This window comes from Bradyrhizobium aeschynomenes, assembly GCF_013178945.1.
GTDB classification, from domain to species: Bacteria; Pseudomonadota; Alphaproteobacteria; order Rhizobiales; family Xanthobacteraceae; genus Bradyrhizobium; species Bradyrhizobium aeschynomenes.
Genome location: NZ_JABFDM010000002.1, coordinates 918,635 through 970,414 on the forward strand (window position 1 = coordinate 918,635; position 51,780 = coordinate 970,414).

General features: G+C 66.0%; 42 protein-coding genes (1 of these 42 running past the window's edge). 10 read left to right on the forward strand and 32 right to left on the reverse strand.

Features of this window, described 5'->3' with window-relative positions:
- The 6 genes from HL666_RS08755 to HL666_RS08780 all read right to left on the reverse strand — a co-directional run.
- A protein-coding gene (locus HL666_RS08755) for an NAD(P)-dependent oxidoreductase (protein ID WP_172180885.1) crosses the window boundary here: on the reverse strand, positions 1 to 304 show its 5' end (the start). The gene continues 620 nt to the left of window position 1, outside the view; 304 of the gene's 924 nt are visible here — the first part of the coding sequence; the start codon lies at positions 302 to 304; its stop codon lies off the left edge, out of view.
- A gap of 6 nt (positions 305 to 310) precedes the next feature.
- The gene (ligK, locus tag HL666_RS08760) at positions 311 to 1,006 is read right to left on the reverse strand and encodes a 4-carboxy-4-hydroxy-2-oxoadipate aldolase/oxaloacetate decarboxylase (RefSeq protein ID WP_011925385.1); all 696 of its coding nucleotides are present in this window, start codon (positions 1,004 to 1,006) and stop codon (positions 311 to 313) included.
- A gap of 17 nt (positions 1,007 to 1,023) precedes the next feature.
- Positions 1,024 to 2,049 (reverse strand): amidohydrolase family protein, encoded by a 1,026-nt coding sequence (locus tag HL666_RS08765; protein WP_172180887.1) that lies wholly within the window; start codon positions 2,047 to 2,049, stop codon positions 1,024 to 1,026.
- Between the two features lie 43 nt (positions 2,050 to 2,092).
- Positions 2,093 to 3,469 (reverse strand): MFS transporter, encoded by a 1,377-nt coding sequence (locus tag HL666_RS08770; protein WP_172180889.1) that lies wholly within the window; start codon positions 3,467 to 3,469, stop codon positions 2,093 to 2,095.
- A 513-nt stretch (positions 3,470 to 3,982) separates the two neighbouring features.
- Positions 3,983 to 4,882: a LysR family transcriptional regulator gene (locus HL666_RS08775; RefSeq protein WP_172111808.1), complete on the reverse strand. Its 900-nt coding sequence runs from the start codon at positions 4,880 to 4,882 to the stop codon at positions 3,983 to 3,985.
- 414 nt (positions 4,883 to 5,296) lie between these two features.
- Positions 5,297 to 5,710, reverse strand: a complete 414-nt coding sequence (locus tag HL666_RS08780; RefSeq protein ID WP_172134131.1) for a TspO/MBR family protein — start codon at positions 5,708 to 5,710, stop codon at positions 5,297 to 5,299.
- Positions 5,711 to 5,986: 276 nt separating this feature from the next.
- On the opposite strand from HL666_RS08780, the gene HL666_RS08785 reads away from it, so the two are divergent.
- Both HL666_RS08785 and HL666_RS08790 read left to right on the forward strand, forming a co-directional pair.
- Positions 5,987 to 6,946, forward strand: a complete 960-nt coding sequence (locus tag HL666_RS08785) for an AAA family ATPase (protein WP_172134066.1) — start codon at positions 5,987 to 5,989, stop codon at positions 6,944 to 6,946.
- A gap of 5 nt (positions 6,947 to 6,951) precedes the next feature.
- Positions 6,952 to 8,322 (forward strand): vWA domain-containing protein, encoded by a 1,371-nt coding sequence (locus HL666_RS08790; RefSeq protein ID WP_172180891.1) that lies wholly within the window; start codon positions 6,952 to 6,954, stop codon positions 8,320 to 8,322.
- A gap of 357 nt (positions 8,323 to 8,679) precedes the next feature.
- Here the strand turns inward: HL666_RS08790 and HL666_RS08795 are convergent, their stop codons facing one another.
- The 5 genes from HL666_RS08795 to HL666_RS08815 form a co-directional block, all read right to left on the reverse strand.
- Positions 8,680 to 8,955, reverse strand: coding sequence for a hypothetical protein (locus tag HL666_RS08795; RefSeq protein ID WP_172111805.1), 276 nt, complete (start codon positions 8,953 to 8,955; stop codon positions 8,680 to 8,682).
- A gap of 710 nt (positions 8,956 to 9,665) precedes the next feature.
- On the reverse strand, positions 9,666 to 9,926 hold the full coding sequence (locus tag HL666_RS08800; RefSeq protein ID WP_172180893.1) for a hypothetical protein: 261 nt from the start codon (positions 9,924 to 9,926) through the stop codon (positions 9,666 to 9,668).
- Between the two features lie 84 nt (positions 9,927 to 10,010).
- A complete protein-coding gene (locus tag HL666_RS08805) occupies positions 10,011 to 10,454 on the reverse strand; it encodes a RidA family protein (RefSeq protein WP_172111803.1) in 444 nt (147 codons plus the stop codon).
- A gap of 21 nt (positions 10,455 to 10,475) precedes the next feature.
- Positions 10,476 to 12,161, reverse strand: coding sequence for a benzoate-CoA ligase family protein (locus tag HL666_RS08810; protein WP_172180895.1), 1,686 nt, complete (start codon positions 12,159 to 12,161; stop codon positions 10,476 to 10,478).
- A gap of 164 nt (positions 12,162 to 12,325) precedes the next feature.
- A complete protein-coding gene (locus HL666_RS08815) occupies positions 12,326 to 12,820 on the reverse strand; it encodes a MarR family winged helix-turn-helix transcriptional regulator (RefSeq protein WP_008964773.1) in 495 nt (164 codons plus the stop codon).
- 302 nt (positions 12,821 to 13,122) lie between these two features.
- On the opposite strand from HL666_RS08815, the gene HL666_RS08820 reads away from it, so the two are divergent.
- The gene (locus HL666_RS08820) at positions 13,123 to 14,295 is read left to right on the forward strand and encodes an ABC transporter substrate-binding protein (protein ID WP_172134062.1); all 1,173 of its coding nucleotides are present in this window, start codon (positions 13,123 to 13,125) and stop codon (positions 14,293 to 14,295) included.
- A gap of 20 nt (positions 14,296 to 14,315) precedes the next feature.
- The gene (locus HL666_RS08825; protein ID WP_172180897.1) at positions 14,316 to 14,774 is read left to right on the forward strand and encodes a cupin domain-containing protein; all 459 of its coding nucleotides are present in this window, start codon (positions 14,316 to 14,318) and stop codon (positions 14,772 to 14,774) included.
- A gap of 114 nt (positions 14,775 to 14,888) precedes the next feature.
- Here HL666_RS08825 and HL666_RS08830 read toward each other — a convergent pair whose 3' ends face one another.
- The 4 genes from HL666_RS08830 to HL666_RS08845 form a co-directional block, all read right to left on the reverse strand.
- Positions 14,889 to 16,136, reverse strand: coding sequence for a flavin-dependent oxidoreductase (locus HL666_RS08830; protein ID WP_172180899.1), 1,248 nt, complete (start codon positions 16,134 to 16,136; stop codon positions 14,889 to 14,891).
- Between the two features lie 54 nt (positions 16,137 to 16,190).
- On the reverse strand, positions 16,191 to 18,539 hold the full coding sequence (locus HL666_RS08835; RefSeq protein ID WP_172180901.1) for a bifunctional salicylyl-CoA 5-hydroxylase/oxidoreductase: 2,349 nt from the start codon (positions 18,537 to 18,539) through the stop codon (positions 16,191 to 16,193).
- Between the two features lie 87 nt (positions 18,540 to 18,626).
- Positions 18,627 to 19,463: an enoyl-CoA hydratase family protein gene (locus HL666_RS08840; protein ID WP_172180903.1), complete on the reverse strand. Its 837-nt coding sequence runs from the start codon at positions 19,461 to 19,463 to the stop codon at positions 18,627 to 18,629.
- A gap of 42 nt (positions 19,464 to 19,505) precedes the next feature.
- Positions 19,506 to 20,267 (reverse strand): SDR family NAD(P)-dependent oxidoreductase, encoded by a 762-nt coding sequence (locus HL666_RS08845; RefSeq protein WP_172180905.1) that lies wholly within the window; start codon positions 20,265 to 20,267, stop codon positions 19,506 to 19,508.
- Between the two features lie 169 nt (positions 20,268 to 20,436).
- On the opposite strand from HL666_RS08845, the gene HL666_RS08850 reads away from it, so the two are divergent.
- The 5 genes from HL666_RS08850 to HL666_RS08870 are packed head-to-tail and all read left to right on the forward strand — an operon-like array spanning position 20,437 to position 26,158.
- The gene (locus tag HL666_RS08850) at positions 20,437 to 21,267 is read left to right on the forward strand and encodes an alpha/beta fold hydrolase (RefSeq protein WP_172111794.1); all 831 of its coding nucleotides are present in this window, start codon (positions 20,437 to 20,439) and stop codon (positions 21,265 to 21,267) included.
- Positions 21,264 to 22,550 (forward strand): acyl-CoA dehydrogenase family protein, encoded by a 1,287-nt coding sequence (locus HL666_RS08855; RefSeq protein ID WP_172180907.1) that lies wholly within the window; start codon positions 21,264 to 21,266, stop codon positions 22,548 to 22,550. The genes HL666_RS08850 and HL666_RS08855 overlap by 4 nt, the downstream gene beginning before the upstream one ends.
- A 3-nt stretch (positions 22,551 to 22,553) precedes the next feature.
- On the forward strand, positions 22,554 to 24,068 hold the full coding sequence (locus tag HL666_RS08860; protein ID WP_172180909.1) for a class I adenylate-forming enzyme family protein: 1,515 nt from the start codon (positions 22,554 to 22,556) through the stop codon (positions 24,066 to 24,068).
- 12 nt (positions 24,069 to 24,080) lie between these two features.
- Complete coding sequence (locus tag HL666_RS08865; RefSeq protein ID WP_172180911.1) at positions 24,081 to 25,175, forward strand: NAD/NADP-dependent octopine/nopaline dehydrogenase family protein; 1,095 nt, start codon at positions 24,081 to 24,083, stop codon at positions 25,173 to 25,175.
- The gene (locus HL666_RS08870) at positions 25,172 to 26,158 is read left to right on the forward strand and encodes a 3-hydroxybutyryl-CoA dehydrogenase (protein ID WP_172180913.1); all 987 of its coding nucleotides are present in this window, start codon (positions 25,172 to 25,174) and stop codon (positions 26,156 to 26,158) included. The genes HL666_RS08865 and HL666_RS08870 overlap by 4 nt, the downstream gene beginning before the upstream one ends.
- A 1,047-nt stretch (positions 26,159 to 27,205) precedes the next feature.
- On the opposite strand, the gene HL666_RS08875 is transcribed toward HL666_RS08870, so the two are convergent.
- The 6 genes from HL666_RS08875 to HL666_RS08900 all read right to left on the reverse strand — a co-directional run bounded on the left by HL666_RS08875 (position 27,206) and on the right by HL666_RS08900 (position 33,480).
- A complete protein-coding gene (locus HL666_RS08875) occupies positions 27,206 to 28,252 on the reverse strand; it encodes a 2,5-dihydroxypyridine 5,6-dioxygenase NicX family protein (RefSeq protein ID WP_172111789.1) in 1,047 nt (348 codons plus the stop codon).
- Between the two features lie 33 nt (positions 28,253 to 28,285).
- On the reverse strand, positions 28,286 to 29,047 hold the full coding sequence (locus HL666_RS08880; RefSeq protein ID WP_172111788.1) for an ABC transporter permease: 762 nt from the start codon (positions 29,045 to 29,047) through the stop codon (positions 28,286 to 28,288).
- Entirely contained in the window at positions 29,044 to 29,820 is a 777-nt protein-coding gene (locus HL666_RS08885; protein WP_172180915.1) for an ABC transporter permease, read from the reverse strand. The genes HL666_RS08880 and HL666_RS08885 overlap by 4 nt, the downstream gene beginning before the upstream one ends.
- Entirely contained in the window at positions 29,817 to 30,662 is an 846-nt protein-coding gene (locus HL666_RS08890; RefSeq protein ID WP_172111786.1) for an ABC transporter ATP-binding protein, read from the reverse strand. The genes HL666_RS08885 and HL666_RS08890 overlap by 4 nt, the downstream gene beginning before the upstream one ends.
- A gap of 106 nt (positions 30,663 to 30,768) precedes the next feature.
- Positions 30,769 to 32,475, reverse strand: coding sequence for a dihydroxy-acid dehydratase (ilvD, locus tag HL666_RS08895; protein ID WP_172180917.1), 1,707 nt, complete (start codon positions 32,473 to 32,475; stop codon positions 30,769 to 30,771).
- A gap of 24 nt (positions 32,476 to 32,499) precedes the next feature.
- Positions 32,500 to 33,480 (reverse strand): ABC transporter substrate-binding protein, encoded by a 981-nt coding sequence (locus HL666_RS08900; protein WP_172111784.1) that lies wholly within the window; start codon positions 33,478 to 33,480, stop codon positions 32,500 to 32,502.
- Positions 33,481 to 33,769: 289 nt separating this feature from the next.
- Here HL666_RS08900 and HL666_RS08905 point away from each other — a divergent pair, with 289 nt between their 5' ends.
- Positions 33,770 to 34,120 carry a RidA family protein gene (locus tag HL666_RS08905; RefSeq protein WP_008965519.1) on the forward strand — a complete coding sequence of 117 codons (351 nt, stop codon included), beginning with the start codon at positions 33,770 to 33,772 and terminating at the stop codon, positions 34,118 to 34,120.
- 20 nt (positions 34,121 to 34,140) lie between these two features.
- Here the strand turns inward: HL666_RS08905 and HL666_RS08910 are convergent, their stop codons facing one another.
- The 11 genes from HL666_RS08910 to HL666_RS08960 all read right to left on the reverse strand — a co-directional run.
- Entirely contained in the window at positions 34,141 to 34,377 is a 237-nt protein-coding gene (locus HL666_RS08910; RefSeq protein ID WP_172111783.1) for a hypothetical protein, read from the reverse strand.
- Between the two features lie 71 nt (positions 34,378 to 34,448).
- Positions 34,449 to 35,816, reverse strand: a complete 1,368-nt coding sequence (locus tag HL666_RS08915; RefSeq protein ID WP_172134049.1) for a sigma-54-dependent transcriptional regulator — start codon at positions 35,814 to 35,816, stop codon at positions 34,449 to 34,451.
- Positions 35,806 to 37,635, reverse strand: a complete 1,830-nt coding sequence (locus HL666_RS08920; protein ID WP_172180919.1) for a sensor histidine kinase — start codon at positions 37,633 to 37,635, stop codon at positions 35,806 to 35,808. Before HL666_RS08920 ends, HL666_RS08915 begins: the two co-directional genes overlap by 11 nt.
- 190 nt (positions 37,636 to 37,825) lie before the next feature.
- Positions 37,826 to 39,148 carry an NAD(P)/FAD-dependent oxidoreductase gene (locus tag HL666_RS08925; RefSeq protein ID WP_172180990.1) on the reverse strand — a complete coding sequence of 441 codons (1,323 nt, stop codon included), beginning with the start codon at positions 39,146 to 39,148 and terminating at the stop codon, positions 37,826 to 37,828.
- 267 nt (positions 39,149 to 39,415) lie between these two features.
- Complete coding sequence (locus HL666_RS08930; protein ID WP_172111780.1) at positions 39,416 to 40,735, reverse strand: dicarboxylate/amino acid:cation symporter; 1,320 nt, start codon at positions 40,733 to 40,735, stop codon at positions 39,416 to 39,418.
- A 487-nt stretch (positions 40,736 to 41,222) separates the two neighbouring features.
- Positions 41,223 to 41,567 (reverse strand): hypothetical protein, encoded by a 345-nt coding sequence (locus HL666_RS08935; RefSeq protein WP_210261781.1) that lies wholly within the window; start codon positions 41,565 to 41,567, stop codon positions 41,223 to 41,225.
- Between the two features lie 169 nt (positions 41,568 to 41,736).
- Complete coding sequence (locus HL666_RS08940) at positions 41,737 to 43,068, reverse strand: lysine N(6)-hydroxylase/L-ornithine N(5)-oxygenase family protein (RefSeq protein ID WP_172180921.1); 1,332 nt, start codon at positions 43,066 to 43,068, stop codon at positions 41,737 to 41,739.
- 14 nt (positions 43,069 to 43,082) lie between these two features.
- Positions 43,083 to 44,150, reverse strand: coding sequence for a GNAT family N-acetyltransferase (locus HL666_RS08945; RefSeq protein ID WP_172180923.1), 1,068 nt, complete (start codon positions 44,148 to 44,150; stop codon positions 43,083 to 43,085).
- A 131-nt stretch (positions 44,151 to 44,281) separates the two neighbouring features.
- The gene (locus HL666_RS08950) at positions 44,282 to 46,015 is read right to left on the reverse strand and encodes a cyclic peptide export ABC transporter (RefSeq protein WP_172180925.1); all 1,734 of its coding nucleotides are present in this window, start codon (positions 46,013 to 46,015) and stop codon (positions 44,282 to 44,284) included.
- Positions 46,012 to 46,995 (reverse strand): alpha/beta hydrolase, encoded by a 984-nt coding sequence (locus tag HL666_RS08955; protein ID WP_172111775.1) that lies wholly within the window; start codon positions 46,993 to 46,995, stop codon positions 46,012 to 46,014. Before HL666_RS08955 ends, HL666_RS08950 begins: the two co-directional genes overlap by 4 nt.
- 7 nt (positions 46,996 to 47,002) lie before the next feature.
- The coding region (locus HL666_RS08960; protein ID WP_172180927.1) for a non-ribosomal peptide synthetase at positions 47,003 to 51,780 on the reverse strand (4,778 nt) is incomplete at its 5' end.

Genomic DNA, 51,780 nt, shown 5'->3' on the forward strand with positions numbered 1-51,780 from the left:
AGTCGAGGAACCAGGCGCCCGGCTTGATCGCCGCTGCGCAGGCTTCCGCCACCGCCACGTCCTGGCTCGCGGTGACCGCGGAGACGATAAAGTCAGCTTGGGCCGCCAGCTCGGCATGCGAGGCGGCGAGCGTCACGCCGATGCTGTCGGCGTGGCTGCGCATCGCGTCTCCGCGAGAGTCGGCCAGCTTGACGTCATAGGCCGAGACACGCACGCCGTCCTTGCGCAGATCCTCGGCGAGGATCTTGCCGACCTCGCCGTAGCCGATCAGGCCAACGTGCCACTGGTTCGACGCTGCCGTCATTGCGCCTCAGTCGATATACTTGAGCCCGGCCTTCGCCAGCGGCTCGCGCATCTTGTACATGTCGAGGCCGAGCACGCCCGACGCCAGCTTCTCGCGCTTGTCGGCCTCGTTGGCCTCGCGCGCCGCAGCGGCATCCGCCGCCTGATGCGCAACGGCCGCAGGCACCACGACGATGCCGTCGACATCGGCCACGATGACGTCGCCTGGATTGACGGCCGCGCCGGCACACACGATCGGGATGTTGACCGAGCCGAGCGTCGCCTTGACCGTGCCGCGCGCGCTGATCGCCCGCGAGAACACCGGGAACTGCATCTCGGTGAGATCGGCGACGTCACGGACGCCACCGTCGATCACGAGTCCCTGCGCACCGCGGGCGCGGAAGCTGGTCGCCAGGAGATCGCCAAAGAAGCCGTCGGTGTTCTCGACCGTACAGGCGGCGACGACGACGTCGCCGGGCTGAATCTGCTCGGCCGCAACATGCAGCATCCAGTTGTCGCCGGGCTGCAGCAGCACGGTCACCGCCGTGCCGCACATCTTCGCGGTCGGATAGATCGGCCGCATATAGCACTGCATCAGGCCGACGCGGCCCATCGCCTCGTGGATGGTGGCGACGCCGAACTTCGACAGCTTCTCCACCGCCGCCTTGTCGGCGCGGGTGATCTTCGTCTTGACGATGCCGAGATTGTTCATGGGGGTGCTCATATCGCCTGCCCTTTAGATTACTTGCCCTTGGCCTTCAACGCGGCGTCGAGCCGCGGGAACACGCGCCGCGCATTGCCTTCATAGATCTGGTGGCGCTGCTCGGGCGTCAGCTTGGCGGCCTCGATGTAGCGCTTGGTGTCGTCATAGTAGAAGCCGGTCTCCGGATCGATGCCGCGGACGGCACCGATCATTTCCGACGCGAACAGGATGTTGTCGATCGGGATCACGCCGGTCAAAAGGTCGATACCCGGCTGGTGATACACGCAGGTATCGAAAAAGATGTTGTTGAGCAGGTGATCCTTCAACAGCGGCTTCTTCAACTCCTGGGCAAGGCCGCGGAACCGGCCCCAGTGATACGGCACCGCGCCGCCGCCATGCGGGATCAGGAACTTCAAGGTCGGGAAGTCCTTGAACAGGTCGGACGTCAGGCACTGCATAAACGCCGTGGTGTCGGCGTTGAGGTAATGCGCGCCCGTGGTGTGGAAGCAGGCGTTGCAGCTGGTCGAGACGTGGATCATCGCGGGGATTTCGAGCTCGACCATCTTCTCGTAGATCGGATACCAGTGCCGGTCCGACAGCGGCGGCGAGGTCCAGTGACCACCGGAGGGATCCGGGTTCAGATTGATGCCGACGAAGCCGTATTCCTTGATGCACTTCTCGAGCTCGGGAATGCAGGTCGCAGGATCCACGCCCGGCGACTGCGGCAGCATCGCGACGCCGATGAAATGGTCGGGGAACAGCTGGCTGACGCGGTAGCACAGCTCGTTGCAGATCCCGGCCCAGGTCGAGGACACCTGGAAGTCGCCGATGTGGTGGGCCATGAAGCTCGCGCGCGGCGAGAACACGGTGAGGTCGCTGCCGCGCTCCTTCATCTTCTTGAGCTGGTTGCTCTGGATGCTCTCGCGCAGCTCGTCGTCGCTGATCTTGAGCTCCGAGGCCTTCGGCATCACCGAGGGATCCTTGATGCCCGCGATCTGCCGGTTGCGCCACTCTTCCAGCGCCTTCGGAGCCGTCGTGTAATGGCCGTGCACGTCGATGATCACGTCAGTCTCTCCCTCGAGCTTCTTCTCTATCTGCCTTCGCCGCTCAATGCGCGACCACGGGGCTGCCGACATCCTTGCCGCTGGCGCGGCCGCCCGGTCCCACGGCCTGCTTTACCACAAGGGCGAGCGCCGCAATCAAGCCGGGAACTGCGATCACGGTGAAAATCTCGCTGAAGGTCAGGTGCCGCGCGGTCAGCTCGGCCACCAGGAAGGAGCCGGCAATACCGCCGAAGCGGCCGATGCCCATCATCCAGGCAACCCCGGTGGCGCGGCCCTGGGTCGGATAGAACGCGGCGGCCAGCGCCGGCAGCGACGACTGCGCCGTGTTCATGACGACGCCGGCTGCGAACACGATCACCACCAGGAAGCCCAGATTGCCGGCCGCCTGCCCGATCAGGAAGATCGTCACCGCGGTCAGCGCATAGCCGATCGCGACGATGCGGTTGGCGTTGAAGCGGTCCATCAGGACGCCGAAGAACACCGCGCCGACGCCGCCGAGCGGGAACAGCGCCGAGATCAAGGTCGCGGTCTGCGGATTCAGCCCGACATCCTTGAACAGGATCGGCATCCAGTTGATGAGCGAATAGAAGATCACCAGCCCCATGAAATAGGTGACCCACAGCATCAGCGAGCCGACGCGCAGCACCGGCGACAGCACCATGCCGATGCCGGTCGCGTTGACGCGGCGGGTCGTCTCGGCATGCTCCGGCTCCAGCATCACGAACTGGCCGACATCGGCGGCCTTGGCCGAGATCTTGCGCATCACCTTGCGCACACGCTCGACCGAAGCGCCGCGCGACAGCAGGTAATGCACGGACTCCGGCAGGATCGCGATCAGCAACACCGTCAGCACCAGCGGCGTGACGCCGCCGAGCTCCAGCACGCTGCGCCAGCCCCATTGCGGAATCATCCAGGCTGCGAGAAAGCCGCCGCAGGCCGCGCCCAGCGGAAAGCCGCAGAACATCAGATTGGTCATGGTCGCGCGCAGCCGGCCGGGGCAGTACTCGCTGAGCAGCGTGACGGCGTTGGGCATGGCGGCGCCGAGGCCGATGCCGGTGACACAACGCAGCACGGTGAGCTCGGTCAGATTGGTCGCAAACGCCGAGGCGAGACAGGCAACGCCGAAGATCAGGACCGAGCCGACCAGCACCAGCTTGCGGCCGAGACGGTCGGCCACGGGACCGGCGAACAGTGCGCCAGCGGCCAGACCGAACAGCGCGGCGCTCAGCACCGGCCCGAGCGCCGATTTCTCGATGCCCCATTCCTTGAGCAGCGACGGCGCGATGAAGCCGATCGCGGCGGTGTCGAAGCCGTCGAGCAGCACGATCACGAAGCCGAGCGCGAAGATCAGCCACTGGAAACCGGAGAACTTGTGGTCGTCGAGAAAGGCCTGGACGTCGACACGGGCGGTCGCTGGCATCGCTTCTGCTTCCCTTGGGTGCTGTTCTGGCGCGTTGGCCGAGGTCCGCAGGGGCACGTTCCCCCAGCGATCGAGTCCTGCAGCTTCGGCAGCTTGACAGGGTATGTGACCGAGCGCGACCGCCCGCGCCAGCGCCGGGCGGTATCTATCAGCTATTCCGAAATGGCATAAGATATCAGATGAGCCATGCTGATTTTAGAATGGGTCTGAATAGCTTCCGGCTTGGCTGTGGATGACGTCGATGCCCCCGGATTCCCCCTCCGCCTGCGGGGCACTGCTCTCGCGTTCGACAATCGCAGTTTTGCGCTCGCCTGTCTCTACGCCGTCATGGCCGGGCTTGTCCCGGCCATCCACGTCGTACGGCATGCTGGGAGCGACGTGGATGCCCGGGACGAGCCCGGGCATGACGGAGTATAAAGTTGGCAGGATCGTTCGCCGGTACGGCTGCGTGTCTGAAATGCCATAGCCCTGCCCTGCAGGGAAGAGTAGCACCGTTGCGTAGCGCAGCGCCGTCTACCGCGGTAGCTTCTTGATCAGTGCTGTCGCCAGCTTCATCGTCTGCTGCGCCAGCGGCGTCGGCCGCTTGTGCGCCGAGGTGACGAAGCACAGCACGCTGGTCGGCGCGGGCTCGGTCAGCGGACGGATGGCAAGCTCCCCCGCCCGCCCCGAAGCGGCGACGCCACTCGGCGTCAGCACGGCATGGCCATAGCCCGCACAGACGAGATCGATGATCGAGGGCACGCTCGACACCTCCCAGGCGATGTCGAGCTTGATGCCGGCGAGCGCGGCCTGCGTCTCCAAGAGCCGCCGCATCGCATGCACTCGCTCCGGCATGATCAGGCTGTAGCGCGACAGCTCGGCCATCGGCAGCGGCGCGGTGATGCGGCGCTTGCCCTTCGGCGCGTGGCTGACCAGCGCCAGCGGCTCCTGCAGCACCGGCGTGATCTCGATGCCGGCCTGGGCCTCCGGATTATAGACCATTCCGACGTCGATGCGGCCAGTGGTGATCCACTCGACGACATGCGTCGACAGGCCCTCGACCACGGCGAGCCGCGCCGCCGGATATTCCTTCCGGAAGCGGTCGATCAGCGGCAAGGTCAATTGCCGCGCAATGCTCGGCGGCAGGCCGATGGTGACGCGGCCGACCGGCGCGTCGCGGCTGGCGCCGAGATCCGCGCGCGCATGCGCCACCAGCTGCAACACGCCAACGCTGTGGTCGAGCAGCCGCTTGCCGGCTTCAGTCAACGCAACGCCGCGGCCGTTGCGCGCGAACAGCTGCTGCTTCAATTCGGACTCCAGCGCCCGCACCTGCCGCGACAGCGCCGGCTGCGCCACGTCGAGTACCGACGCCGCCTTGCTGAATGAGCCGAGCTCGGCGACCTGGACGAAATATTCGAGCTGCTTGAGGTTCATGGGCAGACCCGCGCCTCCGAGCCGCGCGACGCAACGTCCGATCGACACACTGGACGCAACCTCTGAGGCCCAGCGGCAGCGCTATGGCGTTCGACGGTCGGGGTTTTGCGCCTGCCTGCCTCCGCGCCGTCATGGCCGGGCTTGTCCCGGCCATCCACGTCGTTCGGCAAGCTGGGAACCACGTGGATGCCCGGGACAAGCCCGGGCATGACGGAGTAACTAACGGGCACGATCGTTCGTCGCGACAGCCCCGCATTGCTTGCTAAAAAAGAAGTAATCCGGGTGAGGGAGTAGAGGTCTCGACGCAGACACTTCCCGTGCGGTCGCCCCTCACCCCACCCCTCTCCCCGTAAGGACGGGGAGAGGGAGCGCACGGGCGTCTGCGTCTGACAGCGAGCTTCCATCAGCCTCATCTCAATTCAGCACGTTCACCGAAAAATTCAGCACCGACGCGAACGCGACCCAGCACGCGTAGGGCACGAACAGCAGCGCCGCGATGCGGTCCGCGCGCCACTGCATCACGATGAACGTCACGATCAGTACGAACATGCTGACGATGATCGCGAACGCGACCCACATCAGATGCGCGGTGAAGAACACCGGCGACCAGGCGAAGTTCAGCACCAGCTGGCCCCACCACACCTGCATCACGGCGCCGCTCTCGACCCGCTCATAGGTGCGCCAGCCGGCCACCGCGACCAGGATGTAGATCACCGTCCAGGCGATCGGAAACAGCCAGCCGGGCGGCGTGAACCAGGGCTTGTTGAGCGAGCCGTACCAGGCCCCGGGCATGTTGGAGGCGCCGATGATCCAGCCGCCTCCGACCACGAGGACCAGGAGGACCAGGAGATGCAGGATGGATCGGTTCATATTCCGCTCGGCGTGATTTTCGGGAGAAGGTTCTCGGCTGGTCCGCTGGCGACCGGCAGCCATGCGGCCGAGACACCCACGCGCGCACTGGACAGGGCCGCCCTCTGCGCGTAGCCAGGACATAACACAATGCGAGGAAAAGTCAGGGTTTTCCCCTGGCGCCAACGTCCAGGGACCGGGAACGCCGATCAATTCAGCGCCGGGGTCCTGATACCAGGAAACGGAGCTTTCTCAGTGGCTGATTCCCCGGCCCCCTCCTCAGCCATCGCCTCGATCACGGCCGTCGAAGCCGGCCTCGCCGCGCAGGGCTATATCGCCAGCCGCCAGATCGCGACCGCGGTCTATCTGTCGCAGGCCATCGACAAGCCGATCCTGGTCGAGGGTCCCGCCGGCGTCGGCAAGACCGAGCTTGCCAAGGCGATCGCCGCCTGGCGCGGCCTGAAGATGATCCGGCTGCAGTGCTATGAGGGGCTCGACGAGGCAAAGGCGCTGTACGAGTGGAAATACGCCAAGCAGCTGCTCTACACCCAGATCCTCAAGGACAAGCTCGGCGAGGTGCTCGGCGGCGCCCAGACATTGCACGCGGCGCTCGGCCAGCTGCATGATTTCGGCGACGTGTTCTTCTCCAAGGAATTCGTCGAGCCGCGGCCGCTGCTGCAGGCCCTGCTCGAGCCCGATGGCTGCGTGCTCTTGATCGACGAGATCGACAAGTCGGACGCCGAGTTCGAATCGCTGCTGCTCGAAATCCTCTCCGACTTCCAGGTCACGATCCCCGAGCTCGGCAGCATCGCCGCCGCCAAGCCGCCGACGGTGATCCTGACCTCCAACTCCGAGCGCAATCTGGGCGACGCGCTGAAGCGGCGCTGCCTGCATCTGCATATCGGCTTCCCCGAGCAGAAACTGGAGGAGCGGATCGTCGAGAGCCGCGTGCCCGGCATCTCGCAGACGCTACGCCGCCAGCTCGTGGCCTTCATCCACGACATCCGCACCCTCGACCTGAAGAAGCAGCCGTCCGTCAGCGAGACCATCGATTGGGCCCGCGTGCTGGTGCTGCTGCAGTCCGCCGAGCTCGGCCACGAGGTCGTCAAGGACACCCTCAACGTGCTCTTGAAATACGAGTCGGACATCGAGGTGGCACTGCCGCAGGTGACGACCTTCGTCGCCAAGGCGCAGCGCCAGAACATCTTCGGGTAGGCGTCATGCAGGAGAACCTGCATCGGTTCTTCCGGGCGGCGCGCGGCGCCGGCGTCCACGTCTCGCCGGCCGAGAGCATCGACGCGATGCGCGCGGTGGCGAGCGTCGGGGTCGCCGATCGCACCGTGCTGCGTGACAGCCTGCTGCTGACGCTCGCCAAGAGCGAGGACGAGAAGAAGGCGCTCGGCGCCTGCTTCGATCTGTTCTTCGCCCATGTCGATCCGGCGCAGGCCGAAGCCAGTGACGAGGCGCAGGACGCGGCGTCGAACGAGGCCCAGGCTGCTCCGCCATCGGGACAGCCAAGCGATGCCGACACGAGCGCCGAACTCGGCCCCCTCGCCCAGATGCTGCTGGCGCAGAACACCGCCGACGTCTCGGCCGCCATCGCCAACGCCTCCAGCGCCGTCGGCCTGTCGGAGATCCGCTACTTCACCCAGCGCGGCCTGTACTCCAGCCGCATGCTGGAGACGATGGGCATCCAGCGGCTGCGAGATGATCTGGACAGGCTGACGGAGACCAACCCGGGGCTGGCCGAACGACTGCAGGCCGGCCTCGACGGCTTGCGCGACACCGTGCGCGATGCGGTCGCCCAGGCGCTGGCGCTGTACGGCCGGGAGGAAACCGAGAACCTGCGCCATGAGATCCTGCGCAACGCGCAGCTGTCGCGGATCGAGCCACGCCAGGTCGAGGCGATGCGAGCGCTGATCCGGCAGATCGCCCGCCGCCTGCGCGAGCGCTACAGCAAGCCCCGCAAGCGCCAGCGCCGCGGCCATCTCGACGTCCGCCGCACGCTCCGCCGCAACGCCGCCTGGGGCAGCGTCCCCTTCCTCACCGCCTGGAAGCGGAAGCATCGCGACCGCCCGAAAATCGTGGCGCTGTGCGACGTCTCCGGCTCGGTCGCCCGCGTCTCGGATTTCTTCCTGCTGCTGATCCACAGCCTGCACGACGTCGTCAGCGACGTCCGCTCGTTCGCCTTCTCCGGTCATCTGATCGAGGTCAGCGAGATCCTGGAGCAGAAGCCCGCCGAGGAGGCGATGGCCGAGATCATGCACAAGGTCGGCTTCGGCTCGTCCGATTACGGCTCGTCGCTGGTGGATTTCGAGAAGCAGTTCATGGCCTCGGTGACGCCGCAGACCACCGTGATCGTGCTCGGCGACGCCCGCAGCAACAAGCTAGACCCGCGCGCGGATATCCTGAAAGCCATCTCCGAACGCGCCAAGCGCGTGGTCTGGCTCAATCCGGAAGGACGCGTCACCTGGGGCTGGGGCGACTCCGAAATGCCGCGCTACCAGACCTTCTGCAACGTGGTGCGGCCCTGCGCGACCGCCCAGCAGCTCGAGCGCGCGGTCAGCGACATCGTGTCGGCGTATCAGTAGCACCCCGCTCCCGCTCTTCACTACGAGCGCGGCGAATAAATGAACATTCTTCTTGCTACAAACTAAGCACTATTTACTTCTTGCGACCGGCGCGATGCAAATGACTGCGCCCTCTCCCCTTATGGGAGAGGGCATGTAGGACAGCGCTGCAAGTTCGCTCTGGTGAGGGGTATCTCTCCACGAGCGTGAGTCGCGGAGAGATACCCCTCACCCAAGCGAGCGTTTGGATGGGCCGGCGATGCCCTCTCCCACAAGGGGAGAGGGCATAGTCATTTACACCGCGTTCATGGTCGATCGTGCAAGCACTGCGGCGACCAGCCCAATGATTGCGCCACCACGGCACGACCGATCGTGAGGCTACCGTCCCCCCGCCGCGCGCTTCAACAATGCCGCGCGCTGCTGGTCCGAAAAACTCACGCCCGATTTTTTCTCCACCACCTTCACCGCCCACGACCGCATCGGATCGTCGTCCACCCGCGCCGGCTCGCGCAGGATGGCGACGCCGATCTCGAGCATTTTGGCATCCGCCTGATGCTCGATGCCGCCGCCTGCGGTGCTCGCCAACGCCAACGCGCCGGCTGCGGCGCCGATAGCGGCCGCCAAGGCCGTCGTCACGAAGAGTTTCCAGTCCAAGTCCGCCCCCTGCTCTTACTGCCATTGCGCGGCCACGTTCGAACAGCTTGTTGTCTGCGGCATGGCGATCCTACGTCCGCCGTTCGGCGGCACGCTCATCCGTCGACCACATTCGTTCGATGCACGAATGCCGTGACCCATCCGTGTGTGATGTCATATGTGACTGCCCGTCGCGTTAGGATGTCGCAGACATCAGGCCTTGTGCCGTCGGGCAAATCAGCACGATGCTTACGCCCAACCTGCCTCGGCGAAGAGGGGCGTACGCGTCGTCACGATACGTGGGGCAGGCCGCGGTGGACGCTGTTGCATCATGCGCTTGTTGCGCAGACGAGTGATGTAGCGCGTACGGTGAAGTCGTGATGTCCTGATACCCCGACGCTGGTATCAAGGTCGAGAGAGACGAATGCTCCGACCGATGGTGGCCAAAACGCCCGGCGCACCAGGGAGACCACGTATAAGCCGTCAAACATCGCGCAGGGAAGGCCGGCATGTTCGGCCCACCTGTGGTTCCTACCCCGTGCATTTTCTGTCGCACGGGGGCCGCGGGTGTGGTGGACACCCGGCCTTCCCTGCGCCCTCGATTCTACCGAGGGTGATCGACCAGCAAAGCTCGGACGCGTCAGCGCCGCGAGAACGCGTAAGTTCACGCCCGATCGACGTGAAGAACGCCTGAGGAGAAGCGGATGCACGCGCCCGCGCGCAATCGCGATCTAGCCCCGCGTAGCCCGATCCGGTCGGCCATTCACCGGCGACGCATCCGCATCCATGAACCGGCGCTGATGGGCTGCGATGGCGAGATTGGCCATCCTGAGCCGGTTGGTCTGGCCGCAATCGACCATCCGCGAGATCTCGGTCGCCAGGAACTGATAGGTCTCGAACTCGTCGCGGACGGCGCCGGTGCGCCAGAGAAAGTCGAGCGCGATGTCGTAGGCCTCGGCGGCCGCAGGCTGTCGGAAGTCACTGAAGATCAAGCGTCCCATCGAGGAGAAGGCGCGGAGGCGAGTCCGGTTCCTATAACGGGACATGATTTCGCGACCACCGTGGCAGCATGGCCCTCAGCGCGGCACCACCGCGGTGGCCTCGATCTCCACCCGTGCCGTCTTCTCCACCAGCCTGACGACCTGCACCAGCGCCATGGCCGGATAGTGGCTGCCGAAGATCTCGCGATAGATCTTCCCAAGCTCCCTCAGATTGCCGAGATACTCATCCATATCGACGACATACCAAGTCAGCCGCACCAGGTGCTCTGGACGCGCATTCCCTTCGGCCAGGATCGTGGCAATGTTCTGGAGCGCCTGCCGGACCTGCGCGACGAAGCCGTCGGCGAGCTTCTCCTGCTCGTCCCAGCCGATGACACCGCCGGTGACGACGATTCGCCCTTCCGCACTGATGCCGTTGGCATAGCCCTTCGGCATCGGCCAGCCGCTCGGCTGCAGCATGCGCAGGTTCGCATCATCCTGCTTCACCACGGCGAGCGTGGGCGCTTTGGTCGTGCTCACGAACGTCTCTCCTTGTCTCTGCTACGCGGCCGTGCCCGAAGCGGCGGCCGCGGCCTGCGCGATCTGCCGCAGGGCGAACCGCTTCAGCTTGCCGGTCTCGGTCTTGGGCAGCTGCGTAACGAACTCGATCGCGCGCGGGTATTTGTACGGCGCGATCTCGCGTTTGACATGCTCCTGCAGCTCAGACACGAGCGCCGGCGTGCCCTCCGCTCCGGGCGCCAGCACGACATAGGCCTTCACGACCATGCCGCGAGCTTCGTCGGGGGCGCCCACCACGCCGCACTCGGCGACGGCCGGATGGGTCAGCAGCGACGCCTCGACATCGGTGCCGGCAATGTTGTAGCCCGACGACACGATCATGTCGTCGGAGCGGGACTGGTACCAGAAGTAGCCGTCCTCATCCATCACATAGGTATCGCCGGTGACGTTCCAGCCGTTCTGGACATATTTGCGCTGGCGCTCGTCGGCGAGATAGCGGCAGCCGGTCGGACCGCGCACCGCGAGCCGCCCCATCGTGCCCGGCGGCACGTCGCGGCCCTCGTCGTCGACGATCTTGGCCTCGTAGCCCGGCACCGGCTTGCCGGTGGCACCGGGACGGATCTCGTCCTCGACGGCGCTGATGAAGATATGCAGCATTTCGGTGGAGCCGATGCCGTCCATGAGCTTCAGCCCGGTCGCCTTCAGCCAGGCATCGAAGGTCGGTTTCGGCAGGGTCTCGCCGGCGGAGACGCATTTGCGCAGCGAGGAGATGTCGCGGCCTTCGAGCTTGCCCAGCATCGCGCGATAGGCGGTCGGGGCGGTGAAGCAGATCGTGGCCTTGTACCGCTCGATCGCGGCCAGCAGATCGTCCGGGGTCGTCTTCTCGAGCACGACATAGGACGCGCCGATATGCATCGGGAACAGCACGCCGCCGAATCCGAAGGTGAAGGCGAGCGGCGCGGTGCCGATGAAGCGGTCGCTCTGGCTGGCGCGCAGCACGTTCCGGGCGTAGCCGTCGCACACCGCGAGCATGTCGCGGTGGAAGTGCATCGTGCCCTTGGGATCGCCGGTCGTGCCCGACGTGAAGGCGATCAGGCAGAGATCGTCGGAAGCCGTGTCGACCGCGGTGAACTCAGGACTGGCATCGGCGATCAGCGCCTCCAGCGAGTCGGGCTGTCCATTGCCCCAATACACGATCTGCTTCAGCGCCGACGCAACCGCGCGGGTCTTTTCCATCTCGTCGGCCAGCTTGCCGTCGCACAGCGCCAGCGCGATCTGCGCCTTCTGGATCGGATACGACAATTCCTTGGCGCGCAGCAGCGGCATGGTCGCGACCACGATGCCGCCGGCCTTGATCGCGGCAAGATAGGTCGCGACCATCATCGGGTTGTTGGCCGAGCGCAGCAGCACGCGGCCGCCGGGCACGAGGCCGAGCTTGCCGACCAGCACGTTGGCGATCTTGTTCACCAACACCTGCAGCTCACGATACGTGTAGCTGACCTCGGTGCTGATGATGCAGGGCGTATCGCCCCGCCCCTCCTCGATCCAGCGGTCGAGAAAGTGCGTGACGCAGTTCAGCCGCGGCGGATACCGGAGTTCGGGCCTGCTGAACACGAAGTCGGGCCACAGCTCACGCGGCGGCAGATTGTCCTGGGCAAAGGTGTCGACGTGGGCGCTATGCGCCTGCGCGCCGGCGCTTTCGGGCTGAACCTTGGCGGCAGTGGCCATCACACGCTCCTGTCTAAGGGGAAGAACGCCCGGCACGTTTCAGTCCTAAACATTTTAGACTTAAAACATCTCGACGCAAGAGCGGACAAGAGCCGAACATTGTGCAGTGCCCGCAAATTGTTTGAGCGGTTGCCGCACACGGCGGCGGCACTGTCCCTCCGGCCTCAATCCTGCCGGCGCTGCACGGCCTTCTGCGCCGATCCCTTGGTCTTGGCGAGCAGGCGCATCAGCTCACGGACGTCCTTCTCCGTGAGGTCGCCGAAGATGTCGGCGATCCAGGTCTCGTGCTCGGCGGCCATCTTGCGGAATTCGGCACGCCCGAGCTTGGTCAACCGGATGACCTGGACGCGACGGTCGGTATCCGAGGTGCGGCGATCCAGATGGCCGGATTCGACCAGGCGTTCGACCAATCCGGTGACATTGCCGTTCGAGACCATCATGCGCTTGGAGACGTCAGACAAGGTCATTCCGTCCGGCGCCTTGTCCAGCTGCGCCATGAGGTCGAACCTCGGCAGCGTCACATCAAAGCGCTCGCGCAGCCGGCTGCGGATCTCGCCCTCGATCAGCGTCGTGCAGGTCAGAAGCCGCAACCACAGCCGCAACTCATCGGCATGGTCCTCGGGCAACTCGACGGCCTTGGTCTCGGAATCAAGAGTCATGATGGAATCACATGCGCACGTTCAGCCCCCGGCGGGCGGGCCAGTGAGTTTGACCTTCCGGACGTTCCGGGAGCAAGGAAAAACGTACCGCAGCTGCGGCGAAGCGCGCATCCCCAATTCCTTTAACCTTCAAGCAATTGGCGCGGCGCTTGCATGCATGCCGAAACTGCCCTTTCCGCGAGCAGCTCGCTTGCGGCTAAGGGCATCATCAGACTAGGCTTGCGACCAAGCTGCGGTCTGACCCATCGTTAGGTCAGGTGCAAAAACAGAAGCCTGAATTTCCGCATCCCGGGGGAGTTGTCATGAAAGTGAGTTCGAAGCTGGCCGGTCTCGGCGTCGTGGCCTGCATGCTGGTGCAGCCGGCGCAGGCCGCCGACAAGATCAAGATCGGCGTCATCGTCACCCTGTCCGGACCGGCCGCCGCGCTTGGCGGGCAGGTCCGCGACGGCTTCAACCTCGCGATCAAGGACCTCGGCGGCAAGATGGGCGGCAAGGACGTCGAGGTGGTCGTCGCCGACGACGAACTCAAGCCGGACGCCGCGATCACCAAGGCCAAGGGCCTGCTCGAGCGCGACAAGGTCGACTTCGTCGTCGGCCCGATCTTCTCCAACATGCTGCAGGCGATCCATCGCCCGATCACCGAGAACAAGACCTTCCTGATCAGCCCGAACGCTGGTCCGTCGAGCTACGCCGGCAAGGAGTGCAGCCCCTATTTCTACGTGACCTCGTACCAGAACGACCAGGTGCATGCCGTGCTCGGCAAGGTCGCCCAGGACCGCGGCTACAAGAAGATGTACCTGCTGGTTCCGAACTATCAGGCTGGGCGTGATTCCGTCGCCGGCTTCAAGCTCGACTACAAAGGCGAGATCGTCGAGGAATCCTACGTCCCCCTCAACACGCTCGACTTCCAGCCGGAGCTGTCCAAGATCTCCTCGCAGAAGCCCGACGCCGTGTTCACCTTCATGCCGGGTGGCATGGGCGTGAACCTCGTCAAGCAGTTCAAGCAGGCCGGCCTCGCCGACACGGTTCCGGTGCTCTCCGCCTTCACGGTCGATGAGTCCACGCTGCCGGCGCAGCAGGATGCGGCCGTCGGCATGTTCGGCGGCGCAAATTGGGCCCCCAACTTCGACAACGCACAGAGCAAGAAGTTCGTCGCCGGCTACGAGGCAGCCTATAACAGCGTACCCGGGACCTATGCCATGCAGGCCTATGACGCCGCGCTGCTGATCGACAGCGCCGTGAAGGCCGTGGGCGGCGATCTCACGAACAAGGACAAGGTGGCCGCGGCGCTGAAGAAGGCCGACTTCGCCTCGCTGCGCGGCAACTTCAAGTTCAACACCAACGGCTATCCGATCCAGGACTTCTACCTGACCAAGGTCGCCAAGCGGCCCGACGGCAAGTTCCAGACCGAGATCGTGCAGAAGGTGTTCGAGAACTACGCCGACCGCTATGCCAAGGATTGCGCGGCCAAGTAACGACAGGGAGCGAAACCAATATGAGCCATCCGGAAATCGCCGGCATCACCCGGGCCAATGAGGGCATCCAGGGCATCTCCTGGAACATCCTCGGCCAGGTCTACGCGCCGAAGAACCGCACCGAGCACAGCTTCTCCTGGCACGCGACGTTCCCGGTCGGAACCTTCGTGCCGCCGCACATCCATCCCGACCAGGACGAGTATCTCTACATCCTCGAAGGCAGGCTCGACTTCTTCCTCGACGGCGCCGAGGAATACGCCACCGCCGGCGACACGGTGCGACTGCCGATGGGCAAGCCGCACGGCATCTTCAACAAGTCGCAGCAGACCGCCAAGACCTTGTTCTGGGTGTCGCCGACGCGGCGGCTCTACGAGCTGTTCTGGGCGATCCACAACATGCGCGAGCAGAACCCCGACGACGTCGTGAAGCTCGCCGCCGAGCACAACATCCACTTCCTCCCGCCCCCTCCGGGGGCGTGAGTCGACTGCGCGTTTGATCGCAGACTATCGCGCAGCAAACAGTGCGCCCCCTCTCCCCGTCCTTCACGGGGAGAGGGCTGGGGTGAGGAGCAGCCCCACGAAAGATCCCAGCTATTACGACGCCTGCCGCGTCACCATCCGCGCCGCAAAGCCGGCCCGGCTCGCATACCCCCGCACGATGCCCTCGCGGGCCTCGTAGTTGAGAATGGTGTTGATGTCGGTGAACCCCTGCGGCGCGAGCTGCTCGACGGCATCGATCACGCCCTCCGGCCCGCCACGGCGGTTCGACGCCACGATCTCCGCGGTCATCGGCAGCCGCTTCTGCTCATAGGCCATCAGCGCCTGGCGCGGATGCTCGGAGCGGGCCAAGGCATCGGCGAGCGCGCGGGCGTCGAGGATCGCCTGCGAGGCGCCGTTGGAGCCGACCGGATACATCGGATGCGCGGCATCGCCCAGCAAGGTCACGCGGCCGCTCGACCAGTACGGCAGCGGATCGCGGTCGCAGCAGGGATATTCCCAGAACTCCGGCGTCGCGCGCACCATCGCGGCGAAGTCGACCTGGGGAATCGAGAAGCCGTTGACATGCGGCATCAGCTCGTCGGCCTTGCCGAGCCGCGACCAGTCCTCACGCCGCGGCGGCGCGGTGTTGGCGTCGCCGATGCGCACCAGCACGGCCCAGTTGGTGAGTCGCGACGCGGGGCTCGAGCCCTCGGCAATCGGATAGATCACGGCCTTGGCGTTGAGGCCGCCGGCGATGATCATCGACCGCCCGGTCAGGAACACCGGCCAGTCGGTGGCGCCGCGCCACAGCATCAGGCCGTTCCAGCACGGCGCGCCCTCGTTCGGGAACAGCGTCTGCCGGACCTTGGAATGGATGCCGTCGGCACCGATCAGCACGTCGCCTCGGACGGTGTGAACATGGGACCCGGAGCGGTCGAAGAAATAGGCGGTCACCCCGCCCTCGTCCTGGGTGAAGGAGCCGAGCCGGCAGCCGGTGTGGACCTTCTCCGGCCCGAGCCGCTGCATCACGGCCTCATGGATCACGCTCTGCAGCCGGCCGCGGTGGATCGAGAATTGCGGCACGTCGTGACCCGCGTCGACGCCGCGGGTCTCGTGCCAGACCTCCTGCCCACGCCGGGTCAGATAGAACAGCTCATAGGTGCGGATGGCGACCTCATCGAGCCGGTCGAGCAGCCCGAGCTGGGCGAGCTCGCGGATCGCGTGCGGCAGGGTGTTGATCCCAACGCCGAGCTCGCGGATCGACTCCGCCTGCTCGAACACCTCGCAGTCGATGCCCCGCGCCCGCAGCATCAGCGCCGTGGTCAATCCGCCGATACCGCCGCCAACGATGATCGCTTTCATCGCCCCCTACTCCACTCACATTGGACGTACCGAGCGGCAGCGTCGCACGGCGGCTTACTCCGCCGCAAGCGGCTTCGCAGCCTCGGCCTTCAGCTCCGCCCGTGTTTTCGGTTTAGCCTTAATCTTCAGCTCCTCGAAATCCTGCCGCTCCCGCACGCTGTTGCGGAAGATCTGCTCCTTGCCCGGCAGATATTGCGGCGGACAGAACATGTCTGCGCCGTACCAGGCCGCCGCCTTCATGGTGAAGGCGGGGTCGACCAGATGCGGGCGGCCCAGCGCGACGAGATCGGCGCGGCCGGCAGCGAGGATGGTGTTGACCTGATCGGCCGTGGTGATGTTGCCGACGCACATCGTCGCGACATCAGCTTCGTTGCGGACCTGGTCGGAGAACGGCGTCTGGAACATGCGGCCATAGACCGGCTTGGCCTCACGCACGGTCTGACCGGTCGAGACATCGACGAGATCGACGCCCGCCTCGGCGAACGCACGGGCGATCAGCACCGCGTCGTCGCCGGTGATGCCGCCCTCGGCCCAGTCGGTCGCGGAGATGCGCACCGACATCGGCTTGTGCGCCGGCCACGCCGCGCGCATTGCGGTGAACACTTCGAGCGGGAAACGCAACCGGTTCTCCAGCGAGCCGCCGTACTCGTCCGTGCGCTTGTTGGTGAGCGGCGAGATGAAGCTCGCAAGCAGATAGCCGTGGGCGCAATGCAGCTCCAGCATGTCGAAGCCGCAAGCGTGGCCGCGTTCGGCCGCCGTGACGAAGTCCGCCTTGATCGCGTCCATCGCCGCGCGGTCGAGCTCGCGCGGCACCCGGCTGTCCTGGAAGTACGGCAGCGGCGACGCCGACACGATGTCCCAGGCGCCCTGCTCCAGCGGACGGTCCATGCCGTCCCACATCAGCTTGGTCGCGCCCTTGCGGCCGGCATGGCCGAGCTGCAGCGCGAACTTCGCCTGCGAGTTGGCGTGGACGAAATCGACGATGCGCTTCCAGGCCGCTTCCTGCGCGTCGTTCCACAAACCGGCACAGCCGGGCGTGATGCGTGCATCGCGGCTGACGCAGGTCATCTCTGTGAACAGCAGGCCAACGCCACCGATTGCGCGCGAGCCGTAATGAACGAGATGAAAATCGCCGGGCACGCCTTCTTCCGCCGAGTACATGCACATCGGCGACAGCACGGCACGATTCGTGACCGTCATCTCGCGCAACTTGAACGGCTGGAACATCGGTGCGACCGGCTTCTCGACGTCGACGTCGAATCCGTTGGCGAGGACCTGCCGCGCGAAGGCCTTGTCGACCTCGGCCACGAAGTCCGGCGCGCGCAAGGTGAGATTGTCGTAAGTGATCGCCTTCGAGCGGGTCATCACGCCGAACGCGAACTGCACGGGATCGAAATCCCAGAAGCGCTCGACGTGCTCGAACCAGACCAGCGACACGTCGGCGGCGTGCTGGGTCTTCTCGACCTCCTCGCGCCGGCCATGCTCGTAGAGATCGAGCGCCGCCGGAATGCTGGGCGCACGCTGCATGGCCTCGGCCAGCGCAATCGCGTCCTCCATCGCGAGCTTGGTGCCCGAGCCGATCGAAAAATGCGCTGTCGACTTGGCGTCGCCGAGCAGCACCATGTTGTCCTTGACCCAGCGCTTGTTACGGATCATCGGGAAATTGCGCCACATCGAGCGGTTGATCAGCAGCGGATGATCGCCGAGGAACCAGCCGAAGATCTCCTTCATGCGATCGGCGGACTGCCGCTCGTCGAGCCCGGTCAGGCCGGCCTTCTCGAAGGTCGCCGGATCGGTCTCGAAGATCCAGGTCGAGTGCCCCGCTTCATACTGATAAGCGTGGGCGATGAACGGGCCCCACTCCGTCTCCTGGAAGATGAAGGTGAAGGCATCGAGCGGCTTGGTCGAGCCCATCCACGCGAACTTGTTGGCGCGCAGGTCGACCTCGGGCTGGAAGTGATCGACGTATTTCTGGCGGAAGCGGCTGTTGATGCCGTCGGACAGGATCAGCAGATCGGCATCGGCGAACTGCGCCTCGTCCTCGAGGTCGACCTCGAAGTGCAGGGTGACGCCGAGCTCGCGGGCCCGCTCCTGAAGAATGCGCAGCAACGTCCGGCGCGAGCAGCCGCAGAAACCGTTGCCGCCGACCCGATGCACCGTGCCGCGGAAGTGCACGGCGATGTCATCCCAGTAGGCGAACTCCTGGGTGATGCGCTGGTAGCTCGGGAGGTCGTGCTTCTCAAAGTTGTCGAGCGTGGCGTCGGAGAACACCACGCCGAAGCCGAACGTGTCGTCGGCGCGGTTGCGTTCGTAGACCGCGATGTCGGCCTTGGGCCGCTGCTTCTTGAGCAATATCGCCGCATAGAGACCGGCAGGTCCGCCGCCGATGATCGCGATCTTCATGAGCGCCTCCACTGGAGAGCCGAGCCAATGGAAATTATTTTAGACCTAAAATATTTCCTGGCAAGCCCCTTCGGTTCCCGCAGCAGCTCAGTTTCCCTGGAAGACGGGCTTCGACTTGGCGGCGAAGGCTTCGAAAGCGCGATTGAAATCCTCTGTTGTCATGCACAAGGCCTGGGCAACTGCCTCCGCCTCGATCGCCTCCTCGACCGACATCGCCCATTCCATCGCCAGCATGCGCTTGGTCATCGTGTTGGCGAAGGTCGGACCATTCGCGATCTCGGTTGCCAACACCACGGCCTGCGCCAGCACGTCGGCAGGCGCGACAATGCGGCTGAAGAAGCCCCACCGCTCGCCCTCCTCCGCGCTCATGAACCGACCGGTATAGAGCAACTCGGAGGCGCGCGACTGACCGATGATGCGCGGCAGGATCGCGCAGGCTCCCATGTCGCAGCCGGCGAGACCGACCTTGTTGAAGAGGAAGGCGACCTTGGCGCCCGCGGCTGCCAACCTGATGTCGGAAGCCATTGCAACGATCGCACCCGCACCGGCGCAGACGCCCTCGACGGCCGCAACGATCGGCTGCGGACAGGCGCGCATCGCCTTGACGAGATCTCCGGTCATGCGTGTGAACGCGGTGAGACCCTTGGTATCCATTTTCACCAGCGGACCGATGATCTCGAAAACGTCACCGCCAGACGAGAAGTTTCCGCCCGCGCCCGTCACGACCACCACCTTGACGTCGTCGTCGAACGCAAGGGCACGGAAGAAGTCGGTCAACTCGCGGTAGCTGTCGAAGGTCAGCGGGTTCTTGCGCTCCGGGCGGTTGAGCGTGACCGTCGCGACGCGGTCCTTGACCGTGAGCAGAAAATGGTCGGGCTTGTAGTCCACCAGCGGCACGGTGACGGGGTTGGCGGGTCTCGACATGTTAGCTCCCTCTGCGCGATTGTTCTGATTGGACAAGGCGGCTCAGACCTCGCCGCCGGCGACCGCAATCGCCTGTCCCGTAATGGCGGCGGCTCCCGTGCCGCACAGCCACAGCACGGTGTCGGCGACCTCCTGCGGCAAGATGAGGCGCCCCTGCGGGTTGTGCTTGGCAAGCTCGGCGATGGCCTGCTCGCGGCTGCGGCCCGTCTTCTTCATGATGGTGTCCACGCTGTCGGCGACGAGATCCGTATCCGTGAATCCCGGGCACACCGCATTCACGGTGACGCGCGACCTGGCCAGTTCAAGCGCGAGCGAGCGCGTGAGACCGACGACGGCATGCTTCGCTGCCGTATAGGCGCTGACATAGGGATACCCCTTGAGGCCTGCGGTGGACGCGACTGCGACGATCCGACCATACGATCTGCCCTTCATCACCGGCAGCACCGCCTGCACGGCATGCACGACGCCCATGAAATTGATGTCCATCATGCGATGGAACAGAGCGGCATCGGATTTGAGAAACGGCGCGGACTCCGCGCTGCCCGCATTGGCGACGAGAATGTCGATCGGCTGGCGGGCGACTGCGGCATCAACCACCGCGCTCAGCGCCCCCTGGTCGGCAACGTCGGCGACGGCCGCATGATCGGCACATCCCGCGGCAACCGCCTCATCGAGCGTTGCGCCATTGCGACCAACGATCGTCACGGTTGCGCCCGCGAGCTTCAGGGTGCGCGCAATCTCGCGGCCGATGCCGCGTCCGCCGCCCGTCACCATCGCATGCGCTGCTGCAGGCAGTCCGGACATGCACGCCCTCCTCATCTCTTGCAACACCGTCGCAATCCTGAAGTTATTTTAAACTTCAAATTTTTGCAACAACACGCCCCAAGCGGCTTGACACTCCGCTCTCCGCGGCTAGCGTTCATGCGTCTGGAGCGCGCAGCGTTGCCGCGCCGGGCATACCTCGGAGGTCTGCGTGCCAGCTTCGCAAATCCTGACCACGAAGGACGGCCGCTTCGGCTACGAGGCCGCTGGCAAGCCGCAGCGGCAGAGCATCGTCTTCCTGCACGGCATCGGCGGCGCGGCTCGCGCATGGCGACGCCAGATCGAACAATTCGGCGAACATTATCACGCGGTCGCCTGGGACATGCCCGGTTATGGCCGGTCCGTTCCGCTCGACGAGGTCAGCATGACGTCGCTCGCTGCCGCGCTCCAGGATTTTCTCATCCGGATCGATGCGCAGCACCCGATCCTGGTCGGCCATTCCATCGGGGGGATGATCGTGCAGGAATGGCTGATCACGCATCCGCAGGCCGCCACAGCCGTGGTGCTGGCGCAGACCAGCCCAGCTTTCGGAAAGGCCGATGGCGATTGGCAGAAATCGTTCATCGAGGCACGCCTCGGGCCGCTCGACCGGGGCGCCACGATGGCGTCACTGGCACCCGATCTGGTCAAGGAGCTGGTCGGCGACGATCCCGATCCGCGTGGCCTCGCCGTTGCGACATCCTGCATGGCCGGCGTGCCCGAAGCCAGCTACCGCGCCAGCATGCTCGCGCTGCTCGGGTTTGACCGGCGGCAAGCCCTGAAGGACATCGAGGTGCCGACCTTGGTCCTCTCAGGCTCGAGGGATCGCAATGCGCCTGCGCCGATGATGGAGAAGATGGCGAGCTTCATTCCCTCGGCTGACTATGTCGAGCTCGAGGGAGCCGGCCATCTCGTCAATCTCGAACGGCCCGACGAGTTCGACGCTGCGCTCGCATTCTTCCTGAAGGCACACGCGACAATCAATGGTGCGGAGGCACGATGACCATTCAGGTCCAGAAGACGGCGACGAACCCCGGCGAGGCGCTCGATGCGCCGATGTTCGATCCGGCCGCATACCGATTGACGGCCGAGCAGGCGGACATCATCGGTCGCGCCCGGCAACTCGGCCAGAGTGTGCTGGCGGGACGTGCCGCGACGTGGGATCGCGAGGCGAGCTTTCCGACCGAGAACTACAAGGATCTGCATCGCGCCGGCCTGCTCGGCATCTCCGTACCCAAGACGCTGGGCGGTCTCGGCGCCGGCTATCAGACCTACGCGCTTGCGGCCGCCGAGATCGGCCGCTATTGCGGCGCCACGGCGCTCACCTGGAACATGCACGTCTGCTCGACGCTGTGGTCGGGGCCGCTCGCCGACGATCTCGACATGGAGGACGGCGTCCGCGCCGAGCACGAGCGGCGGCGCGCGATCCACTACAAGCGCATCGTCGAGAACGGTGCGATCTACTCGCAGCCATTCTCGGAAGGCGGCGCGGCCGCGGCGGGCGGCGTCGCGTTCGGCACCGAGGCAAAGCCGGTCGACGGCGGCTGGCTGGTCAGCGGCAAGAAGATCTTCGCCTCGCTGGCCGGACACGCTGACTATTATGGCGTGCTCTGCACCGAGGTCAGCGAAGGCGAGAAGGCGTCTCGCCGCAACACGCTCTATCTCGCCATCCCCGCGCAGACCAAAGGGGTCTCGGTGGTCGGCGACTGGGATCCGCTGGGCATGCGCGGCACGGTCTCGCGCACGCTGCTGTTCAAGGACGTGTTCGTCGAGCAGGACGCGGCCCTGATGCCGCGCGGCGTCTATTTTCAGGCGGCGCTACGCTGGCCACATATGTTCATGACCTTGTCGCCGACCTATATGGGCCTAGCGCAGGCCGCCTATGACTTTACGCTCAAATATCTGCGCGGCGAGGTGCCGGGCATGCCGCCGGTCAAGCGGCGGATGTACCCGACCAAGCAGATCGCAGTGGCGCAGATGCAGATCAAGCTCGAGCAGATCAAGGGCATCTGGTTCCAGGCCGTCACCGAGGCGCGCGCCAATCCGACGAAGGAGCAGGTGCTGCGCGCCTACGCAGCGCAATACTCGGTCATGGAAGGCGCCAACGAGCTCGCCGCACTCGCGATCCGCACCTGCGGCGGGCAGTCGATGCTGAAGACCCTGCCGCTGGAACGCATCTATCGCGACAGCCGCTGCGGCTCGCTGATGCTGCCCTGGACGGCCGAGCTTTGCCTCGACCGCATCGGCCGCGAGGCCTTGTACGAGGCCGGCGAGACGGACGAATAGAGCGTGGACCTCTGTAGCCTGATTGAGCGCAACGCCGCGTTCACGCCGGACAAGCCGGCGATCCGCTTCGAAGGCGCGACGCTGACCTACGCCGACTTCAGCACGCGCATCGCGTCGATGGCGCGGGCGCTGAAATCCGAGTTCGGCGTCGGGCGTGGCGACCGTGTCGCGATCCTCAGCCTCAACCGGCCGGACTACCTCGTCCTGCTCTATGCCTGCGCGCGGCTCGGCGCGATCCTGGTGCCGCTGAACTGGCGGCTGGCGGTAGCCGAGCAGGTCTTCATCCTGTCGGACGCCGCCGCCAAGGTGCTGGTGCTGGAGCAGGCCTTTGCGCCGGTGCTGCCGGCGCTGGCGAAGCAGCATCCGGAGACGGTGCCCGTCGGCATCGACTTCGCGCCATCAGGCGGATTGCAGATCGACGCGCTGCTGGCCCGCGGTCACGGCGACGATCGCAATCCGCACATCGATCTCTCCTGCCCGCTTCTGATCGTCTACACATCGGGCACCACGGGCCGGCCGAAGGGTGCGGTGCTGCGGCAGGAGGCGCTGCTGTGGAATGGGGTGATGAGCCAGCACATGCATGGCCTCACCTCGGACGATCACGTGCTGACGGTGCTGCCGCTGTTTCACGTCGGCGGCCTCAACATCCAGACCACGCCGGCGCTGCATCATGGCGCCACGGTCACCTTGCATGCGCGCTTCACGCCGGAGACGACGCTCGCGGCGATCGCCCACGAGCGGCCGACATTGACCGTGCTGGTGCCGGCAACCATCCAGGCCATCACCGAGCATCCGGGCTGGGCAGCTGCGGACCTCTCCTCGCTCAAGGCCGTCTCGACCGGATCGAGCATCGTGCCGCCGGCGCTGATCGATCGCATCACCGCGCGCGGCGTGCCGGTGCTGCAGGTCTATGGCTCGACCGAGACCTGTCCGATCGCGGTCTATACGCGGCTTGGCGGTGACCTCTCCCGTGTCGGCTCCACGGGCCTGCCGGGGCTGTGCTGCGAGGCCAGGATCATCGACAAGGATGGCGATGAACTCCCGGCCGGCAAGGCGGGCGAGATCGCGGTGCGCGGGCCCAATTTGTTCTTCGAATATTGGGGCAACGCCAAAGCCACGCAGCAGGCGATTCACGACGGCTGGTACCGCACCGGCGACATCGCACAGCGCGATACGGACGGGTACTTCTTCGTGCTCGAGCGCAAGAACAACATGATCATCTCGGGCGGCGAGAACGTCTACCCGGCCGAGATCGAGCGGGTGCTCACCGAGCATCCCGACGTCCTCGACTGCGGCGTGATCGGCCGGCCCGATCCGCGCTGGGACGAGGTGCCGGTGGCCTTCGTCGTCAAGCGCAACGACAGCGCGCTCGACGCCGAAACGTTGCGCGCCCATTTGCAGGCGCAGCTGGCGCGCTTCAAGGTGCCGCGCGATATCGTCTTCGTCGACGATCTGCCGCGCACCGCGCTCGGCAAGGTGCAGCACCATCTGCTGCGCCAGATGCCGGATGACCGATAGGGAGGTGTGCTCTTGAAAATAGCAGTGCTCGGCGGCGGCAATGGCTCGTTCGCGGCCGCGGGTGATTTCGCCCTTGCAGGCCACGAGGTCCGGTTCTGGCGCCGTGATGCGGACGCCGTGGCGCAGCACAGAGCGGCAGGCTCGACCATCATCGTCAAGGACGTCAGCGGCCGGCATGAGGCGAAGCTTGCGCTGGTCACGACCGATATCGGCGAGGCCGTCCGGGGCGCCGAGCTGATCCTTTGTCCGGCGCCGGCGTTCGCGCAAGCAGACATCGCCAAACAGCTCGCGCCGCATCTCGCCGATGGACAGGTCGTGTTCCTGCCGCCGGCGACGTTCGGCACGATGATCTTCGCGGCCGCCGCGCGTGACGCCGGCAACACGGCCGAGGTCAGCTACGCCGAGACCGGCACCCTGCCCTGGCTGACCCGAAAGCACGGGCCGTTCGAGGTCGCGATCACCATTCGCGCCAAGCGGCTGCCGGTCGGCGTGTTTCCGCTGAACACGGCGGACCATGCGCTGGAGGTCATCAACCGGGCCTTCCCCGGCGTGATCGAGCCGTGCGGCGATGCACTGTCAGGCGCGCTGATGAATGCCGGCTGCATCATCCATCCGCCGCTGATCGTGATGAATGCCGGTCCGATCGAGCATTTCGAGCGCTGGGACATCCACAAGGAAGGCACGCAGCCCTCGATCCGCCGCGTGACCGACGCACTCGATGCGGAACGGATCGCGGTACGCGAAGCGCTCGGCTATGGCGCGCCGCATTTCCCGCTGGCGCATCATTACGCCAAGGACGGCGAGATCTGGATGTACGGCCGCGGCTCGCATGACCGGCTCACGGATTCCGGCGACTGGCGCGAGCAGTTGGTGCTGACGCAACATCGCTACATGCGCGAGGATCTTCGGCTCGGCCTGTCCTTCCTGATCTCGGCGGCGGAGCTGACCGGCACGCCCACGCCGCTCGCCCGCGCATTCCTGGCCATCGGTGGCGCGATCTGCGGTGAGGATTTCATGGCGACGGGGCGCACGCTCACGAGCCTCGGCTTCGGGGGGCTTGATCGATCCGGCTTGCAGGCGCTGCTGCGCGAGGGGTTTGCGGCATGAGCGCACGCGGTCACATCGCCTGTCTCGGTGCCGGCCGCATGGGCCGCGGCATCGCCGTGGCCTTTGCCTATGCCGGCCATCCCGTGACGATGATCGACATCAAACCGCGCACGGCGGAAGAGTTCGCCAAGCTGGAGCGCGAGGCGCTCGGCGAGGTCGGCGCGACGTTCGCGAGCTTGGCGCGGCTCGGGATGCTGCAGGCTGCCGATGCTGACAGGCTGATGGCCAGAGTCACCGTCGCACCAGCCAGCGAGAGCAGCGAAGTGCTGGGGCAGACCACGTTGGTGTTCGAGGGCGTGCCGGAGATCGTCGATCTCAAGCGCGAGGTGCTGGGTGCGGCCTCGCGCGCAGTCGGCCCCGACGTCATCATCGCCTCGACGACATCGACGATCCTGGTCGATGATCTCTCCGGCGCGATCGGGAAGCCCGAGCGCTTCCTCAATGCGCACTGGCTCAATCCGGCTTATCTGATCCCGCTGATCGAGATCTCTCCGGGTAAGGCCACCGATCCCGAAATCACGGCGCGGCTGAAGGCGCTGCTGGAAGGCATCGGCAAGGTGCCGGTGGTGTGCGCGGCGACGCCGGGCTTCATCGTGCCGCGCATCCAGGCGCTCGCGATGAACGAGGCGGCGCGCATGGTCGGCGAAGGTATCGCCAGCGCCGAGGAAATCGACAAGGCGATCCGCTACGGCTTCGGCTTCCGCTACGCCGTGCTCGGCCTCTTGGAATTCATCGACTGGGGCGGCGGAGACATCCTGTACTACGCGAGCCGCTATCTCGAGGGCGCGCTCGGCAGCGACCGCTACCGCGCGCCTGACGTGATCGAGCACAACATGGCTGAGGGGCGCATCGGCCTGCGCACCGGCGCGGGGTTTCTCGACTATTCGGGGATGGACGTTGCCGCCTATCGCGAGCAGCGGCTCGGCGCATTGGTCGAGATGCTCAGGCATTTCAAGCTGGCCCGTCCGCCGGTGGTGGATTGAGGATCGCGCATACCGGTCTGTAGGGTGGGCAAAGGCGCTTGGCACGCTGCAGATCGTAAGCTGAGCTCTCTCGCGCCGTGCCCACCATCGCGCTCGGCATCCGCGGATGCATGGTGGGCGCGGCGCCATCACCAGCTGAAATCCGAGACGCAGCACGGCAGCGCCTTTGCCCACCCTACTGCAGCTTCGCACGCCGCTCTTGTCTTGTCGTCGAGGCTTGCATCGACACACTCCGCCGTCGTCCCGGCCTTGAGCCGGGACCCATACCCCCAGGGAGCGGATTGAGGCAGGCTGGTCATTGGCTTTTGTGCCCTTCACATCTGCCGCGGAGTATGGATCCCGGATCGGCGCCGCGCCGCGCTTTGCGCGTCACGGCTTGTCCGGGACGACAGGGTGGGTGCAGAGGCATTTACGGTTCAAACAGCGGCCTGCATGAGATCGCCTTCTCGCGGCGCATTGCGCCCGAGGTCTGCGGTCAGTTCGGCCCTCGCGAGCATGCAGAGGGCGCAGGGAATGCCGGGTGACGACCTCACCCATGGCCCGCCTGCGGAAAAGAATGCAGGCGGCAGGTACCACAGGCAAAGCCGAAACACGCCGGCATTCCCTGCGCGATGGTCTTCACGCTTATACGCAGTCTCCCTGGTGCGCCGGGCTTGTTGGCCACCATGCCGCGACAAGGCTTGCGCCTTGCGCGGGTGACACCAGCTTCGGGGTGTCAGGACGCTGCGACTTCGCGTCCGCAATCGATCGTTCGTCCGCGCCCTCGTGAGAGGACGCTGCGATCTCTCGCGGCCATCGCTCCCCGCCTCGCGTGTCGTGACGATCGCGCGCAACGCCCCTCCGCAGTGAGGCGGGATGGCGAGAGAGAACCATGTTTTCCGAAAAATAGCAAGATAATTCCTATTTACGGAAGACAAATGATTTCTGTCTCGGCGCTTGTCATTTGGGCCAGCCCGCCACCATGATGAAGGTGCGCTCTCCTCCCCCCTCGCGGGAGGGAAGCGCACTACCGTCGCGGCAGCAGCTCGCCAGCAAATGCGCAGGCCTCTACCCGAACACGTCCTGCAGCACGCCGTCCTTGATCACGGCCACCCCATCCAGCTCGATCGTGGTGCCCATCATCGGCAAATCAAAATGCCCGGCCGTGTAGCGGCCGGCGAATTCATTGGCGCCGGTGGAGAACAGAAAATTGCCGGGGACGGCGCGCAGCTCGGTGCCGTTGGTGTCGCGCTGGTCGTACATGGTCAGCGCCTCGTAGCGCGCGCCGGGGTTCATGCCCCAGCCGACATGCGAGACCGCATAAGCCTCGCGGTCGCCCCAGGAGGCGAGATAGGCGCGCATCATCGCGGCGTCGGCGCCCTCGCCTGCCAGATCCGTGATGTAGTCGTCGCGCATGGTCATGGTGACGGGCGAGCTCAGATAGCGTTTGAAGGTGAGGTTGATGTCGCCGGGCGCCATCACGATGGTGCCGTTGACGGAGCCGCTCTTGGGGAAGCTGACGACGATGCCGCCCGGCCAATGCGCCAAGGTGCCGGGACGATCGGTCCAGCCCCAGACGCCGACCGTTGAGGCGCCCTCCATGATCACGTCGAGATCCGTGCCGGCCTTCGAGGTCACGCGCATCCGCTTCGTGCCGCGCAGCATCTTGGCGGCGGCGCGGACGCGCTTCTCCAGCGCCGCGTCGGGCCGCATGCGCTCCAGCGCTTCCGGATGCTCGTTGGAGATCACGAGAATGCGCGCGCCGGCTTTCAGGATCTCCGGCGTTTCCACCGCGTGCATCAGGCCTTCGATGGTGCAGTCGACGACGAAGCCGGCCTGCTGGAGCGCCGTCACGACGGGGCCGAGCTTGCCGATCGCCTCGGACGCGCCGGTCGATCGCACGGGCACCGGGTGGGGATTGCGCGGCGTCGGCACGATTACATGGAAGGGCCGTGCGCCCATGCGCAGCAGCGCCAGTTCGGCGATGTGGACGTTGAGCGGGCGCGACTGCGTCTCCGACAGAATGGCGGCCGTATCGCCGGCCTTCACCGCGCAGCGCTCGAAGATCTCGCAGAATGCGTCGATCCATTTCGCCTCGATGCGATCCGCCAGCATGGTCGTTCTCCCGATTGTCGTTCGTTGTGTTTATCAGACTGAGGGGAAGCCGCGCAGCAGGTAGGCGCGCAGGCCCTGCAGCAGGGCGTTGAGAATGAGGCCCAGCAGCGAGATCGTGATCAGCGGCACGAACATGTCGACCGCCTGGAAGGTGCGCGCGGCCGTGACCAGCACATGGCCGAGCCCGTCGGTCGAGGTGATCATCTCGGCCAGGAAGACCACGATGCAGGAAATCACGAGGCCGATGCGGCAGCCGGTGAGGATCGAGGGCATCGCCGCCGGCAGCACCACCTTCCACAGCACGTCCCGCGGCGGCGTGCCGGCGGCGAGCGCGGACCAGATCAGCTTCTGCTCCACGGTGGTGGCACCGTAATAGGTCGACAGCAGGATCGGAAACAGCGCGTCGGCCGCCACCAGCATGATCTTGGATTCGTGGCCGAAGCCGAGCAACAGCAGGAAGGCGGGGTAGAGCGCGACCTTGGGCAACGGCGCCAGCACGCGCACGATCGGCTTGACCGCGGCGTTGACCGGCGGGCTGACCGCGGCGGCAATTCCCAGGGAAACACCGAGCACCACGGCGATCGCAAAGCCCGCGAACAATCGGAACAAGGTCGCGGCGATGTCCTGCTGGAAGGTAACGCTCGAAAGCTGCTGGCCCATGCGCAGGAACACCTGCCCCGGCGGCGGCAGCAGGGTCGGCGGCGCATAGCCGAACGAGACCAGCGCCTGCCACAGCAGCAGGACCAGCACGATCGGCGCGGCGCCCAGCAGGATGTCGTTGGAGGTGCGCGTCATGAGAAGCTCAGGGGCATGTCGAACTGCGGCTCGGACCAGCGCACCAGCCAGCGCCTCACGATCTCGAACGCCGCATCGAGGCAGATGCCCATGGCGCCGATGATGATGATCATCGCAAACACCGTGTCGTACTGGCCCATGTCCAGCGCGTTGAACAGGATGTTGCCGGCGCCGGACTGCCGCGCGATCATCTCGCTGGTCACCATCGTGATCAGCGCCAGCACGAGCCCGGTACGGCAGCCGGTCAGAATCTCCGGCAGCGCAGCGGGAAGCACGATGCGGAGCAGACGCTCGGGCGGCGACAGCCCCATCGCCGCGCCCGACCACAGCATCTTCTCCTCGACGGCCTTCGCGCCTTCGAAGCTGTGATAGATCACCGGCAGGCTGACGCCGAGGAAGATCACCAGCGTCTTGGACACGTCGCCGACGCCGAGCCACAGCATGATGATCGGCATCAGCGCCGCCTTCGGCACCGGATAGATCAGCATCAGCAGCGGATTGAAGAACGCCGCCGTCGACCGGCTGCGCCCCATCAGCAACCCGAGCGGAATCGAGAACGCGAGCGCGAGCGCGAAGCCGATCGCCATCCGCCGCAGCGAGGCCAGGATGTTGATCAGGGATTCCTTGTCGGTCAGGATCGGCGGGATCGCGCGCAGCGAGTCCAGCGCGGTCGGGAAACTGTCGTTCTTCAAGCCGAGCGAGGCGAACTGCCAGGCGAGCAGCAGGCCGCAGCAGGCCAGCACCGGCGCGAGCGGCTTCCAGAGCCCGTTCATGACGGCAGCTCGTTGTCGCCCGACGCGTCGAACATGCGCTCGATCTCGACGATGTATTTCTGATAGCGGGGATCGAGCAGCAGTTCGTCGCGGCGGCGCGGCCGTGGCAGGTCGATGTCGATCACCTCGCGGATGCGGCCGGGCGAGCGCGACATCATGACGACCTTGTCGGACAGGAACACCGCCTCCTCGACCGAGTGGGTGACGAACAGCACGGTCTTGCGGTCGCGCTCCCAAATGTCGAGCAGGTCGTTTTGCAGCCGGGTGCGGGTGTGCGCATCGAGCGCGCCGAACGGCTCGTCCATCAGCAGCACCTCGGGGCCGTAGGCGAGCGTGCGCGCGAGGGCGACGCGCTGCTTCATGCCGCCGGAAAGCTCTTTTGGATAGAATTTCTCAAAGCCGGTGAGGCCCACCATGGCGAGCAATGTTCGCGCGAGGGCCGCGGCCTTCGCCGGCTTCATACCCTGCTGCAGCGGGCCATACATCACGTTGCCGAGCACGCTCTTCCAGGGAAACAGCGCGAACTCCTGGAACACCGGGCCGCGATCGGTGCCGGGACCGGTGATCGGCTTGCCCTTCATCTTCGCCGTGCCGCTGGTGGGGCTCACAAAGCCGCCGACGATGTAGAGCAAGGTCGACTTGCCGCAGCCGGAGGGACCCAGAATCGAGACGAAGGCCCCCTCGCCCACCGTCAGCGAAATATCCGACAGCGCGGTATGGTCGCGGCGCGACGAGGTCTTGAACACCTGCGAGACGTGATCGATCTCGATGATTGGTGTGGCCGCACGGCGGCCGAGCGGGACGCCCGCGAGCTGGCCAGGTCGGATCGGGGTCACGCCCATGTCGGCTTCTCTTTCCGATGCAGCACGCTCAAACGCTCCGTGATATTAGGCATCAAACACTGCCGCAGATTAGCAAGAAACCTGCCAAGCGTCGCCCACGCGCCGGTCATTCCGGGCCCTGATCGAACCACGGCCATTCGGCGGGTCCCTCATGCGTGACCGCTCCGAGCGGCGCCTGTCCGACCAGCTTGGCGTATTTGGCCAGCGCTCCCGCGCGGTGCCGCGGCGGCCGTTGCGTCCAGGCCTTATGGCGCGAAGCGAGTTCGTTATCATCGAGCAGAAGGTCGAGCGTGCGCGCTTTCGCATCGATACGGATCGGATCACCGTCCTTCACCAGCGCGAGCGGACCACCGACGAAAGCCTCCGGGGACACATAGCCGATGCACATGCCGCGGGTGGCGCCGGAGAAGCGGCCGTCCGTGATCAGGGCGACCTTCTCGCCCATGCCCTGGCCGTAGATCAGCGCGGTGACGCCGAGCATCTCGCGCATGCCGGGGCCGCCCACCGGGCCCTCGTTGCGGATGATCAGCACCTCGCCGGCCTGATAGTTGCGCGCGCGCACGGCGGCGACGCAGGCCTCCTCGTCCTCGAACACCCGCGCGCGGCCTTCGAACACCAGGCTCTTCAGCCCAGCGACCTTGATCACGGCGCCATCGGGCGCGAGGTTGCCCTTGAGCACGGCGACGCCGCCATCCGCCATCATCGGCTTGTCCGGATGAAAGACGATCTCGCCGTCAGGCGCGTTGGCCGAGCCATATTCCTCGGCGAGCGTGCGGCCCGTGACCGTTATGCAGGAGCCGTCGATGTGCCCGCTCTCGATCAGCGCGCGGATCACCACGGCGGCGCCACCAATGTCGTAGACGTCCTTTGCCGTATACTTGCCGCCGGGCCTGAGATTGCCGATCAACGGCGTGCGCGCGAACACTTCGCCGACATCGTCCAGCGTGAAGCGGATGCCGGCCTCGTTGGCGATGGCCGGCAGATGCAGCGCGGCATTGGTCGAGCCGCCGGTGGCCGCGACAATGGCGGCCCCGTTCTCCAGCGATTTGCGCGTGACGATGTCGCGCGGCAGCGGGCCGCCCTTTGTCAGCATCTGCATGATCAGCCGCCCGGCCTGCCGCGCGACATGAGCGCGCTCGGCATAGACGCCGGGGATCATCGAGACGTTGGGCATCGACAGGCCCATCGCCTCCGACAGCATGCCCATGGTGTTGGCGGTGAACTGTCCGGCGCAGGCGCCGATCGTCGGCAGGCAAGACAGCTCGATGCCGCGCAACGTCTGCTCGTCGATCTCACCGGTCATGTAGCTGCCGACCGCTTCATACGAGTCGAGCACCGTGAGCGTCCGACCCTCGAACCTGCCCGGAAGCGCGCTGCCGCCATAGATGAAGATGGAGGGCACGTTGCAGCGAACCATTCCCATCATGACGCCGGGTAAGGTCTTGTCGCAGCCACCGAAGCCGATCAGCGCGTCATAAGCGAGGCCGTGGACCACGGCCTCGATCGAGTCGGCGATCAGCTCGCGCGAGAACAGAGAGAACTTCATTCCCTCATGGTTCATGCTGATGCCGTCGGAGACGGACACGGTGGCGAATTCGCGCGGCGTGCCGCCGGCCTCGGAGATGCCCGTCTTGGCCGCGTCGACCTGGAAGTCGTGCGTCATGTTGCAGGGCGTCTGCTCGCCCTTCTGGCTGACGACGCCGACCATCGGCTTGGCGATGTCGGTATCGTCCAGTCCCATCGCACGCATGAAGGCGCGGTGGGGTGCGCGATCGAGCCCCTCCACGGTCACGCGCGAGCGCAGCTTCCTCATCAAACTCGTGCTCCGCGTGGCGCCCTACTGGATCGGCGCGACGATCGTCGGATGCTTGAACTGCGCGACGTCGAGCTTCGGCAGCATGCCGGTCTCGGCATAGATGTCGAGCATCTTCTGGATGGCCGGGAAGTTCGGCGCGGCCACGGGATCACGACCGAAATCATTGTCCTTGAGCAGATAGGTATCGATCACGGCGACCGGCGCCTTCATCACCTCGGACACGACCTTCAGGGTCTCGTCGCGGTTCGCCAGCGCCTTCTTCATGCCGGCGGTGATATCACGGACATACGCCTTCACCAGCTCCGGATTTTTGTCGACGAAATCGGCGCGGCAGGCCTCGAGGATGTGCACGATGTTCGGCATCGCCTCGGACAGGGAGAACAGCTTGCGGGTGCCGCCCTTGGCCTCCGCGCGCGCAGCGAACGGCTGGTTCATGTTGACGGCATCGACGCGGCCCTGGCGCAGCGCATCCTCCGACACGGCGAAGCCGACCTCGACCAGCTTGATGTCCTTGGCCGGATCGAGCCCGGCCTTCTTCAGGAGCATGTTGAACGGCCCCTGCGTGCCGCCGCCGATCACGGAGATGCCGACCGTCTTGCCCTTGAGGTCGGCGATGGTCTTGATCGGCGAGTCGTCCTTGACCGCCCAATAGACCGAGAAGCCACCCGGCTTCTCATAGACGTGCTGGGCGACGATGTAGGCCTTGAGCCCGCCACCGACGACGCCGTTCGACAGCGATAGCGGCGCCTGTGTCGCGCAGTCGAGCGCGCCGGCAGCCAGCGCCTGGGTCATCGGTGCCGTGCCCTGGAACTGGGTCCACTCGATGTTGTAGGTCTTGCCGAGCTCCGGAAACTCGGTCGGGCGCTTCATCATCCAGTACTTGGACTCTTCCGCCGGAATGGTCCAGCCGACGCGGATCGTCTGCTGCGCCAGCGCCGGCGCTGCGTTCGTCCCCAACGCGATCGCAGCCCATGCCGCCAGCATCAATTTCTTCCGCATCATGCCCCTCCGCCTTGTCAAAACAGGACCTTCGCGGAGAATGTTTCATGTCTCAAATATCCGTGCAAGCGCGGAAAACGCCCCACCTTTGCCTCAGCCATGGGCAAGCCGTGCTTCGCAGCGCGACACGGCCCAGCGATCAAGACTGCCGCTGGCCGTGTGGTCGGCCTGCTCCGGCAACGCAAGGTCGCATGCCCCAAGACTCCTCCAATGACTATCTGAGCCGACTGGCGCTGCCGCGCGGCACGCGCTAGGGAGAGGCCCCGATTTGACCTTTTGAGGAGTTCTCTCGATGTCCATCCAGCGTTTCGAAGTCGGCCCGCGCATGAGCCAGGTCGTCGTGCACGGCAATACCGTCTATCTGGCGGGCGTGGTCGCGCAGAAGACCGCCGGCGAGAGCGTCACCAAGCAGACCGAGGAGATCCTCTCCATCATCGACGGCCATCTCGCCAAGGCCGGCACCGACAAGACCAAGCTGCTGTCGGCCACGATCTACCTCACCGACATCAAGACCTTCGGCGAGATGAACGCGGTGTGGGACGGCTGGGTGTCGGCCGGCAACACGCCGGCCCGCGCCACGGTCGAGGCCGGGCTCGCCGCGCCGCAATACACGGTCGAGATCATGGTGATCGCGGCGAAGTAAGTTAAACGGCCGCCGCGGTCCTATGTGGTGTCGCGGCGGCCGGTGTTGCGATTGAGCGGATCGCGCCGTTCACGCGTCAGCCCTTCCGGCAGCACCGGTTCGGTTCCCGGAAGCGGCTCGGCGCGAACATCGGCGCCCCACTGCTCCCGCTGTCGGGGTGTCGTCGCGTCCTTGACTTGCTGCGGTTGCGGCAATCCGTCCTTGCTGACGGGATCATAGGCGCCGGAGCGCAGGTCGCGGGTGTCTCTGCCTGTCATGGGCCATCAACGGCGCTGTCGGACCGTTCGTTCCTCGCGCCCGTCGCAGGGCGCAACGCAAGCCGGCTACATCAGTGCTTATCTTTGACGCTCTCGATCCTGACGGCGAGCCGCTTGATCTTGTCGTACAGCGTCTGCTTCGGGATGCTCAGGAGCGCCGCGGTGGCCTGGACGTCGCCGAGCTTGCGGCGCAGCGCATCCTCGATGATCGAGCGTTCGATATTCTCCAATTGGCGCGGCAGCGACAGCTCCGAGGCGGCAGATCCCGAGCGATCCAGGACCTTGCGGTCGAGCACGCCGAGCACGAAGCGGTCGGCGACGTTGCGCAGCTCGCGCACATTGCCGGGCCATGAATAGCTCAGCAGCAGCGACATGGTCTGCTCGTCCACGATCGGCGCGTCGCGCTCGAAGCGCTTGGCGGCCTCCAGCGTGAAGTGCTCGAACAGGACCGGGATGTCCTCGCGCCGCTCACGCAACGGCGGCAGCTCGATGAAGGCCACGCCGAGACGGTAATACAGATCGGCGCGGAACTGCTTGCTCTCGCTGAGCTCGTAGAGATTGGCCTTGCTGGCGGCGACCACGCGGCAATCGACCGCGACCGGCTTGTTGGAGCCGACGCGCTCGATCGAGCGGTCCTGCAGCGCCCGCAGCAGCTTGACCTGCACGCTCAGTGGCATGCTCTCGATCTCGTCGAGGAACAGCGTGCCGCCATGGGCGTATTCGATCTTGCCGATGCGCTGCTTGGTCGCGCCGGTGAAGGCGCCGGCCTCGTGGCCGAACAACTCGCTCTCGACCAGCGATTCCGGCAGGCCGCCGCAGTTCACCGCGACGTAGTTGCCGCCGCGGCGGGCGCTGTGATTGTGCAGGCAGCGCGCAACGACGTCCTTGCCGGTGCCGGTCTCGCCATAGATCGTGACGTCGACATTGGTCGAGGCGAGATTGGCGACGAGACGGCGCACCTCCTGGATCTGCGGCGAGCGCCCGAGCAGGCTGGCCTCGATGCCTTGGCTACCTTGGCGGTCGGCCAGTGCGGAGCGCAGCGTGCGGACCTCCAGCGTGAGCCGCCTCTTGTCGAGCGCGCGGCGCACGACCGCGACGAGCTGCTCGGAGGAGCATGGCTTCTCGATGAAGTCATAGGCGCCGTTGCGCATGGCGTCCACGGCCATCGAGATGTCGCCATGGCCGGTGACCAGGATGACGGGCAGGTCCGGATCGAGCCGGTGCAGCTCGGAGAGCCATGCGGTGCCGCTCTTGCCGCGCAGCTGCACATCCGAGACCACCACGAACGGCATGTCGGCGCGGACGGTCGCGCTCGCGGCTTCCACCGAGCCGAACGGCGTCACCGGCAAGCCCGCGAGCTGCAGCGCCTGGACGGCGCCGATCCGCACATCCTCGTCGTCCTCGACATAGATCACGCCGACCGGTTGCTCAGGGCTCATGGGGGGACCTCGTGACCTCGGCCAGCGGGAGCAGCAGCACGAACTCGGCGCCGGACGGCTCGAGATTCCGCGCCCGCAGCTCGCCGCCGAACGACCGCGCGATATGGTTGGCGATGACGAGACCAAGACCGAGGCCCTTGCCGGCCGGCTTGGTCGTCACGAACGGCTCGAACATGCGCTTGAGAACGTCGGCCGCGATCGCCGGGCCGCTGTTGCCGATGGCCATGCGGCAGTGGCCGCCCTCGCGCACGGCGCGGATCGCGATCGACTTCTGCGCCGCGCCCTCGACGGCATCCAGCGCATTGGCGAGGATGTTGCAGAGCAATTGCTCGAGCCGGATCTGATCGGCCCGGACGAGAAGCCCCGGCGCGAGATCGATGGTCACCTCGACGCCGCAGTCCTTCACCCGCGCACCGAGGATCTTGAGCGTTTCGGCCAGCGCCTGCTCGACCGAGACGGCATCGAGCGGCGCATTCGATTTGTAGGCGAACACGCGCAGCTGGCCGGTCAGGCGGCCGAGACGGCGGACCAGCTCGCCGATACGGACGAGATTGCCGCGGGCCTCGGCGATCATGCCGCGGTCGACGAACTGCACGGCGTTATCGGACGCGGTCTGCAGCGCCGCCAGCGGCTGGTTGATCTCGTGCACCATGCCGGCGGACATCTGGCCGAGCACGGCGAGCTTGCCGGCATGAACGAGCTCGTCCTGCGCGGCGCGCAGCTCGGCGGTGCGCTCCTGCACGCGGATCTCGAGGCGGTCATTGGCGGCCTGTAGCGCGGCCTGGCTCGCCAGCCGTTGCCGGATCTCCCGCCGCCGCTGCGCCAACAGGCCGAACGCGAGCAGCGCGACGATGCTGGCGAGCCCCGACAGCGTGCCGATAATGAAGGCCGTACGCCGGATCGGCGCCTCGTCGTCGAGCAGCAGCAGCTGCCATTGCCGCCCGCTGAGCGGCCGCTCGTCGACGCTGTAGACCGCGCCGCCCTCGGTCGCGACCTGACCGCCGCCACGATCGGTCCTTTCCATGAAGGTCCAGCCGAGCGGCGCGAGATTCGAGCTGCCATAGGGCTTCGACGTCGCGATCTCCTCCAGTGCATCGACCGAGAGCGGCGTCAGCGGCCGCAGGCGCCATTCGTCGCGCGAGGCGAGGATGGTCACGCCGCGGGCGTCGACCAGGACCATGTCGCTGCCGCGGTTGCGCCACTCGCGCTCGAAGGCGTCGAGGTTGACCTTGACCACGGCAACGCCGATCGTGCGTCCTTCGCGCTTGACCGCATAGGACAGATAGTAGCCGGCGCGCGCGCTGGTGATGCCGACGCCGAAGAACGCGCCGCGGCCAGTCGCCAGCGCCTGGCGCATATATGGTCGGTAGGACAAGTTGATGCCGACCGGCGTGCCCGGCTGGTCGAAATCGGCGGCGGCGATCGCGTCGCCCGTGACGGTCAGGACGTAGAGATTGTCGGCGCCGGCCAGCAGATTGATCGACTTCAGATACAGGCTGACGCTCTGCTGCAGCGCGCGATCATCGGGCGTGCCGAGCAGCCGGTAAACGTCCGGCGAAGTCTCCAGCAGCGACGGCAGATATTCGAAGCGTGAGAGATAGCCGTCGAGCTGCGCGGCCTCGACCGCCAGCCGCTGCTGGGCCACGGCGTGCCGTTGATCAAGCCCGTGGGAGAAGGCGATCGCGTAGCCGAGCCAGGCCGCGGCGCCGACCAGCGCAACCGCCAGACATCCGCGAACGAGCCAGCCCGCGCGCCCCGGAACCGCCGCGGCGACGTCGGAATGTCCCTCGAGGCCGATCCGAATGGGGAAGTCCGTCATCTCCTGAGCCGGGCAAAATCAAGACGCGGCGGGCCGCGACGACCGCGCCCGCATTTCGCCAGCAACTCTAAGGTCTTGCGCCGGAATAGGCGACAGCAAAATCGACCTTCGCAAGTCCGCAACGCAGAGCGATGGCGTCCGATACCCGCGGCAGGGCCGATGCGGACGCCGGCCGCCGAGCTTGCGCGCATCAATGCAGCTTCACATGCGGCTCGGTGCGGCGGGTGATCAGGCGCGCCAGCGTGTCCAGGGTCACCTTGGCGAGGCCGTGCAGGGCGTATTCATGCATCTTGTACAGCGACAGGTACATCATCCGCGCGAACAGCCCTTCGAACACCAGATTGCCGCCGACCAGCGCGCCCATCATCGAGCCGACCGTGCTGAACTCGCCGAGCGAGACCAGCGAGCCGAAGTCGTGATAGCGGTAGTCCGCCAGCCGCTCGCCCTTGATGAAGCGCGGAATCTGCTTGTAGAGATGCGAGGCCTGCTGATGCGCCGCCTGAGCACGCGGTGGCACGTTGCCGCGCGCGCCCCAGGCGCAAGCCGAGCAGTCGCCGATCGCAAAGATGCGCTCGTCGCGCGTGGTCTGCAGGGTCTGCCTGACGACGAGTTGGTTGATGCGGTTGGTCTCGAGGCCCGCGATGTCCTTGAGGAAGTCCGGCGCCTTGACGCCGGCGGCCCAGACGATCAATTCGGCCGGGATGATGCGGCCATCCGAGAGGCTGACCTTGTCGGCCCCGACCTCCGCGACCTTGGCGCCCACCAGGACCTCGACGCCGAGCCGTGCGAGCAGCTTCTCGGTCTCCCGCGAGACCCGCTCCGGCAAGGCCGGCAGCACCCGGCCCGCGGCTTCGATCAGCGTGATCCTGATGTCCTTCTCGGCGTCGACCTGGTCGAGACCATAGGCCACCACCTCGCGCGTCGTCCGATGCAGTTCGGCGGCCAGCTCGACACCGGTCGCCCCGGCGCCGATGATCGCGACCTTCAGCTGATGCGGCGCGATCGGCGTCGACTGCGAATGGGCGCGGATGCAGGCGTTGACCATGCGCTCGTGGAAGCGCCGGGCATCGCGCTGCGACTCCAGCTTGATCGCGTGGTCGACCACGCCGGGCGTGCCGAAATCATTGTTCTGGCTGCCGATGGCGATGACGAGCACGTCATAGGGAATGGTTCGCCGCGGCGTGACCTCACGCCCCTCCGCATCGAGATAGGGCGCGACCAGCACTTCGCGCCGGTCGCGATCGAGCCCGATCATGTCGCCGATGCGGTAGTGGAAGCCGTGCCAATAGGCCTGGGCGAGATAGTCGACCTCGTGCGCTGAGATATCCATGCTGCCGGCCGCGATCTCGTGCAGCTTCGGTTTCCAGACGTGGGTGCGGTTGCGCTCGACCAGGGTGACCTCGAGCCGGCCCTTGCGGCCATATTTGTCGCCGAGGCGAGTCGCCAGCTCCAGGCCGCCGGCGCCGCCGCCGACGATCACGACTCGCGGAACCCCGGACTGCGCGACGGCCATCATCAAATCTCCCCAAGCAAGACCGTGGCGCCGCCGATGTCACGCCGTCAGCGCCGCGTCCTGGTGCTTTTTAGCAGATCATTTGAGGATGGCGGCATCACGATTGGGCATCACCCGCCCGTTCGCCGGTCTCGCGCCCGACGAGAGCCGGCAGCTTGCAGCCGGGCGTCGCACGAGACGCGTCGCCTTGCGAGAGCAGCGGCGACGCGTGCACGGGGGCGTTGTTCGGGTCGCCGACGGCGCCGGCAACGCCGCGCGGCCTTGGTCTCAGCCCGTCGTGACGGCGATTTCGACGTCCGAAGGATCGATATCCTTGTCGAGCGCGGCACGCAGCTTGTCGCGGTCGAGTTCGCCCTCCCACCAGGCGACGATCACGCAGGCGACGCCGTTGCCGCACAGGTTGGTGAGGGCGCGGCACTCGCTCATGAACTTGTCGATGCCGAGCACGATCGCCATGCCCGGAACGAGCTCCGGCCGGACGGCCGCGAGCGTGCCGGCCAGGGTGATGAAGCCGGCGCCGGTGATGCCCGAAGCGCCCTTCGAGGTCAGCATGGCCACGAGAAGGATCGTGATCTGCTCGCCGAAGGAGAGGTGCACGTTCATGGCCTGGGCGATGAACAGCGTCGCCAGGGTCATGTAGATGTTGGTGCCGTCGAGATTGAAGGAGTAGCCGGTCGGAACCACGAGACCGACGACCGGCTTCGAACAACCGAGGCGCTCGAGCTTCTCCATCATCTGCGGCAGCGCGCTCTCGGACGACGAGGTGCCGAGCACGATCAGCAGCTCGTCCTTGATGTATTTCAGGAACTTGAAGATCGAGAAGCCGGCAATGCGGGCGATGATGCCGAGCACGATGATGACGAAAGCGAGCGCCGTGAGATAGAAGGTCGCGATCAGGCCGGCGAGGTTGCCGAGGGCCTGCGGCCCATAGCGCCCAATGGTGAAGGCCATCGCGCCGAACGCGCCGATCGGGGCGAACTTGACCACGATCGCGATGACGCCGAAGATCGCGTGTGCCGCATCGTCGATGAAGGCGCGCATCGTGTGGCCCCGTTCACCGAGGCTCATCAGGGCGATGCCGAACAGGATCGAGAACAGCAGCACCTGCAGGATCTCGCCTTGCGCGAACGCGCCCACCACCGTGTCGGGGATGATATGGAGCACGAAGTCGATCGACTTCATCTCGCTCGCCTGCTTGGCGTAATTGGCGACGAGGGCGGCGTTGCTCTGGCCCTGGAAGCCTGCGCCCGGCTGGATGAAGTTGCCGACGATCAGACCGAGCGCCAGCGCGAAGGTCGATACGATCTCGAAATAGATCAGCGCCTTGACGGCCACGCGGCCGACCTTCTTGACCTCGGAGACATGCGCGATGCCCGACACGACGGTGCAGAAGATCACCGGTGCGATCACCATCTTGATCAGCTTGACGAAGCCGTCGCCGAGCGCCTTGATCCACTCGTTCTTGCCGACCTCTGGCCATACCCAGCCGACGATGACGCCGAGCACGATCGCGACCAGGACCTGCACGTAGAGGACCCGGTAGAATGGCTTATTCGGGGCCGTGGCCGCCGCACTGGTTGCAGACATCAGATGTTCTCTCCCTGGTCTCACTCGGTCTACGTCTCGTCTCAGCCGGCGGCGGGTCGACGCAGTGTCCTTCAAACACGTCTGCGGGCATCCCGGACCGAAGTCACACCTCCACGACCGCGCACACCGGTCAGGCACGCGCGCGAATGCTCAGACGTCATCGCCTGCTCGGCGTGTCTCAAATCAAGGGCGGCTTTGGGCTGGCATCCGGACGTCCCCTCGATTGTTCTGGAGCTGGCGCTCGTTTGGCGGCTCATTAAGCAGCATTCGTGCCAGGGGATCGGCGCGGCCCGGTGACGGCGCATGTGCTTCAGTTTGCTACCATTTGCAAACCATTGCGGGGAGCAGCGACAGGCGTTGCGCGGCGCGCCGTCCGAAGTTTCGGAAATGGCCGGCGGCGACCGTCCGAAACTTCGGACGGCCGAGGGCAGCACCCGTCACGGCCCATCTCAGGGACTTCGGCTGCGGATGGCCGCCGGACCGATCGTCAGCCCGGCTCCTTCGGAGTGGCCTTCGGATCCAGCCGACGCCGCCGGGCGCCGAGACGCGAGCGCCGGATGCGCCGCTTGCGGAACTCCAATCCGCACATCGCGATATCGATGCTCTCGGTCGGACGGCGCAGGCGCCGTCCGTGGAAGCCGAGCCACTTCTCGACCTGCCGAACCAAAATGCGATCGAGCTCCAGACGCCGCAGCAGTTCGTCGCGCGTATGCAGCGACGCGATGTCGACAATGTAGTCGAACCGCTCCGACAGGGTTCGGCCGACGAGCCGCGCGTAATCAGACGATATCAATAAATTCACGACCCGCTCAGGCAAATGCGGCTCAGCCATATCTCATTCCCGAACTTCGCCGTGCCTGCCGACCGGTCCTGGATGCCGGCTTTCCCATATTCGCAATCACGACGACCACCGATGTTCATCCGGCCGTGACATGCGACGAGCGCCACGACCGTCATGAAGGCTCCTCACGACTCAGCTTTCCGACCGCGGGAGGACGTGCTCATGAGTACACACGTTCCTCCCGATGCGGGTCATGCTCCTGACCGTTCGGCCTGGCCGCCGTCGCCACCAGCGATGCCGTGATCTCCTGGGCCCGCATCGGCAGCACCGACAGCAGCGTGTCGCTCAGGCCATGCGAGGTCTCCGAGCAACCCTGCAGGTAGACCTGCGGACGAAAGCCGGGAGCGGTCTGCAGCCGATAATCCCGATCCAGCGCGCCGGCCTCGATGTAACGGCCGATCGGATCGAGAAAGGCCGGCACCGGTGATCGCTCATAGCCGGTGGCGATGACCACGGCGTCGTAGCTCGCGCGGCTCCGAACATCCTCGTCCTTGTTGTGCAGCTCGATCGTGATGCCGTCGCGCGTGACCCCCGCGCCGACGATCTCGCTCCGCGGATGCAAGACGAGCTTTCTCTCGCCGGCGACGCGCTGCTGATAGGTCATCCGATAGAGCTGGTCGAGCAGATCGGGATCGACCACGGCGTAATTGGTATTGCGGAAGCTGCGAATGATCGATGCGCGCTGCGCGTCCTCGCGCGAATGGAAATAGTCCGTGTACTCCGGATTGAAGATCTCGTTGACGAATGGGCTGCTGTCGGACGGCTTGAGCGCGTGCCCTCGGAACACCAGATCGATATGCGCATCGGGAAACCGCTCGCTCAGATCGAGGGTGACCTCTGCAGCGCTCTGGCCACCGCCGATCACTGCGACGCGAGGCGCCTGGCCGTGCAATTCGGTGATCAGCGGCGATCCAAGATAGCCGCTGGTATGCACCACCCGCCGGTCTCCGGCGATCGGCTCGAGCACGGCTGGGACGTGCGGAACGCCGCCGACGGCGACCACGAGATTCCGCGCAATGCGCGACCGGGCTTCGCCAGTCCCCGTCTGCGTCACCACCCGAAGCGCGACCACCGACTGACCGGCCATGACCGGCTCGACGGCCACGACCGTCTCGCCATAGTTGACCATCGCGCTAAACTGGTCGGCGACCCAGCGCAGATAGTCGTTGAACTCGATGCGGCTCGGATAGAACGTCTTGCAGTTGGTGAAGTCGAGCAGCCGCCCCGACTTGTGCAGATAGTTGATGAAGGTGAATGGGCTGGTCGGATCACGCAGCGACACGAGATCCTTCAGGAAGGAAATCTGCATGTTGCTGCCCGGGAGCAGCATGCCGCCGTGCCATTTGAAGCTTGGCTGACGCTCCACGAACAGCGAGCGGCAACTCACGCGCTGCTGTCTCCTGCAATCGTCGAGTGCGATCGCCAGCGCCAGGTTCGATGGCCCGAAGCCGACACCGACGACATCATAGTCCGGGGCGATTTGATACGACATGAGGTGATGCTCCGTCAGCGTTGGGTCTCTGGCGTCGCGTCCTTGGCCGCCGGCTGCCACAGCCGGTCGCCAAAGAAGCGTTCGCGAAGCAACATGACCAAGGTTGCTCGCTTGTGCGGGAAGTCGAAGTTCTTGATCCGGGCGAAGCCGGCGCGATCGAGATTGCGCAACTGCTGGACGTGGGCTGCCGCGGGTTCGCCGACGATGCGCATCGTGCGGTCATCGTCGAGGAACATGTAGTGCATTAGCGACGGCAGCCACGCGGTGATGAAGTCGCGGCCACGAAACTCGTCCTCGCCGACGATCACATGCCAGCCGCGGTCGTAGTCGGCGGCGTCGTAGAACGGCGCGATGCGGTTCTCCTTGGCCCAATACAGCTCGAAATAGCCAAACGGACGATCACCGAAGCAGCCGATCAGCGGCAGCATGTGCGGATCCGCCAGGATCCTGGAGAGATAGTCGCGGTGCTTGTCGAGGTCACCGGCCTCGTTCCAGAACGCATCCACGCGCGGATCGTTGAGCCAGCGGTGGACGAGCGACAGATCCCGCTCGACATCGACGACTCGAAAGCTGACGGTCTCCGACAGCCATGGAATGAAACGGGAATAGACACGGCCGGCCGGCTTCGACGGCCGTCGCGGATGCCGCCTGCCGTCAGTCATGGCATAAGAGAGTGGAAACGCCGGCCGCGCGGCATCGGTCAACCAATTGTCGCGCCGCTGCATCACCAGTTCGGGCAGCAGCACCGGCGCGCCATCGATGGTCACCGCGAGACCCTCGCGCGCCAGCGCCGATTCGGCCGCCGGCCAGGCGCCGGTCGCGAGGAAGAGCCTGTCGAGCGACGGATGCCAGGCGAACAGCGCTTCGGCCGCGGCCGACAACGCACGCACCATCCGATGCGGATCGCCAGCCCTGTCCGATGCGACCAGCGCCGCCCGACGCTCATCGAATTGAAGCGACAGCAGCACCGCACCGTCGACCAGGACCCGCACTGCTCCGTCGTCGCGAACGACGGACATCGCAGTCTCGCTGCCGGCCTTGAAGGCCTCACGTCTTGCGTCGAAGCCCGTGCTCGCGTCCATGCGCCTCTCCCTTCATTGCCTTGCGCGAGCTTCGCCACGGTCGAGGCCCGCTCAGGATGTAAATTTGCCGCCGCCTCGAACACAAGCGGGCCCGTTACACTGTCGAACTAGATTAGTTACAAAGCTGCAGCTCACGCTCTCGATGGTTCCTGCGATGCGCCCTCGTCTTGCAGTCGTGACGCCGGCGATCGCCTCGGCCGTGCGTGCCGGCGCTGTTGCGTCGGCCGGTCCTCCTGGAGTTGTCCATTGCGCAGCCGCACGAGCCGGTCCGCGCAGTGGAAGTAGCGGTCGTCATGCGAGATCACGATGATCGTCTTGCCCAGCCGCTTCAGGTCGGCGAGCAGCTCGGTATAGAAGACCTGCCGGAATGCCGGATCCTGATCGGCGGCCCATTCGTCGAACACCAGAACGGGGCGGCCTTCGATCCAGGCGTTGATCAAAGCAAGGCGCTTGCGCTGGCCGGTCGACAGGTCCGTGGTCGAGAACATGCCGTTTTCGACCGAGACCTTGTGGGCAAGCTCGAGCCGATCGAGGTAGCGCTGCGCGCCTTCGGGAGCCTGATCATCGTGACGCAACAGCGTGTCGAACAGGTAATAGTCCGCAAACACGGTGGTGAAGAGTTGCCGGTAGTCGTCGCGTGTTGCGCCGATCACCGGTACGCCGTCGCGCAGCAGCTGTCCCTGATCCGGCACGTAGAGGCCGAGCAGCAGCTTGATCAGGGTCGTCTTGCCGCTGCCGTTGTCGCCGACGATGAAGACGATCTCGCCGCGCCGGATGCGCAGATCGACCGGACCGAGCACAAAGGGTGTCTCGTTGGCGGCGGCCTGAAAGGAATAGGAGACGCCGCGCAGCTCGATCGATTCGATCCGATCCGTCATCGCGTCGGCGGGGTGCTCGAGCAGATCCTGCTCTGCCGTTGCAAACCGCTCGGAGAGATCGGCAATCCGGCGCATCGCGACCTGCGCGCGACCGAGCGACGGCAGCATGCCGATGAGCTGATCGATCGGACCGCGCATGAACAGCAGCACCAGGACGAAGCCGCTGGACACCGATGGCGGACTGTCCGGCCATAGCAGCGGCCGCAGCACGAGCGCGGTCCCGATCACCATGAACAGCATCACCGTTCCGAGCGCGCGGGCGGTGACGAGCAGATTGATCGCGCCGATCTGCACGTCGCTGATCCTGTCGACGGTGCGCTGGATCAGGTCGACATGCACATGGTGCCGGCGCGGCCGGTGGAGCCGCAGCTCCTTGGCGCCTTCGGCGATCGTCCGATAGTGCTTCTGCAGATCGTCTTCATATTGGCGGGCCAGGTTGAAGCCGGACATGCCGCGCTGTCTCGCCCGGAAGTGGGCGAACGATCCGAGCGCGATCAGCGCTGCCGTCACGAGGAACAACGGCCACGACAGCAGGGCCAGATAGACCAGGCAGCCGGCGACGACGACACCGGAAACCAGAAACGCCGGAAAGAAGAAGGCAAAGTCGCTGATCGCATCGACGTCCTTCGTCAACACGGGGATGAGCCGGTGCGCGCGGTAGGATTCCAGCTGGTCGATCGGCGCCATCAGGATCTTGGCGGCCAACGACTTGCGCAGCGAGGCGACGATCTTCTGTCCGACGGCATTGGCGCTGATGTCCGAGCCGACCGACCCGATCACGATCAGGACGCAGAGCCCGGCGAACGAGGCGATCAGGCTGCCGACATCACCGGAGCCGGCGTAGAGGCCCTTGTTCACCACGGCGAGCAGGCCGGCGACGCTGGCACCGCCAACGAGGCCGAGCAGGATGCCGCAGAGAACCAGCTTCCAATAGGGCCGCAGCAGGCCTGCGATATGGAGCTTCCCGGGATTCGACGACGTGATCATCGGTGACAGTCTCCGGCTTGCTGGGCAAACAGTTCGGCAAGCATGGCACCGATCTCGGCGCGCGCCCGCAGCGCATCCGGCACGACGTTGCCCATGCGCAGGAACTCGTGAATCATGCCGGGATAGACCTTGAGATCGACGGCGACGCCGGCCGCGCGCAGCCGTTCGGCGTAGTCGCGTCCCTCCGCAATCAGTGGATCGAACTCAGGCAGCAGCATCAGCGCCGGCGCGACGCCGGACAGGTCGGGCGCCGCCAGCGGCGCAAACCGCCAATCCCGGCGATCGGACTCGTCGCGCAGATAGTGGTTGAAGAACCAGTCCACAGTGTCGCGCTCGAGCAGGTAGCCCGAGCCGTAGTCCGCGTAGGACTGCGATATCTGCTCCGGGCTGAGGCCCGGATAGGCCAGCACCTGGAGGAGCGGTTGCGGCAAGGCTCGATTGTCGCGAGCTGCGATCGCCAGCGCTGCCGCCAGCGTGCCGCCGGCACTGTCGCCGCCGACGGCGACGCGGCGGGGGTCGAGACCAGCGGCTGGCCCCTCGCGCCCGATCCAGGCGAGAGCATCCACGCAATCCTCGAACGCAGTCGGAAAGCGATGCTCCGGCGCGAGCCGGTAGCCGATCGACAGCACGGCCGCGCCGCTGTCGCTCGCAAGGCCACGGCACAGCGGCTGATGCGAGTCGAGACTGCCGACGACGAAGCCGCCGCCATGCATGTAGAGCAGCACCGGCAGCGGCGCAGCGCAGTTGGGCATTTGTCCTGCATAGAGGCGTGCAGCGATCTGCGCACCATCGCGCGTCGGCAGCGTGAGCTTCCTCTCGAACGCAAGCGCGGGAGGATCGAGGTCGAGCAGCGGCGACGAGGCCTCGAAATCGGCGCGCGCCTGCGCCGGCGTCAGTTGCGGGAACGGAACCCGCGCGCCGGTCTCGGTCCCCAACTGGATCATCTCGAGCAGCGCCGCGATATCTGGATGAAGGCTCATGATCACCTCATTCGGCCGGTTCGGATTGCAGCGCCGGCATCGTCTGCGCCGCGTCGCGCGATTGCAGCCACTTGGAGATTGCGGCGACGAAGGTCTCGTTGCTCAGGATCGAGAAGTGGTCGTCCCCGACGACGCCGAGATCCGTCGCGCGCACGAGACGTGCCGTGAGGCGGTCGCGCTGTTGCAGCCGCCGCGAGGTCCACCAGCATCCCGGCGCCGCCTGAAGCGCCGTCGGCCAGTCGGCAGTCTGCGCCAGCTGTCCGAGGTGGCGTCCGACCGTGAAGGCGCCGATGATGTCGTCGACCCCGAGCAGATGGTCACGCGGCTGCAAGGGCGCCGTGCCGATCACGTCCGCCAACAGGCGCCGGATCGCATCATCGGTCGCAGGCTCGCCTGCGGCGCGGATGACGGCAGCGCGTGATCGGATCGCCGAAAGCTCTCCGCCGGGCATGGCGATGGACAGCAATCCCAGCAGGTCGTCGGTCCAATGCCGCTCGGCCCCTGGCCTCTCATTTGCGCACGGATCAGGAACGAAGCTGTCGACCAGCGCCAGACGCGCGACGACCTCGCCGCGTCGCTCCAGTTCTGCTGCGGCGAGGCATGCGACCAGGCCGCCCAGCGACCATCCGATCAGATAATACGGCCCGCGTCCCTGCGCCTGCACGATCTCATCGGCGTAATCAGCGGCCATCGCCGCCAGCGATGCATCGGAAAAGGACGGCGCGATCAACGTCCGGCATTGCAGCCCGATCACTTGACGCCGCCCCTCGAGGCGGCGCGCCAGCGGCGCATAGTCGAACACCGTGCCGAAGCCGCCATGGAAGCAGAACACGGGCTCCATGCCGGACACCGGCGCGTTGAGCGGCAGCAGGGCCGACACTCGCCTTGGCTTGCTGTCCGACTCGCCGAGCAAGGCGCGGATCGTCGGCTTCTGCAGGAGATCACGCAGCTTGATCTCGCTGCCGATGATCGGCTCGCGCCGGAGCCGTGCGATCACCTTCAAGCTCAGGATCGAGTTGCCGCCGAGCTCGAAGAAATTATCGGTGACGCCGACCTGCGGAGTGCCGAGAATCTCGGACCACAATCGGGCCATCGCGATCTCCGCCGGGCTCTCCGGCGCGATGAATGCGCGCGCAGCCGCGACATCGGGCGCTGGCAGCGCCCGGCGGTCGACCTTGCCGCTGGACAGCGTGGGCAGACGCTCGAGCACGATGATTCTTGCCGGCACCATGTAAACAGGCAGCGTTCGACGCAGCGCGGCCGCAAGACTCTCCGACAATTGCTCGGCCGAGCGGCCGGCCGCGTCGCGGCCCTCACTCGGCGCGACATAGGCGACGAGCTGGCTGCCGCCGGCACTGGGCACGGCGAGCACGGCGGCTTGCGCAACGTCGGGCTCCGACAGCAATGCCGACTGGATCTCGCCGAGCTCGATCCGGAAGCCGCTGACCTTGACCTGATCGTCGCTGCGCCCGAGATATTCGATCCTGCCATCGGCATCCCACCGGGCGAGGTCGCCGGTGCGATAGAGACGCGCGCCGGGATCGGCGGCGAATGGATCCGGAACGAACCGCTCCGCGGTCATGCCGGGCTTGGCGTGGTATCCGCGCGCAAGGCCAAGACCGCCGATATAGAGCTCTCCCGCAGCACCGGCCGGGACGATGTCGAGCTGACCATCGAGGATGTAGGCGGTGCGGCTGCCGACGGGGACACCGATCGGTGCGTAGGCCTTGTCGCATTCTGCGTTGCCGTCGACCTTCCAGACCAGCGGCGTAACCACGGTCTCGGTCGGGCCGTAGCCGTTGATCAGGATCTGCGGCTTGAGCGTCCGCTTCACCTTGTCGAAGCCGGCCTTGGGCATCGCCTCGCCGCCGAACGAGTACAGCCTCACGGGCGGCGGATGACCGGTCTGCTCCACCCAATCGGCCACCTGCTGCAGATAGGCCGGCGGCAGGCCGATATGGGTGATGCTCCGGGCGCGCAGCATCTCGACCGTCTGCTCGGGCGTCCACAGCTCGGCATCGCGCATCACGAGCCGCGCCCCCTGCGAGAGCACCGTGAGCCAGCGTTCATGGGCGCCGTCGAACGCGAGCGACAGGAAGTGCAGCTCACTCGACTGCGCGTCGATCTCGTAGAGCGCAGCGGTGGCGCGGCAATGCATCGCCAGCGGGCCATGCGCAACGGCGACGCCCTTCGGCCGTCCCGTCGAGCCGGACGTGTAGATCACATAAGCGAGATTTCCGGGGTGGAGGCGCAGCTGCGGCGGATGATCCGGTCCCGTCTCGAAATCGAAGCTGGCCAGATCGACGTGCTGGACGGACGCGGGCATGAGAGCGTCACGCGTACCGGACAGCATGAAAGTCGCGCCGCTGTCGTTCATCACGTAGGCGATCCGCTCCGGCGGAAGCTCGGGATCGAGCGGCACATAGGCGCCGCCCGCCCTCATCACGGCCAGCAGCGCGATCATCGTTGCCTGCGTGCGCGCCACCACGATGCCGACGCGCTGATCGGGCCTGAGCCCCTGCCCGATCAGATGATGCGCGAGACGGTTGGCGCGGCGCTCCAGCGCGCCATAGGACAGGCTGCCGCCGCCAATCTCGAGTGCGATCCGCTCCGGATTGCGCATCGCATGCCCGCTGATGGCCTCGTGCACGAGCGGCTCCGCTCCGACAGGCACAGCATGAGCGTTGCAGGCACGCGCGCGCGCCGTGTCATGATCGGTCGCCGCATCGATCGCCCCGATCAGCGCCGTCGCATCCCGGGTCAGCGCCGCGAGCAGATGTTCGAACTGGGCTCTGATCTGCTCGGCCTGGTCGGTCGCGAAATGGCTTGGCATGTAGGTGAATTCGACCTGAAGCGTGTCCTCGACCAGCACCGACAGGTCCATCGGATAATTGGTGACGTCGACATTGCGGAGGCCGCCGAACTGGAGCGAGCCGTCCCCCTGCAGCAGGCCACGCTCGATCGGGTAGTTCTCGACCACGATGATGCTGTCGAACATCGCCTCGCCGGCGCGACCGGCCCAGCCCTGGATGTCGTAGAGCGGCGTCTGCTCAAAGTTGCGGATCGCGGCGGTGCGGCTCTGGATCGCGCGCAGCCAATCGCCGACGGCGCAGGCCGGCGACGGCGTCTCGATCATCGGCAGCGTGTTGATGAACAGGCCGATCATCTGCTCGGCGCCGTCGAGGCCAGCCGGACGGCCGGCCACCGTCGCGCCAAAGGTCACGGTATGCTGGCCGGTGAAGCGCTGCAGCAGCAGCGTCCAGACGCCCTGGATCAGCGTGTTCAAGGTGATGCGCTCGCGGCGGGCGAACGCCTTCAAGTCCGCCGTCGCGCCCTCGTCGAGCCGCGTGTAGCAGCGTCGATGCCCATGCGCGTCGTAGCGGCGAGCGCCGAACGCATCGGCCAGTTGCGTCGGCTGATCGAAGCCGGCGAGCTGTTCGCGCCAGAAGCGCTCGGCCGCCGTTGCGTCCTGGGCAACGAGCCAGGCAACGTAGTCGCGGTACTGCGGCGTGCCGGGCGCAAGCGTGCGGCCGGCATAGAGCTGCAAGATCTCGCCGATGAAGCGCGCCGAGCTCCAGCCATCCATCAGGATGTGGTGATAGGTCCAGATCAGGCGATGACAATCGTCGTCCACGCGCAGCAGGCGCACGCGCTGCAGCGGCGGCTGCGCCAGATCGAACTCCGCATCACGCTCACCGGCCAGCGCCGCCGCGACCCGGGTCTCGTCGATCAATTGCCCGCGCCAGTCTTCGATCTCGAACGGCACGATCGCCTGACGATAGACGGCCTGCAGCGGGGATCCGGACAACTCGCGCCAGAGGAATCCCGTACGCAGCATCGGATGGCGCGCGGACGCGTCCTGCCATGCCGCGCGCAGGCGCTCGACGTTCAGTCCGCGGATCTCGACGCTGATCTGATTGACGTAGACGCCGCTGCCGACATCGCGCAGGCTGTGGAACAGCATGCCCTGCTGCATCGGCGACAGCGGATAGATGTCCTCGATGCGGTCCCAATCGAGACCGAGCTGCGCCAGCTCCTGATCGGTCAGGCCCGACAGCGTCCCCTGCGCCAGGACGGGCATCCGCTGCGCATCGGAGATCGCGCGACAGAGCGGCGCGAGCTGCTCGATCGTCTGGTGCCTGAAGACGTCCCTTGGCTCCAGCGCAAGACCGGCCCGCCGTGCGCGACCGACGATCTGCAGCGAGATGATGGAATCGCCGCCGAGCTCGAAGAAATTGTCGGTGACGCCGACCTCGTCGTGGTGCAGCAGCTCGGCCCAGATCGTTGCGAGCGCGGCCTCGGTCGGATTGCGCGGCGCGACGCGTTGCGCATCCGCAGGGTGCGCATCCGGTTGCGGCAGCGCCTTGCGATCGATCTTGCCGTTGGGCGTCAGCGGCAGTTGCGGCAGCACCATGACCCGTGACGGCACCATGTAGTCCGGCAGCACCGCGCCGAGCGCCGCACGCAGGCCCGCGCCGTCGAGCGCATCATCGCCGCTGACATAGCCGACCAGTTGCCGGCTGCCGCCGAGCTCCTGCGCCACCACGACGCTGTCGCGCACGCCGGGCTCGACCCGCAGCCGCGCCTCGATCTCGCCGAGCTCGATGCGATGGCCCCGGATCTTCACCTGATGATCGGCACGGCCGACATGGTCCAGCACGCCATCGCCGCGCCAGCGCGCGACGTCCCCGGTGCGGTACAGCCGCTGCCCCGCCGATCCGAACGGATCGGGGATGAAGCGCTCGGCGCTGAGCGCCGCACGATTCCAATAGCCGCGGGCCAGCC

What these genes read in the sequence shown, in the direction of transcription:
- HL666_RS08825 (WP_172180897.1), top strand. Translation starts at nt 14,316, where the DNA reads ATGAGCCATCCGGAAATCGCCGGCATCACCCGGGCCAATGAGGGCATC.
- HL666_RS08790 (WP_172180891.1), top strand. Translation starts at nt 6,952, where the DNA reads ATGCAGGAGAACCTGCATCGGTTCTTCCGGGCGGCGCGCGGCGCCGGC.
- HL666_RS08815 (WP_008964773.1), bottom strand. Translation starts at nt 12,820, where the DNA reads ATGACTCTTGATTCCGAGACCAAGGCCGTCGAGTTGCCCGAGGACCAT.
- HL666_RS08930 (WP_172111780.1), bottom strand. Translation starts at nt 40,735, where the DNA reads ATGTCTGCAACCAGTGCGGCGGCCACGGCCCCGAATAAGCCATTCTAC.
- HL666_RS08910 (WP_172111783.1), bottom strand. Translation starts at nt 34,377, where the DNA reads ATGACAGGCAGAGACACCCGCGACCTGCGCTCCGGCGCCTATGATCCC.
- HL666_RS08845 (WP_172180905.1), bottom strand. Translation starts at nt 20,267, where the DNA reads ATGTCCGGACTGCCTGCAGCAGCGCATGCGATGGTGACGGGCGGCGGA.
- HL666_RS08915 (WP_172134049.1), bottom strand. Translation starts at nt 35,816, where the DNA reads ATGAGCCCTGAGCAACCGGTCGGCGTGATCTATGTCGAGGACGACGAG.
- HL666_RS08920 (WP_172180919.1), bottom strand. Translation starts at nt 37,635, where the DNA reads ATGACGGACTTCCCCATTCGGATCGGCCTCGAGGGACATTCCGACGTC.
- ligK (WP_011925385.1), bottom strand. Translation starts at nt 1,006, where the DNA reads ATGAGCACCCCCATGAACAATCTCGGCATCGTCAAGACGAAGATCACC.
- HL666_RS08935 (WP_210261781.1), bottom strand. Translation starts at nt 41,567, where the DNA reads ATGGCTGAGCCGCATTTGCCTGAGCGGGTCGTGAATTTATTGATATCG.
- HL666_RS08870 (WP_172180913.1), top strand. Translation starts at nt 25,172, where the DNA reads ATGAGCGCACGCGGTCACATCGCCTGTCTCGGTGCCGGCCGCATGGGC.
- HL666_RS08940 (WP_172180921.1), bottom strand. Translation starts at nt 43,068, where the DNA reads ATGTCGTATCAAATCGCCCCGGACTATGATGTCGTCGGTGTCGGCTTC.
- HL666_RS08900 (WP_172111784.1), bottom strand. Translation starts at nt 33,480, where the DNA reads ATGATGCGGAAGAAATTGATGCTGGCGGCATGGGCTGCGATCGCGTTG.
- HL666_RS08955 (WP_172111775.1), bottom strand. Translation starts at nt 46,995, where the DNA reads ATGAGCCTTCATCCAGATATCGCGGCGCTGCTCGAGATGATCCAGTTG.
- HL666_RS08950 (WP_172180925.1), bottom strand. Translation starts at nt 46,015, where the DNA reads ATGATCACGTCGTCGAATCCCGGGAAGCTCCATATCGCAGGCCTGCTG.
- HL666_RS08855 (WP_172180907.1), top strand. Translation starts at nt 21,264, where the DNA reads ATGACCATTCAGGTCCAGAAGACGGCGACGAACCCCGGCGAGGCGCTC.
- HL666_RS08880 (WP_172111788.1), bottom strand. Translation starts at nt 29,047, where the DNA reads ATGACGCGCACCTCCAACGACATCCTGCTGGGCGCCGCGCCGATCGTG.
- HL666_RS08925 (WP_172180990.1), bottom strand. Translation starts at nt 39,148, where the DNA reads ATGGCCGTCGCGCAGTCCGGGGTTCCGCGAGTCGTGATCGTCGGCGGC.
- HL666_RS08840 (WP_172180903.1), bottom strand. Translation starts at nt 19,463, where the DNA reads ATGTCGAGACCCGCCAACCCCGTCACCGTGCCGCTGGTGGACTACAAG.
- HL666_RS08875 (WP_172111789.1), bottom strand. Translation starts at nt 28,252, where the DNA reads ATGCTGGCGGATCGCATCGAGGCGAAATGGATCGACGCATTCTGCGAG.
- ilvD (WP_172180917.1), bottom strand. Translation starts at nt 32,475, where the DNA reads ATGAGGAAGCTGCGCTCGCGCGTGACCGTGGAGGGGCTCGATCGCGCA.
- HL666_RS08905 (WP_008965519.1), top strand. Translation starts at nt 33,770, where the DNA reads ATGTCCATCCAGCGTTTCGAAGTCGGCCCGCGCATGAGCCAGGTCGTC.
- HL666_RS08890 (WP_172111786.1), bottom strand. Translation starts at nt 30,662, where the DNA reads ATGGGCGTGACCCCGATCCGACCTGGCCAGCTCGCGGGCGTCCCGCTC.
- HL666_RS08835 (WP_172180901.1), bottom strand. Translation starts at nt 18,539, where the DNA reads ATGAAGATCGCGATCATCGGCGGCGGACCTGCCGGTCTCTATGCGGCG.
- HL666_RS08770 (WP_172180889.1), bottom strand. Translation starts at nt 3,469, where the DNA reads ATGCCAGCGACCGCCCGTGTCGACGTCCAGGCCTTTCTCGACGACCAC.
- HL666_RS08810 (WP_172180895.1), bottom strand. Translation starts at nt 12,161, where the DNA reads ATGGCCACTGCCGCCAAGGTTCAGCCCGAAAGCGCCGGCGCGCAGGCG.
- HL666_RS08830 (WP_172180899.1), bottom strand. Translation starts at nt 16,136, where the DNA reads ATGAAAGCGATCATCGTTGGCGGCGGTATCGGCGGATTGACCACGGCG.
- HL666_RS08945 (WP_172180923.1), bottom strand. Translation starts at nt 44,150, where the DNA reads ATGGACGCGAGCACGGGCTTCGACGCAAGACGTGAGGCCTTCAAGGCC.
- HL666_RS08820 (WP_172134062.1), top strand. Translation starts at nt 13,123, where the DNA reads ATGAAAGTGAGTTCGAAGCTGGCCGGTCTCGGCGTCGTGGCCTGCATG.
- HL666_RS08775 (WP_172111808.1), bottom strand. Translation starts at nt 4,882, where the DNA reads ATGAACCTCAAGCAGCTCGAATATTTCGTCCAGGTCGCCGAGCTCGGC.
- HL666_RS08885 (WP_172180915.1), bottom strand. Translation starts at nt 29,820, where the DNA reads ATGAACGGGCTCTGGAAGCCGCTCGCGCCGGTGCTGGCCTGCTGCGGC.